General features: G+C 66.6%; 47 protein-coding genes and 2 tRNA genes (2 of these 49 running past the window's edge). 30 read left to right on the plus strand and 19 right to left on the minus strand.

Annotated features, from left to right (window positions below):
* Nucleotides 1–471 carry the 5' portion of a TetR/AcrR family transcriptional regulator gene (locus tag HLH36_RS05615; protein ID WP_338030399.1) on the minus strand. Its footprint begins 27 nt before the window's first position, so 471 of the gene's 498 nt are visible here — the first part of the coding sequence; the start codon lies at nucleotides 469–471; its stop codon lies off the left edge, out of view.
* Nucleotides 472–648: 177 nt separating this feature from the next.
* Here HLH36_RS05615 and HLH36_RS05620 point away from each other — a divergent pair, with 177 nt between their 5' ends.
* Nucleotides 649–1,842 (plus strand): MFS transporter, encoded by a 1,194-nt coding sequence (locus tag HLH36_RS05620; RefSeq protein ID WP_246376500.1) that lies wholly within the window; start codon nucleotides 649–651, stop codon nucleotides 1,840–1,842.
* 101 nt (nucleotides 1,843–1,943) lie between these two features.
* Nucleotides 1,944–2,675 (plus strand): CPBP family intramembrane glutamic endopeptidase, encoded by a 732-nt coding sequence (locus HLH36_RS05625; RefSeq protein ID WP_182985484.1) that lies wholly within the window; start codon nucleotides 1,944–1,946, stop codon nucleotides 2,673–2,675.
* 46 nt (nucleotides 2,676–2,721) lie between these two features.
* Here HLH36_RS05625 and HLH36_RS05630 read toward each other — a convergent pair whose 3' ends face one another.
* The gene (locus HLH36_RS05630; RefSeq protein WP_182985485.1) at nucleotides 2,722–3,012 is read right to left on the minus strand and encodes a hypothetical protein; all 291 of its coding nucleotides are present in this window, start codon (nucleotides 3,010–3,012) and stop codon (nucleotides 2,722–2,724) included.
* Between the two features lie 318 nt (nucleotides 3,013–3,330).
* On the opposite strand from HLH36_RS05630, the gene HLH36_RS05635 reads away from it, so the two are divergent.
* The 12 genes from HLH36_RS05635 to HLH36_RS05690 all read left to right on the plus strand — a co-directional run bounded on the left by HLH36_RS05635 (nucleotide 3,331) and on the right by HLH36_RS05690 (nucleotide 15,706).
* Nucleotides 3,331–3,801 (plus strand): SDR family oxidoreductase, encoded by a 471-nt coding sequence (locus HLH36_RS05635; protein WP_220792721.1) that lies wholly within the window; start codon nucleotides 3,331–3,333, stop codon nucleotides 3,799–3,801.
* A gap of 159 nt (nucleotides 3,802–3,960) precedes the next feature.
* Nucleotides 3,961–5,100 carry a major royal jelly family protein gene (locus HLH36_RS05640; protein WP_246376501.1) on the plus strand — a complete coding sequence of 380 codons (1,140 nt, stop codon included), beginning with the start codon at nucleotides 3,961–3,963 and terminating at the stop codon, nucleotides 5,098–5,100.
* Between the two features lie 44 nt (nucleotides 5,101–5,144).
* Nucleotides 5,145–6,542 carry a threonine synthase gene (thrC, locus tag HLH36_RS05645; RefSeq protein WP_182985486.1) on the plus strand — a complete coding sequence of 466 codons (1,398 nt, stop codon included), beginning with the start codon at nucleotides 5,145–5,147 and terminating at the stop codon, nucleotides 6,540–6,542.
* 64 nt (nucleotides 6,543–6,606) lie between these two features.
* Nucleotides 6,607–7,872, plus strand: coding sequence for a M16 family metallopeptidase (locus tag HLH36_RS05650; RefSeq protein ID WP_182985487.1), 1,266 nt, complete (start codon nucleotides 6,607–6,609; stop codon nucleotides 7,870–7,872).
* Complete coding sequence (locus HLH36_RS05655; protein WP_182985488.1) at nucleotides 7,869–9,197, plus strand: TldD/PmbA family protein; 1,329 nt, start codon at nucleotides 7,869–7,871, stop codon at nucleotides 9,195–9,197. The genes HLH36_RS05650 and HLH36_RS05655 overlap by 4 nt, the downstream gene beginning before the upstream one ends.
* Before the next feature lie 34 nt (nucleotides 9,198–9,231).
* Complete coding sequence (locus HLH36_RS05660) at nucleotides 9,232–10,194, plus strand: Tim44 domain-containing protein (protein WP_246376502.1); 963 nt, start codon at nucleotides 9,232–9,234, stop codon at nucleotides 10,192–10,194.
* 256 nt (nucleotides 10,195–10,450) lie between these two features.
* Nucleotides 10,451–10,837, plus strand: coding sequence for a hypothetical protein (locus HLH36_RS05665; RefSeq protein ID WP_182985490.1), 387 nt, complete (start codon nucleotides 10,451–10,453; stop codon nucleotides 10,835–10,837).
* 2 nt (nucleotides 10,838–10,839) lie between these two features.
* Entirely contained in the window at nucleotides 10,840–11,925 is a 1,086-nt protein-coding gene (locus HLH36_RS05670; RefSeq protein WP_182985491.1) for a hypothetical protein, read from the plus strand.
* Nucleotides 11,926–11,944: 19 nt separating this feature from the next.
* Nucleotides 11,945–12,856, plus strand: a complete 912-nt coding sequence (locus tag HLH36_RS05675; RefSeq protein ID WP_182985492.1) for a heavy metal-binding domain-containing protein — start codon at nucleotides 11,945–11,947, stop codon at nucleotides 12,854–12,856.
* Nucleotide 12,857: 1 nt separating this feature from the next.
* Nucleotides 12,858–14,114, plus strand: a complete 1,257-nt coding sequence (locus HLH36_RS05680) for a toxic anion resistance protein (RefSeq protein ID WP_182985493.1) — start codon at nucleotides 12,858–12,860, stop codon at nucleotides 14,112–14,114.
* A 40-nt stretch (nucleotides 14,115–14,154) separates the two neighbouring features.
* The gene (locus HLH36_RS05685) at nucleotides 14,155–14,550 is read left to right on the plus strand and encodes a hypothetical protein (protein WP_182985494.1); all 396 of its coding nucleotides are present in this window, start codon (nucleotides 14,155–14,157) and stop codon (nucleotides 14,548–14,550) included.
* 13 nt (nucleotides 14,551–14,563) lie between these two features.
* Nucleotides 14,564–15,706: a glutathionylspermidine synthase family protein gene (locus HLH36_RS05690; RefSeq protein WP_182985495.1), complete on the plus strand. Its 1,143-nt coding sequence runs from the start codon at nucleotides 14,564–14,566 to the stop codon at nucleotides 15,704–15,706.
* A 27-nt stretch (nucleotides 15,707–15,733) separates the two neighbouring features.
* Here HLH36_RS05690 and HLH36_RS05695 read toward each other — a convergent pair whose 3' ends face one another.
* Nucleotides 15,734–16,819: an NAD(P)H-dependent flavin oxidoreductase gene (locus HLH36_RS05695; protein WP_182985496.1), complete on the minus strand. Its 1,086-nt coding sequence runs from the start codon at nucleotides 16,817–16,819 to the stop codon at nucleotides 15,734–15,736.
* A gap of 140 nt (nucleotides 16,820–16,959) precedes the next feature.
* Here HLH36_RS05695 and HLH36_RS05700 point away from each other — a divergent pair, with 140 nt between their 5' ends.
* Together HLH36_RS05700 and HLH36_RS05705 are read left to right on the plus strand one after the other, a co-directional pair.
* Nucleotides 16,960–18,684, plus strand: a complete 1,725-nt coding sequence (locus HLH36_RS05700; protein ID WP_182985497.1) for a hypothetical protein — start codon at nucleotides 16,960–16,962, stop codon at nucleotides 18,682–18,684.
* A gap of 50 nt (nucleotides 18,685–18,734) precedes the next feature.
* A complete protein-coding gene (locus HLH36_RS05705) occupies nucleotides 18,735–20,543 on the plus strand; it encodes a peptidoglycan-binding domain-containing protein (RefSeq protein ID WP_182985498.1) in 1,809 nt (602 codons plus the stop codon).
* Nucleotides 20,544–20,590: 47 nt separating this feature from the next.
* Here the strand turns inward: HLH36_RS05705 and HLH36_RS05710 are convergent, their stop codons facing one another.
* Nucleotides 20,591–21,136 carry a TetR/AcrR family transcriptional regulator gene (locus HLH36_RS05710; RefSeq protein WP_220792722.1) on the minus strand — a complete coding sequence of 182 codons (546 nt, stop codon included), beginning with the start codon at nucleotides 21,134–21,136 and terminating at the stop codon, nucleotides 20,591–20,593.
* A gap of 55 nt (nucleotides 21,137–21,191) precedes the next feature.
* Between HLH36_RS05710 and HLH36_RS05715 the strand changes: the two genes are divergently transcribed.
* From HLH36_RS05715 to HLH36_RS05725, 3 genes are all read left to right on the plus strand, one after another.
* A complete protein-coding gene (locus tag HLH36_RS05715; RefSeq protein WP_182985500.1) occupies nucleotides 21,192–22,637 on the plus strand; it encodes an 8'-apo-carotenoid 13,14-cleaving dioxygenase in 1,446 nt (481 codons plus the stop codon).
* Complete coding sequence (locus tag HLH36_RS05720; protein WP_182985501.1) at nucleotides 22,634–23,293, plus strand: VC0807 family protein; 660 nt, start codon at nucleotides 22,634–22,636, stop codon at nucleotides 23,291–23,293. The genes HLH36_RS05715 and HLH36_RS05720 overlap by 4 nt, the downstream gene beginning before the upstream one ends.
* A 103-nt stretch (nucleotides 23,294–23,396) precedes the next feature.
* A complete protein-coding gene (locus HLH36_RS05725) occupies nucleotides 23,397–24,788 on the plus strand; it encodes a transposase (protein WP_182985502.1) in 1,392 nt (463 codons plus the stop codon).
* A gap of 34 nt (nucleotides 24,789–24,822) precedes the next feature.
* Here HLH36_RS05725 and HLH36_RS05730 read toward each other — a convergent pair whose 3' ends face one another.
* The 8 genes from HLH36_RS05730 to uvrB all read right to left on the minus strand — a co-directional run bounded on the left by HLH36_RS05730 (nucleotide 24,823) and on the right by uvrB (nucleotide 33,054).
* A complete protein-coding gene (locus HLH36_RS05730) occupies nucleotides 24,823–24,960 on the minus strand; it encodes a hypothetical protein (RefSeq protein WP_182965494.1) in 138 nt (45 codons plus the stop codon).
* An 11-nt stretch (nucleotides 24,961–24,971) separates the two neighbouring features.
* Nucleotides 24,972–25,916 (minus strand): heme o synthase, encoded by a 945-nt coding sequence (locus tag HLH36_RS05735; RefSeq protein WP_182985503.1) that lies wholly within the window; start codon nucleotides 25,914–25,916, stop codon nucleotides 24,972–24,974.
* On the minus strand, nucleotides 25,913–27,244 hold the full coding sequence (locus HLH36_RS05740) for a cbb3-type cytochrome c oxidase subunit I (protein WP_182985504.1): 1,332 nt from the start codon (nucleotides 27,242–27,244) through the stop codon (nucleotides 25,913–25,915). The genes HLH36_RS05735 and HLH36_RS05740 overlap by 4 nt, the downstream gene beginning before the upstream one ends.
* A gap of 153 nt (nucleotides 27,245–27,397) precedes the next feature.
* On the minus strand, nucleotides 27,398–28,126 hold the full coding sequence (locus HLH36_RS05745; protein WP_182985505.1) for a class I SAM-dependent methyltransferase: 729 nt from the start codon (nucleotides 28,124–28,126) through the stop codon (nucleotides 27,398–27,400).
* Between the two features lie 114 nt (nucleotides 28,127–28,240).
* Complete coding sequence (gene gshB, locus HLH36_RS05750) at nucleotides 28,241–29,236, minus strand: glutathione synthase (protein WP_182985506.1); 996 nt, start codon at nucleotides 29,234–29,236, stop codon at nucleotides 28,241–28,243.
* 91 nt (nucleotides 29,237–29,327) lie between these two features.
* A complete protein-coding gene (greB, locus tag HLH36_RS05755; protein ID WP_182985507.1) occupies nucleotides 29,328–29,876 on the minus strand; it encodes a transcription elongation factor GreB in 549 nt (182 codons plus the stop codon).
* 15 nt (nucleotides 29,877–29,891) lie between these two features.
* Entirely contained in the window at nucleotides 29,892–30,779 is an 888-nt protein-coding gene (locus HLH36_RS05760; RefSeq protein WP_182985508.1) for an aldose 1-epimerase, read from the minus strand.
* 34 nt (nucleotides 30,780–30,813) lie between these two features.
* Nucleotides 30,814–33,054: an excinuclease ABC subunit UvrB gene (uvrB, locus tag HLH36_RS05765; protein ID WP_182985509.1), complete on the minus strand. Its 2,241-nt coding sequence runs from the start codon at nucleotides 33,052–33,054 to the stop codon at nucleotides 30,814–30,816.
* Between the two features lie 120 nt (nucleotides 33,055–33,174).
* Here uvrB and HLH36_RS05770 point away from each other — a divergent pair, with 120 nt between their 5' ends.
* Both HLH36_RS05770 and HLH36_RS05775 read left to right on the plus strand, forming a co-directional pair.
* The gene (locus HLH36_RS05770; RefSeq protein ID WP_182985510.1) at nucleotides 33,175–33,978 is read left to right on the plus strand and encodes a DNA polymerase III subunit epsilon; all 804 of its coding nucleotides are present in this window, start codon (nucleotides 33,175–33,177) and stop codon (nucleotides 33,976–33,978) included.
* A 245-nt stretch (nucleotides 33,979–34,223) separates the two neighbouring features.
* The gene (locus HLH36_RS05775; RefSeq protein WP_182985511.1) at nucleotides 34,224–35,198 is read left to right on the plus strand and encodes a crotonase/enoyl-CoA hydratase family protein; all 975 of its coding nucleotides are present in this window, start codon (nucleotides 34,224–34,226) and stop codon (nucleotides 35,196–35,198) included.
* Between the two features lie 63 nt (nucleotides 35,199–35,261).
* Here HLH36_RS05775 and HLH36_RS05780 read toward each other — a convergent pair whose 3' ends face one another.
* From HLH36_RS05780 to HLH36_RS05810, 7 genes are all read right to left on the minus strand, one after another.
* Nucleotides 35,262–37,760 (minus strand): ATP-binding protein, encoded by a 2,499-nt coding sequence (locus tag HLH36_RS05780; protein ID WP_182985512.1) that lies wholly within the window; start codon nucleotides 37,758–37,760, stop codon nucleotides 35,262–35,264.
* 70 nt (nucleotides 37,761–37,830) lie between these two features.
* Nucleotides 37,831–39,963, minus strand: a complete 2,133-nt coding sequence (locus HLH36_RS05785; protein ID WP_182985513.1) for a putative bifunctional diguanylate cyclase/phosphodiesterase — start codon at nucleotides 39,961–39,963, stop codon at nucleotides 37,831–37,833.
* A 329-nt stretch (nucleotides 39,964–40,292) separates the two neighbouring features.
* The gene (locus HLH36_RS05790) at nucleotides 40,293–41,618 is read right to left on the minus strand and encodes an ABC1 kinase family protein (protein WP_182985745.1); all 1,326 of its coding nucleotides are present in this window, start codon (nucleotides 41,616–41,618) and stop codon (nucleotides 40,293–40,295) included.
* Nucleotides 41,619–41,652: 34 nt separating this feature from the next.
* Complete coding sequence (locus HLH36_RS05795) at nucleotides 41,653–43,461, minus strand: M3 family oligoendopeptidase (RefSeq protein ID WP_246376549.1); 1,809 nt, start codon at nucleotides 43,459–43,461, stop codon at nucleotides 41,653–41,655.
* A 166-nt stretch (nucleotides 43,462–43,627) separates the two neighbouring features.
* Nucleotides 43,628–48,175, minus strand: coding sequence for a glutamate synthase large subunit (gene gltB, locus HLH36_RS05800; protein ID WP_182985515.1), 4,548 nt, complete (start codon nucleotides 48,173–48,175; stop codon nucleotides 43,628–43,630).
* A 5-nt stretch (nucleotides 48,176–48,180) separates the two neighbouring features.
* The gene (locus HLH36_RS05805; protein WP_182985516.1) at nucleotides 48,181–49,635 is read right to left on the minus strand and encodes an NAD(P)-dependent oxidoreductase; all 1,455 of its coding nucleotides are present in this window, start codon (nucleotides 49,633–49,635) and stop codon (nucleotides 48,181–48,183) included.
* A 204-nt stretch (nucleotides 49,636–49,839) separates the two neighbouring features.
* Entirely contained in the window at nucleotides 49,840–50,763 is a 924-nt protein-coding gene (locus tag HLH36_RS05810; RefSeq protein ID WP_182985517.1) for a complex I NDUFA9 subunit family protein, read from the minus strand.
* 236 nt (nucleotides 50,764–50,999) lie between these two features.
* On the opposite strand from HLH36_RS05810, the gene HLH36_RS05815 reads away from it, so the two are divergent.
* The 9 genes from HLH36_RS05815 to hpf all read left to right on the plus strand — a co-directional run.
* Nucleotides 51,000–51,086 (plus strand) — tRNA-Leu (locus tag HLH36_RS05815).
* 191 nt (nucleotides 51,087–51,277) lie between these two features.
* Nucleotides 51,278–51,364: transfer RNA gene (locus HLH36_RS05820), tRNA-Leu, on the plus strand.
* 215 nt (nucleotides 51,365–51,579) lie between these two features.
* Complete coding sequence (locus HLH36_RS05825) at nucleotides 51,580–52,209, plus strand: ribonuclease D (protein WP_182985518.1); 630 nt, start codon at nucleotides 51,580–51,582, stop codon at nucleotides 52,207–52,209.
* Nucleotides 52,210–52,279: 70 nt separating this feature from the next.
* On the plus strand, nucleotides 52,280–53,326 hold the full coding sequence (locus HLH36_RS05830) for a KpsF/GutQ family sugar-phosphate isomerase (protein WP_246376503.1): 1,047 nt from the start codon (nucleotides 52,280–52,282) through the stop codon (nucleotides 53,324–53,326).
* Entirely contained in the window at nucleotides 53,323–54,102 is a 780-nt protein-coding gene (gene lptC, locus HLH36_RS05835) for an LPS export ABC transporter periplasmic protein LptC (RefSeq protein ID WP_182985519.1), read from the plus strand. The genes HLH36_RS05830 and lptC overlap by 4 nt, the downstream gene beginning before the upstream one ends.
* A complete protein-coding gene (locus HLH36_RS05840; RefSeq protein WP_182985520.1) occupies nucleotides 54,099–55,067 on the plus strand; it encodes an LptA/OstA family protein in 969 nt (322 codons plus the stop codon). Before lptC ends, HLH36_RS05840 begins: the two co-directional genes overlap by 4 nt.
* Nucleotides 55,064–55,855, plus strand: a complete 792-nt coding sequence (gene lptB, locus HLH36_RS05845) for an LPS export ABC transporter ATP-binding protein (protein WP_246373878.1) — start codon at nucleotides 55,064–55,066, stop codon at nucleotides 55,853–55,855. The genes HLH36_RS05840 and lptB overlap by 4 nt, the downstream gene beginning before the upstream one ends.
* Before the next feature lie 9 nt (nucleotides 55,856–55,864).
* The gene (gene rpoN, locus HLH36_RS05850) at nucleotides 55,865–57,193 is read left to right on the plus strand and encodes an RNA polymerase factor sigma-54 (protein ID WP_182985521.1); all 1,329 of its coding nucleotides are present in this window, start codon (nucleotides 55,865–55,867) and stop codon (nucleotides 57,191–57,193) included.
* 87 nt (nucleotides 57,194–57,280) lie between these two features.
* Nucleotides 57,281–57,671 carry the 5' portion of a ribosome hibernation-promoting factor, HPF/YfiA family gene (hpf, locus tag HLH36_RS05855; protein ID WP_182985522.1) on the plus strand. 203 nt of this gene lie beyond the right edge of the window, so the window shows 391 of its 594 coding nt (coding positions 1–391); it begins with the start codon at nucleotides 57,281–57,283; the stop codon falls past the right edge of the window.

The following is a 57,671-nucleotide window of genomic DNA, read 5'->3' on the forward strand; positions in this document are numbered from 1 at the left end:
GAAGGCAACCGCCGCGTCGCGCGCAAGCGTGGCGGGCAAGGGCCCGTCCGTGAATAGGATACGTGTCAGGACCGGCGCCACCACGGCATCGATCACCGCCTCCACATCGAACGTGACCGGCTCTCCGGCGGCATCGCAGATCGACACGATCGTCGGCCGCACCGCATCGAACAGTGAGCACGCTTTTTGCGTCCCGTCCCAACCGCGCAGAACGTCACGCATCATTGCCCGGCCGGGCGTCGAGTCCATTTCCTCCTGGTACATCTCCGCCCAGGCGGGCAGATCCACCGACAGGCGGCCACACGGTTTCAGCGGGCAGTCCACGCGCAGATTGCGTTGCGCGACGTCACGCATCAGCGTCGCCATGTCGGTCCACCGACGATAGATCGTCGAAGGCGTGACCCCCGCGCGCGCCGCGACTTGCGGCACGGTCAGACCCTCCCGTCCCGTTTCGTCGATCAGCGCGGTCACCGCCGCATGCACGGCCTCCTGCACTCTCAGACTACGTCCACCCGGACGCGGTCCCGATCGCATGGGGCTACGAGCCTCGGACATAATTTTCCCCCTGCTAAAGCAAATAATTTGCTTTTAATGAAGCGTCTCACTATCACTCTAACGCACAATCTTTGCATTAGACAGGAGTACGTCATGACTCCCCCCATCCGCGCCAGAATCTTGTGGATCTACGGCACCATCCTGTTCCTCTTCCTCGGCGCCTCGGCGGCCGTCACGCCGCTTTATCCGCTCTATCACGCGCAATGGCACGCAAGTCTGCCGATGTTGCAGGCCGCTTTCGCGGTGTACGCCCTCACGCTGCTCCTCGCGCTGCTGTGCCTGGGGTCTCTGTCGGATTATCTCGGCCGTCGTCCGGTCATCTGGCTCGCCATCGCGGTCGAGACCGTCGCCATGCTCCAGTTCGCGGTCGCGGCGAACATTGGCGACGTCATTTGCGGACGGGCCCTGCAAGGCCTCGCGACCGGCATCGCGACCAGCGCGCTGAGCGCGGGGCTTCAGGACGCCCATCGCGAACGCGGCGGCCTCATCAGCGGCATGGTTCCCATGGGTTCGATGGCCGCGCTGGCCCTCGGCTCGGCCATCCTGGTCAGGTTTGCGCCCGATCCCCTGAATTTCGTATTCTGGCTGCTGACCGTCGGCATGGTCATGTCCGCGGGCGTGGTCTTCGCCATTCCCGAGACCGTCTCGCGCATACCGGGCGCGCTGGCCTCCCTCCGGCCACGAATCCACGTCCCTCTCGCGGCGCGCAGCGCCATGCGGCGGATCGCCCCGGCCAACATCGCGGTTTGGGCACTGGCGGGCCTTCTGCTCTCGCTCGGCCCGGCAATCGCACGCATCGCCAGCCACGACAATGGTGGGGTTCTGCTCGGGGGCGCCGTGGTCGCCGTCGTCATGGCGCCCGCTCTCGTCGCAATGATCGTGCATCTCGCCGGACCGGGCACGCTCCTGCTGCGCCGGGGCGCGGTCGCCGTGCTGGCGGGGCTGCCGCTGGTGCTGGTCGGCCTGCATATCGTGAGCCTGACCGTCTTTCTTGTCGGGGCGGCCATTGCCGGTGCCGGTCTCGGCCTGACTGTGCAGGGCGCTCTGCGCACGATCGTACCGCTCGCCCAATCTCACGAGCGCGCGGGGCTGGCCGCCAGCTATTTCGTCATGAGCTATCTCGCCTTCAGCGCGCCCGCCTTCCTCGCCGGCTTCGCGGTGCGCGCGTGCGGCCTGCGCGCCACGACCGACGCCTATGTCGCGCTTCTGCTGATTCTGACGGCGCTCACGCTGCGCGGCCTGGGCCGGGACGGAACGATCGACGCCTGCCCTTCGCCCGCGCGCTGATATCGCACTGCCATGGACAGGTTTCCATACCTCTCGATTCATGAAATTCTGCAAAACCGAGCCTGTCGGACAGAACGTGAGCCCCACGAGAGGTCGAAGCCTTGCATTCAGAACTTCTCGCCCTGTCGCTGGCGGTAGCCTTCGCAATCGTTGCGGCGCGAGGCAGCCAGTCATTTCGAAGACTGAAGGAGTCCCCACCCGAGAAGAAAGTCAGAATTTACAGATCCTGGCTCGCAATATCGTTTTTATGTTTCGGAGTCGCGGGATCTTGCCTGATTTACAACTTTGAACGCACGAATACTTCGATCTATCTCCCTTACCAGATCGCTTTTCGCGTTGTGCATGAAAACACAAGCATTGACCCGAGCCAGCTTGTCCCGATGCTGTTCGGTTTTTGCATCGGACTGATCGCGATCGTTTTTGTGGCGCGGACCCGCAGGGGCAGGAAATTCTACAATACCGAGGCCGTCTCCGCCCTGCGCCCCGACACGCAGTCCGAGAAAACCTACCTGGTCCTGCTCTGCGTGAACGCCGCGATCTCAGAGGAGATCATGTTCCGCGGAGCCCTCCCCGTGTTGATATACACGATCAGCGAGAACGCCATGACGGCGATTCTTGTTGCCGCCCTCGCCTTTGGCTGCATGCATTGCTATCAGGGCGCTCGGGGCATCCTGTCGACCTTCTGCCTGGCCATCCTTTTCAGCATTCTCCTGGGCGTAGGCTTCAATCTGTATGTCGTGATGCTCCTTCATTTCTTTATCAACATGATGGCGCTGTTCGTGCTGCCAAAAATATCCCGCCTTGGCCGACCGAAGGAAACAGGGATGGTTTGATACCGTCCCGCCAGCCGGAAGTTGCCACGGCGGAACGAGAAAACGCTCACTGAAGCCGCTCATCTTTCCTGCGAACGACGCGCGTCAGCGACGCAACCTGCTCCCTGACTCTCACCCAGAACACCGCTTCGTCGGCGAGATTCTGTTCCATGCACCGGACGATCTGCCGGCGGACGGCGAGGTAGGCGTCCGGCCCGAAGCCCCTGATGAGGCACGCCGCGACGTCATGGGCTGACATATACGACGTTCTGCCTTCGTCCCGATCCGCCATTTCGACCTCATGCACCATCGACGACGTTCGACGCCGGCAGGACGAAACAAAGGCGAATCCGGACACGCATCGTCCCGCCCTTCCTGGCGTCGGGCGGGTGATAACGTGTTTCAAAAGGGCAAAAGCACGCCCTGCCTATTTCCCAGACGATGCGCGACAGCAGCCGCGCACCGCTGGACCATAGGTCCGGGTGTTGTATTCGGCAGGCCACCCGACATAGGAGGCCGCCCTTTTGAAAAGGCGTTATCACGCGCCAACTTCAGAGTAGCATGATACGAGGGTGCCCGTCACCTGCCGACGGAGCCACGTCGCGACGCGCGATAAACCGGAGTTCCCCAAATTGTCGTGACGATTGAGCGGAACAGGACGCCAATCGAGGCAAGGATGGACAAGGCGAACGCCCGGGTACCGTTAAAAAAAATGCCATGCATTCAAGCCGGCCTCCTCGCCGCCGGCACGGAAAAATCGGCCCCTTCAACGGCATGCGGGAGGGCGCCCGGCGGCTGCGCGAGGGCGGTCGCAATCAACCTGTCGACCAGCATCATCGGCGCCTGGCTGCCCGCGCATGGCACCTATGTGGCAACCAAGGCGGCGATCGAGGCGACGACACATACCCTGGCGAAGGAACTCGGGCCGCGCGGCATCACGGTGAATGCCGTCGCACCGGGGCCGATCGCGACTGAACTGCTGCTCGCGATGCGCGATGCGGCGGCGGTACGGGCGCTGGCCGCGACAATCCCGCTCGGCCGCATCGGCGCGCCGCCCGACGTCGCGCAGGTCGTGTCCTTCCTGGCCGGTCCGGACGGAGGCTGGGTGAATGGGCAGGTGATCAAGGTCAATGGCGGTCGCAACTGAAAGTTCGGCGGCTCAGGCGACCTCTACCGCGAGAATTGCGATGTGGGGCGGCCCGCGCCGAATGGGCCGTCGCCCCCATTCGGCCGGGTCAAGGCGTACACGCCCCCATGGCGGCCATACGCGCCCGGCCGGTTGCCATCGGCGGCCGATCGTGGCGACATGGCGCCGATGTTCCGCACCCGCTCCTTCCCGCTCCGCGTGATCCCGGCCGCGCTGGCCCTGTCGATCCTCCCTGCCACGCCACCGGCCATGGCCGCCAAACCCGCGCCGCCGCTCGATCCCTCGGCCCCCATGGTCGCGGTCGCGGAAACGACCAGCCAGGTCTGGACCGCCCTGGCGGTCCTGCCCGACGGCCGCATGATCCTGGACAGCCCGGCCTGGACCGGCGCGCCCGGCCCCACCCTGACACTCCGCGACACCACCGGCACGACCCGCCCCTTCCCCGACGCCGCCTGGACCGACCCCGCCACCGCGCCCGAACACCGCCTGGTCTCGGCCGAAAGCCTCCAACTGGCCGATGACGGCACGCTCTGGGTGCTGGATAGCGGCCTCGATGCTGCCGACCACCCGGTCGCGCCCCCCAAACTGGTGCAAATCGACACCCGCTCTGCCACCGTCACCCGCACCTGGCCGATCGACCCTGCCGTCCTGCGCCCCGGCAGCCACGTCGCGGGCGTGCGGGTCGGCAGGGGCCACGCCTTCATCCTCGATTCCGGCGTACCGGGCCTGATCGTGCTGGACCTCGATCACGGCCCCCAGCGGCGCCTGATGGACCACCACCCCTCGCTGACCGCCCAGCACCCGATCATCGCAGGCGGCCACGTGGTGCGGGACGGCAGCGGCCGCGCGGCGATCGTCAACGCGACCGAAATCGAAATCAGCCCCGACGGCCAATGGCTGTACTACCAGCCTCCCTGCGGCCCGCTCTACCGGATCGGCACCGACCTGCTGACCGATCCCACCATCACCAGCTTCGAACTCGATGACAGCCCGACGCTCTGGTACAAGACACCACCGCTGGGCGGCATGACGGTCGCCCGCGACGGCACGCTGTATTTCGACGATATCGCGACCGGCAGCATCTTCCGCTTCACCGCCGGGCGCGTCTACCAGCGCATCGTCGTCGATCCCCGCCTGCGCTGGCCGGCCACGCCCGCCATCACGGCCGCCGGACAGCTCTACATCCCCACCGCGCAGCTCGACCTCACGCCGCGCTTCAATCAAGGACAGATGACGGTGCAGTGGCCGCTCACGATCTACCGCATCGACACCGCCGCCCTTCCCGCCCCCGTACGCTGACGCCCCCCCTTCGCGCAGGGCCCGCTTGGCGGTATGAAGGTCCCATGCGCTACGTTTCGACCCGGGGACAGGCCCCCGTCCGCGATTTCTCTTCGGTTCTCATGGCCGGCCTCGCCGAGGATGGCGGGCTTTACCTGCCGGAAAGCTGGCCGGTCCTCACCGCCGAAGACTGGCGGGCCCTGCGCGGCCTGCCCTATCCCGACCTGGCGGCACGGATCATCGCGCCCTTCACCGCGGGCTGCATCGCGCCCGACGTGCTGCTGCGCCTGTGCCGTGAAGCCTATGCCGGATTCGACCACGCCGCCATCGTGCCGCTGGTCCAGGTCGAGGACGGGCTGTTCGTCCAGGAACTGTTCCACGGCCCCACGCTCGCCTTCAAGGACATGGCGATGCAGCTTCTGGGCCGCCTGTTCGACCATGTGCTGACCGAGCGCGACGCACACGTCACCATCGTGGGCGCCACGTCGGGCGATACCGGATCGGCCGCGATCGAGGCCGTCCGGGGGCGCGAACGCGCGCGCATCGTCATCCTCCACCCCGAGGGGCGCACGTCGGACGTCCAGCGCCGGCAGATGACGACGGTGCTGGAACCCAACGTGACCAACCTGGCGGTCCAGGGCACGTTCGACGACTGCCAGGACCTGGTGAAGGCCATGTTCGCCGATGCCCCCTTCCGGCAGGAAATGGCCCTCTCGGCGGTCAATTCGATCAACTGGGCGCGCATCGCGGCCCAGATCCCCTATTACGTCTACGCCGCCCTTTCCCTCGGCGCGCCCGACCGCGAAGTGTCGTTCGCCGTGCCGACCGGCAATTTCGGCAATATCCTCGCCGCGTGGGCCGCGCGCCGCATGGGCCTGCCGGTCCGCGCGCTCTGCGTGGGCTCGAATCGCAACGACATCCTGACCCGCTTCCTGCGCGACAACGACATGAGCGCGCGCGAGGTGGTGCCCAGCCTTTCGCCGTCGATGGACATCCAGGTGTCGTCGAATTTCGAGCGCCTGCTGTTCGAACTGCTGAACCGCGACGCCGAAGCCTGCGCGCGGATCGTCACCGACTTCCGCCGCACGGGCCGCATGAACGTCCCCGATCCGGTCTGGCGCCAGGCATCGGGCCTGTTCCACGCCCTGGCCCTTGAAGACGAGGACACGAAGACCGAAATCCGGTCTCTCTACCAGGCCAGCCAGTATCTGGCGGACCCGCATAGCGCGATCGGTATCGCGGCCGGGCGGATGTTCCGCGAGCCCGGCATCCCGATGGTGGCGATGGCAACCGCCCATCCGGCCAAATTCCCCGACGCGATGGCGCAGGCGGTCGGCATCCGGCCCGCCCTTCCGCCACATCTCGCGGATCTGTTCGACCGGCCGGAGCGTTACGACGTTGTACCCAACCAACTGGACGCGGTGGAAGACCGTGTCCGCGCGGCGGTGATGAAAAACAGCTGACGCCCATACCTCCCCTTTCTTCGGACGCCCGGCCCCGCCGGCCGGACCGTCACGCAGGACCCTGATGACCGACCAGATCAACGTTACCCGCCTCCCCTCCGGCCTGACCGTGGTCACCGAGCGCATGGACCGGGTCGAAACCGTCTCGTTCGGCGCCTATGTCGCCGCCGGCACCTGCCACGAGCACGCCGAGGAAAACGGCGTCTCGCATTTCCTCGAACATATGGCCTTCAAGGGCACCGAACGCCGCAGCGCCGCCGGCATCGCCGAAGAAATCGAGAATGTGGGCGGCCATATCAACGCCTACACCGCGCGCGAGCACACGGCCTATTACGTCAAACTGCTGAAGGAAGACCTGGCCCTGGGCGCCGACATCATCGGCGACATCCTCACCCACAGCAGCTTCGCCCCTGACGAGGTCGAGCGCGAGCGCGGCGTGATCCTGCAGGAAATCGGGCAGGCCAACGACACGCCCGACGACATCATCTTCGACCATTTCCAGGAAACCGCCTTCCCCGAGCAGCCGATGGGCCGCCCCACGCTGGGCACCGAGGCGCTGATCCGCGACATGAGCCGCGAGACCCTGATGCGCTACATGCGCGGCCATTACACGACCGCGAATACCGTGGTCGCGGCGGCCGGCAACCTGCGCCATGAAGATGTCGTGGCCCTGGCCGAACGCCATTTCCGCGACCTGCCGACACTGGGCAGCCCCGCCAGCTTCGACTCCCGCTACGCGGGCGGCGAGTTCCGGCGCGAGAAGGATCTCGACCAGGCCCATGTCGTGCTGGGCTTCCCCTCGGTCGGCTACGGCGATCCGGATTATTACCCGGTCCTGCTGCTCTCCACCCTGCTGGGCGGCGGCATGTCCTCGCGCCTGTTCCAGGAAATCCGCGAGAAGCGCGGGCTGGTCTATTCGGTCTATTCCTTCAATGCCCCGTTCCGCGATGGCGGCCTGTTCGGCATCTATGCCGGCACCGGCGCCGACCAGGCCAGCGAACTGGTGCCCGTCACGCTGGAGGAACTGCGCAAGGTGCAGCATGAGGTCGGGCAGGACGAACTGGACCGCGCCCGGGCACAGCTCAAATCCTCGCTCCTGATGTCGCTGGAAAGCACCGGCAGCCGGTGCGAGCAGTTGGCCCGCCAGCTCCAGGTCTTCGGCCGCCTGGTGCCCACGGCCGAGACCGTGAGCCTGGTCAACAAGGTCACGATCGACGACGTCAAGCGCGTCGCCGCCCGCCTGTTCCGCGGCACGCCCACGCTGGCATCGCTGGGGCCGGTGCACAACATCCCCACCCTGGGCTCGATCGCCGAGGCACTGGCGGCATGAGCACCGACCCGCTCGACCTGATCGGCACCCTGATCGGCAAGGCCCGCGCCGCCGGCGCCGACGCGGTGGATGCCGCCTATTCGGCGCGCACGGCGCACGGCGTGCAGATCCGCAACGGCAAGACCGAGGATCTGGAACGGTCGGAGACCTGCGACCTCAGCCTGCGCGTCTTCCTCGGCCGGCAATCGGCGTCCGTCTCAGCCACCAGCCTCGACCCTGCCCGCTTCGACGCGCTGGTCGAACAGGCGCTGGCCATGGCGCGCGTCCTGCCCGAGGACCCCTATGCCGGCCTGTCCCCCCAGGCCGAACAGGGCTTCGTCGATGCCGCCGGCCTGGACCTGCTGGACACGGCACAGCCCGACACGGCAGCGCTGATGGACCGCGCCCGCGCGGCCGAGGACGCCGCACTGGCGGTATCGGGCGTGACCAACAGCAGCGGCGGCTCGGCCAGTTTCGGCCTGGCGGATATCGTGCTGATGACGTCGGCCGGCTTTTCCGGCCGCTACGCCCGCAGCAGCCACTCCGTCTCCGTCAGCGTGCTGGCCGGCCAGGGCACCGGCATGCAGCGGGATTACGATTACGATGCCACCGTGCATCTCTCCGACCTGGCGGATGCCGGCACGATCGGACGCAGCGCCGGCGAAAAGGCGGTGGCCCGCCTGAACCCCGGCCGCCCGCGCACGGGCAGCATGCATGTGGTCTTCGACCCGCGCGTATCGTCCAGCCTGCTGGGCCACCTGGCCGGGGCCGTCAACGGCAGCGCCATCGCACGCGGCACCTCGTTCCTCAAGGAGAAGATGGGCCAGCGGATCATGCCGCGGGGCGTCGATATTCTCGACAACCCGACGCGGGTACGCGGCCTGTCGGCCCGCCCGTTCGACGGCGAAGGCGTGCGTTGCAGCGAACTGGCCATCGTGCAGGACGGCATGCTGATCAACTGGGCGCTGGATTCCCGCAGCGCCCGGCAACTGGGCCTGGCGGGCAACGGCCGGGCCAGCCGTGGCGGCAGCCCGTCGCTGGGCAGCCTGTATGCCCGCCCCGGCGCCCCGACCCCGGCGGCGCTGATGGCCGACATCCAGGATGGGATCTATGTCACCGAACTGATGGGCTCGGCCATCAACGGCCTGACCGGCGACTACAGCCGGGGGGCCGCCGGCTTCATGATCCGGGGCGGCATACTGGCCGAACCGGTCGCGGAGCTGACCATCGCCGGGAACCTGAACGACATGTTCGCCCGCATGGTCCTGGCGGACGACCTGGTATTCCGCCACGGCATCAACGCCCCGACCATCCGCATCGACGATATGATGATCGCCGGGTCTTGAACGCAGCCCCGCACGACAGGATATGGACAGAGCAATGACCAACCGACACCAGCCCGTCCACAAGACCCGCCGTTTCACCATCCTGCTGCTGGGCACCGCCCTCGCCGTATCGCCCCTGCTGCCGCACGGCGCCGACGCCCGCCCCGGCAGCGGCTATTCGATGGGCAGCCGGGGGTCGCGCACCTATAGCGCGCCGGCGCCCACCCAGACCGCCCCGTACGGCGCGTCGCCGATGCAGCGCTCGATCACGCAGCCCTCATCCGGCGGCTATGTCAACGGCCCGTCCTCCTATCCGCGTTCGCCCTACGGCGCACCGTACAGCGCGCCCTATGCCGCGCGGCCGCATCCGTTCGCCAGCGGCTTCCTGGGCGGCATGCTGGGCGCCGGCCTGTTCGGGGTGCTGTTCGGCCACGGCATCGCCGGCGGGCTGACCGGCGGCGGCAGCTTCTTCGGCCTGCTGATCCAGCTCCTGCTGCTGGGCCTGCTGATCGGCTGGCTGGTGCGCCGGTTCAGCGGCGGGGCCCGGCAGGGCACTCCCATCGCGGCGTCCCCCGCCTACGGCCAGGGCGGCCCCTCGGCAGCGGCAGCACAGGTGACGATCACCCCGGACGATTACCGTGCCTTCCAGCGCCTGCTGCTCGATATCCAGGCAGCGTGGAGCCAGCAGAACCTGCCGGCCCTCCAGCACATGGCAACGCCGGAGATGGTGGGCTATTTCAACGCCCAGCTTTCCGACCTGGCCAGCCGTGGCGCGCGCAACGTCGTGTCGGACGTGCGCTTCGAACGTGGCGACCTGTCCGAGGCATGGAGCGAGAACGGGTTCGACTACGCGACGGTCGCCATGCGCTATTCGATGGTGGACATCACCACCGACATGACCGGCCGCGTCATCGACGGCAGCTCGACCGAACGGGTCACCATCACCGAACTCTGGACCTTCATGCGCCCGTCACGCGGGGGCGCCTGGCTGCTCTCCGCAATCCAGCAGACGCGCTGACGGGCTTTCCCATGCGGGAGCAACCCCGCCTGGCGTCGCGATCGGGAGGAACCCTTTCTCCCGATACGCGGCCTGTCCACGATCCGCAGATCTCTCGAAACGACGTCGGAATACACGGCCAAACAGGGTCAGGACCGTCATCGATGACCCCGCGCGAGCGCACCTTCCGTCGCACGATCCGTTCTTGACGCGCCCGTTTTTTTGACGAAACGTTACACGGCCCGTTGCATGAAGCACGAGGAGGTGGGCGCGGACGATGACCGACTCCTTCGACGACGTGGCTGCCCTGATCCGTGAAGCGGAAGCCGAACGGGACCGTTTCCTCGACCGTTTTGCCCATCTCTGCGAACAGGCCCTGCCACGCCAGACGACCGTGTCCCGCAGCAAACGCGGGCTTTTCCGCAGGGCCGAAACCATCGACGGGCTGGACATCCGCCTGGGCACATATCTGTTCCGCCTGACCCGCGCCGGCGGAGATATCGAGGCCACCATCGTCCACGAGGTCCGCGGCGTGGCCCTCAGCCGCCGGACCGTCCCGCTGCGTGAATGGATCACAACCCTCATGGGGCAGGTCCGCGCACTGGGTGGCACCGTCTCCGGCGAAGGCGACGCGCTGGCACACGCCACCCGCTGGTCCGGATGACATTGCGGCGCCTCCTGGGGTTTCTGGGCGGCGGCAGATCCGCGCGCACCGCCGGGCCGGCTCCGGCGCATGCCATCCCTTTCTCCCCTTCCCCCTCCGGCGCACGATCGGCCGGCAATGCCTTCGCCCGACTGGACGGCCGGCCGCCCCCGATCGTGCGGCTGGGTTCGATCCGCCAGAGCCTCGCCGGAGGCGCAACATGCGCGCTGGGCAGCATCCATGCCGAAGCATGGTGGAAGACCGGCTTTTCCCTGGGCCAGTCGCATTGGGCGACGGTGCATGAACAGGGCTGGCGCACAGCCATGTTCCGCCTGCGCGCCGCCGCCTTGTCGCGCGGTGCCAATGCCGTGCTGAACCTGCGCTATCGGCTGGCGGGCGGTGGCGGCACGTTGGGCTTCCTGCTGCATGGCGACGCGGTGGCGGTTCCGGGCCTCGACGCCAGCGCGGCACTGCCCTGCGTGCCATGGAATGCCACCATTTTCGCCCTGGCCATGCGCGCGGGCCTCGTGCCGATCGGCTTTTCGGTCGGCGCCATCGAAACGGTGGATGCCCCGTTCCACTATGACGCGACACTGGCTCCCTGGGGCGGCGGCGAAACCCCATTGCTGGGTCAGTGGAAACGTCAGGCGCGCGACGCGGCCCTGGCCCGCCTGGCCGACGATCCGTTGCGCGCCTTCTGGACGGGCGCGCTGGCCCATGACGAAATCGTCTCGATTTCGGTGCAGACAAACAACGGGATCGTCACCTCCTGCCGCCTGCGCGCCGCAATCACCCAATTAGGCTACCGACGGCTGCCCGGCACATTCCCGCTCATCCCCACCTTCCTGGCCGCGCTCGACGGCCACGCAGCGCGGATGGCGCGTCACCGCCCGCTCTTCGCCGAGATCGAAAACGGGATGGACGTCGCGGAAGAAGACGCCGACCGCGCCGAAAAGATCGAACTGCTCGACACGGCGGTGGAACTGGCGGGCGAAGAGCGTCTGGCCGGCGCGGCCGCACTCATCGGCGCGGCCATCGAAACCGGGGCCGCCGACGCCACCGGCGCCGTCGGCGACCTGCTCGGCAATATCGGCGATCTGTTCAGCTAGGGAAGAAAGACGACAGCGCATGGGCATTTTCGATGGTATGCCGGGCTTTCCCCCGGCCGACGGTCCCGGCCACCCCGCCGCCAGCCCACCGGGCTGGAACCAGACACCCGCCTCTTCCGATGCCGCGCCTTCCGGCGACGGCCCGTCCGCGACCGCGACCGCCGGCTTCATGGCGGGCCACGCGCGGGGCGGGGTCGTCACCTCCGATTTCAGCGTCCGTGAACTGCTGGTGGTCGAACATGCGGGCTTCCGCGCGCTCGGCCTGTGCATGGGCAACAGCATCTGGAAGGTCCAGGCAAATTTCCAGCTCAATAACAGCGCCTACGAACTGATCGACATCACCGGCGCCATGTATGGCGCACGCGAAAAGGCGGTCGAGATCATGCGCGCCGAAGCCGAGGCGCTGGGCGCGGACGGAATCGTCGGCACAAGGCTGGAAATCGCGCAGCTTGCCGATTCCGGCATGCTGGAATTCCGCGCCTTCGGCACCGCCATCGTCCATCAGGCTGGGTATTCCGGCTACCGCCGCCCCGACGGGCGCCCCTTCACGTCCGACCTGTCGGGCCAGGATTTCGCCCTGGCGCTCAAGGCCGGCCGCCGGCCGCTGGATCTGGTCATCGGCTGCTGCGTCCAGCATATTCCCCGGCGCAGCCTGCTGACCACGCTGCGCCAGACTGGCCAGTGCGTGGAACTGGACCTGTTCACCCAGGCCTATTACACGGCCCGCGAGGCCGCGATGGAGCGCATGACCGCCCACGCCGCCGCCAGCGGCGCCAACGAGATCATCGGCACCCGCCTGCAGGAGGATTCCCATGTCTGGGGCGACCATATCGTCGAATTCCTGGCAGTCGGAACCGCCATGCTCGACACCGGCCAGCCCGACCCCGATTTCGACATCGCCCCGACCCTGACCCTGTCGATGGATATCTGAAATGCCGCCGGAAAACGACGCCGACAAGGACAAGCCCCTCGACCTCAGCGCCCTGTATGCCGAGGACGAACCCACACCGCCCGCTCTGCCCGCCGAACCATCGGCACCCCCGCCCGCAGCGGCTTCCGAAGGCCCGCTGCACCAGCCGCTGGCCGCCTTCGCCCGGCTGGTCGAACTGGACAGGCTGCCGCCCGACATGGTCGCCGAGGCCCATCGGCGCGCGGACGCGGTGAACTTCCACGATCTCAATACCCTGCTCGAACACGGCACCGGCGCGCTGACCCAGCTTGCCGGGATCGCCGACCGCATGCTGGCCGGCCGCACCCTGGGCCAGTCCGACGCCGTGGGCGATATCGCGGCCTCGGTCCTGGACGGAGTGAAGATCCTGCGCATCGCCGACCTGCGCAAGATCGCCAGCGGCGAGGACGCGCGGCCCGGCGGCCTGCTGGCCCGCATCGGCGGCCTGGTCGGCGGCGCGAAGGACGCGCTGTCCGGCTTCGCCGAAAACCGCAAGCGTTTCACCACCCTGATGGACCAGCAGGAGGCCAGGGCCCGCACCACCATCGCGGACCTCAAGCGCAATATCGAGAATTTCGAATCGATGTACCAGGCCCTGCGGCACGCGGTGCGCGAACTGAATATCGACATCGCCGCCGGTCAGCTTGCCCTGGAACGTGGACAGCAGGAGGCCGAGAGCCTGCGCCGGCACGCACTCGCAACCAACGACCCGGTGGACGCCGCCGAGGTCATGGAACTGCGCGGCCGGCTGGCCAATTTCGCAGGGCACCTCGCCGAGCAGCGTGAAGGCCTGATGCGCGCGGCCCTGACCGTACCGATGCTCAAGAGCACGCGCGAGGCCGCCGAGGCCCGGATCGTGGCGTTGCATTCGGCTCTGACCAAGACCATTCCCAACCTCAAGGCCGCCTGCGCCGTCGCCGTCGGGCAGGTGGACAATCGCCACGCCGCCGCCGCCCGCGACAAGCTCAACGAGGCCGATCGCCAGGTGCTGGGCCTGGTGGCCGACGGCGCGCTGGAAGCCGCGCGTACCACGGCCGCCCAGCGCGGGGTCGATCCACGCCAGATCGAAGCCCTCTCCCAGGCCGCCGACAAGGTGACGCAGGCACTGGCCGAAATGGCGGAGAACGACCGCCTGGCCGTCGAGCGCACCCGCACGCAGGAAACGCAGTTGCGCCAGTTGCGCGACCGGATCTCGGACGGCATGCGCACGCTCGCCAGCCGCGCCGTGGTGCAGGAATGAGTGCGCCCCTAACAACCGGTCATCTGTCAGGATCTTTTCAATGACCCAACCCACGACAATCATTTTTGTGGCGACCGCGGGAGCGATAGGGGTTGCCGGCGCAACAGCGTTCCTGGTCGACTCCAGCCATCAGGCAGATAACCAGGCCTGCCGTCAGGACGCTCCCGCCGCGCAGGGTCAGCCCACGGCGGCGACCGCCACCCGACCGGACGATCCGCAGAACCGCAAGCCGGAGGATTGCGATCACCAACGCCACCATTCGTACCATGCCTCCGGCGGGGGCACATTCTTCACCCCGACCAGTAACCGCAGCAGCGATGACGACGACGACGCACCGCGCGCCGGTCGCGCGGCCGGCAGCGGCGGCGAGGCGGAATCGGCGGGCCATGCCGGTTTCGGCGCCAGCGCCGCCGGCCATGGCGGCGGCGGCGAATAACCCTCGTCTCCCCATGCTCCCCGGCATCAGGCGCATCGCGTGCATCCCACGCCCCGACTGGCAAAGCCATGCCGACGCCATCGGCTACACTTATTACCGCAACGATGACGGCAGCTTCGCGTGGCGTGAAGATGCGTATTACGCCATCGCGCCGGCCGCCACCGAGACCCTGCGCCGCGCGGCCGAAAGCCTGCACCGCATGTGCCTCGACCTGGTGGACGACGCCGTCCGCACACGGCGCGGCCTGGACGCGTTCCACATTCCCGAGGCCATGCAGCCGGTGGTGCGCGATTCCTGGGAACGCCGCGATGCCTTCCTGATCGGCCGCTTCGATTTCGCGTGGCAGGACGGGCAGCCGAAACTGATCGAATATAATGCCGATACGCCCGCCACCCTGCCGGAAAGCACGCGCATGCAGACGGCATGGCGGCACGCGACCCATCCCGCCCAAACCGACCGCGCGCTCAGCGAAGCCGCACTGGTCAACCATCTGATGGCGCTCCGCGCCCAGGACCGCGTGGACGATATCGTCCATGTCGTTCCCTATCCCGACAATCGCGAGGATGCGGTCCACGCCCGCTACTATGCCGACTGGGTGCGACAGGCCGGGCTGGAAGCGGTGCATTGCGAATTGCGCGACCTCGAGATCAGCACCGGCGGACGATTGCTGCATCGCGGCCGCATCATCCGCTCCATGATCCGCATGTATCCGTGGGAACTGATGTTCCGCGATGCGGGCGCCCGCCACCTGCGTCAATGCGGCTGCCGGTTCCTCAACCCGCCCTGGACGGCCCTTCTCTCCAACAAGGCGCTCCTGCCAGCGCTATGGCAGCGCCATCCCGGCCACCCGCTCCTTCTGCCTGCCGCCTGGACGCCCGACGGCATGGAACGCTACGTCGAAAAGCCCATCCACGCGCGCGGCGGCGAGAATGTCCGCATCGTCTCCGGCACGGAAACACTGGCGCTGGAGCCCGGCACCTACGGCGATTATCCCCGCATCTATCAGCAATACGCCGATCATCGCATCGACGGTGTCACCGCCTCCATCGGGGCATGGATCGTCGGCAGCCATTTTGCCGGGATCACGGTGCGCGAAAGTGCCGATGCCGTCATCCGCCATGCATCGCCCATCGTGCCCCACCTGCTCGTCCCATAGAAATGGCCGCGCGCGTCGGGTGGGCTGCTACCGCCGATCCGGCAAAGCCGTTGCCTCCGCGCGGGCAGCCGCAAATTCTTCCCGCAGACAGGCAACCAGTTGCGCCGCCGGCATGGATCGCGCCAGCGGTGCCCCCTGCCCGGCCCACTGGGCGCCGAACCCGGTTTCTCCACACGCTTTGGCTGCGGCATTGAGCGCCTTGCCCGCATCGTAGGCCACGGGATAATCCGGCGGAACCGGCACGTCGCCCCCGTCGCCCAGGGCAGTGAAACGGTTCGCCAGCGCCCGCGCCGGCCGGCCGGAAATCAGGCTGGTCAACCGCGTATGAAGGGCCGCCGGCCCCGTCAGCGCCGCGCGATAGGCCGCATCGGCAGCGGATTCAGGACACAGGATAAATGCCGTCCCCATCTGGACGGCAACAGCGCCCAGATCGAGTGCCGCCGCAATGCCCGCACCATCCATGATCCCGCCGGCGGCAATCACCGGGCAGCGACACTGCCGGACCAGCAGGCGGGTCAGCACGAAGGTGCCCAGCGCATCGTCAGGCGCGGCAGGGTCGAACATCCCGCGATGACCGCCGGCCTCGATCCCCTGCGCGATAATCGCGTCCATGCCGGCCTCCTCGGCCGCGCGCGCCTCATCCACGCTGGTCGCGGTGGCCAGCAGCACCGCCCCGGTCGCCCGCAGCGCCGCGACGATATCCGCTGGTGGCAACCCGAAATGGAAGCTGATCACCGGCGGCCGGACCACCCGCAGCATGTCCAGCATCTCCGGATCGTCGGCAAAGCTCCTGTAAGGCGCACGCAATCGTGCCGGCGCCGGCATATCGAATGTGGCGAACACGGGCGCAAGCCACGCGCACCACGCTTCCTCCCGCGCCGGATCGCGGCGCGGTGCCGGATGGACGAACAGGTTCACGTTGAACGGACGATCGGTCCGCTCCCGGATTTCCGCGATCATCCGACGCGCCCCGGCCGCATCGGCCGCGCCGACACCGATGGACCCGAGACCGCCGGCATCGGAGACCGAAGCTGCGAGCGCCGGCGTGGAAACCCCAGCCATCGGCGCCTGGATCAGCGGAAAAACCAGATCGATACGATCGAAACCCGACATGAATCGCGCCCCCGCCATCACCGGACCAGACGGTTACAGTTGACCCGCCCCGTAACCACTTCATAGTGTTTTTCGTTCAATATCAGAAAAAGCAGGTCCATCCGGGGGCGTCCTGCCCTTCCTAATCCTGAAGGAACAGTATGGCCACCAAGAAACCCGGTCCGCCGCGCACCTCCGCCCCACCACCGGATACGGGCCACCTGTTTCACGAAATGCAGACGGAAGCAGCCCGCGCGCTTGCCGCCGACCCACAGAATGTCCAGGCCCTCGCGCAGGAAATCGCCTCCACACCAGCCGGCGACGAGGCGGACGAGGCACTGTGCACGCTCCTGACGATAACGCTCGACCAGGCCCGCATGGCGCAGGAAGGCGGCCAGCGTTCCGGCAAACGGTGCCTCGATGCCGTATCGCACCATCTGGTCGACCTGTCCCGGAAAGGCCTGGTCACGGTGGGCGGCAACATTGCGATAACCCGATGCTACGTCAGGGCCGGCCTCCCCGTCCCGGCAGGTCTGGCGCCCGGCGAGCAGGCCATCCTGCGGGAAACGTCCTCATTTCTCCCAGGGGACGAAACCAGTCCCGAAGCTGCATTCGCAAAGATATCCGAGAGCCTCCTGAACGATATCGGCGACGATCCCTCGATTCTGCATCAGGCATTTGCCGAAATCCTGCCCGGTATTCCCCCTGACGCCAGATCCCTGTTGTGCAAGGTCGCCGCCGCGAATCCCGATACGCGCTTCGAACAACTGGCCTGCGCCTGGCTTCTCGATATGTCCGAACAGGTCCGGAGCGGCGCCCTCGAAGGCCTGACCGATCGCCTGGCCGCCGGCAGGCTCAGTCCGCGGGCCCTCGGCCGCCTGGCGGTTCTGAGAAGCTGGATCGTCGACGAACCCGTTCGGCAGCGCGTGGACGCCCTGATCAGGAACGCCATCCGGTCCGGTATTTCCCAGAACAGGGACACCCCGCCATCGCATCGGATCGTAAGATGCGTTTCCAGCCCTATCGACGGCGCGGGCGCGCAAAGCCTCGCGATCGGGCTTCAGAAAGGCCGGGCCCGGGCAATCGCCATGGTCCTGCTCAAGCAGGGATTTGGCGTAAAGGATGCCTATGTCGTCCCCTGCGCCAACGCGGCGGAACAGCGTGGCCTCCTGCAACAGGTTTCGGCCCTCGGCGGCAAGGGCGACGTCTCGCTGGACTATATCCAGGCCGCCCTGGGCTTCGCCTTGGCGGAAGGGCGTAAAAATGCCGTCTATCCCGCGCCCGGCCTGGCCGATGTCGCGGAGGCCTGCGCCCTGACGTCTCTTCGCCCGACGCAGGACGCCTCCGTCCAGGCAATGTTGAGCGCGTACGATCCGGAAAACGCCCTTGCCTCCCTCGATCCGGAGGAACGCGAGACACTCGTCGCCGCAAGCGAGGACTGGCCCCCGTCCTATCCCATGATCGGCCACTGGTTCGAGGATAATGACGACATATTCGACGGAACCGACGCCACCAGCACGGCCCACGCGCATGCATTATGGACCTGGCTTGAAACACGTCGGGATTTCTGGGCCTCCATCATCGCCCGGACGGCCCTGCTCCTGAAGGACCAGGGCGATCCTGAGGCCCCCTCCTTCGCGATGACCGCACGCGCGATCAGCCAGGGCGACCCGCTCCAGCGCATACCCGTGATGGCGGCGATCGTCGACCAGACACTGGAGGCACGGCGTGCCGCCTCGTTCACAATAGACGAAGGCATGCCGGACGGAGTCGACGAAGATATCATGGCCCTTCTCATGAACCTCATGGCTCCGCCCCCGCAACCGGCCCGCCGGCCATCCAGCAGCAAACCCGCGCGAAAAGGCGCCCGCCGAAAGCCGAAATGACGTTTCCAGGCAGAACGTCGCCGGAACCCTCTATCGGAAAGAGCAGTTTGATGTCCCAGCCATTTCTTCACGATGCCGCAACCGGACACCGGCTTGCCGTCTCCGGCCTGCTCGCCCTTGTCATACTGTCCATCGGCGGTCGGCCGGCGCACGCGGCATCGACCATCGTGCCGGCTTTGGCAGAGGCAAGCCTCGGCGACCGCGCCCGGCTCGATCTCGCCGCCGGCGGGCTGGCAGCCTCCATCACGCTGAAACCCTCAACGCAATGCGGCGCCGCCATGGCATGGCAGCCGGCCGATCCCAATCCGCCATCCACCTGCCGCATCGCCATATTGTCCGTCAGGGCAAAGGGGCATGCACGCCCGGCATCCTTTCCGCTGGCGCCCTACGGGCAGGATGCAGGCTTCATGGACCTGAGGGTGAGCATCCAGAGGCTGGATGCCACGTCCGCCGTGCCGCAGGTCATGGTCTCGGCCTATACGGGCGGTGCCCATTGCTGCGAGGTGACTTCCATCTTCGGACGGGGATCGGACGGGCAATGGGTGCATGCCGACCTTGGCATGCAGGATGGCGGCGGCCCGCCCGCCATCGTCGCGGTGCCGGGCGCGCATGACCCCGTCATCGTGACCTACGATCAGGCTTTTCTATATACTTTCGCCTCGCATGCCGGGTCCTTCACCCCCGTAATGCTCTATCGCTATCACGATGGCGAACTCACCAATGTCAGCGACGATCCGGCCTACCGATCCTATCTGGTCGAGGATCTGGCGAAGCAGACCCGGCAATGGGAGTCCTCCGGCCGGTCGGAGCCCAATGGCTATCTGGCCTATTACGTCGCAACCCGGGCCCGCCTCGGCCAGCTTTCCGCCGCCTGGGCCCATATGCTGCCGCGTGCGGAGAATGCGACGAAAAGCGGGTTCGGCGTATCGCCATGCAGCCTGAAATCCGCCGAGGAAACCGCGAACGGCCGCTATTGCTCCAAGGCCGATCGCATCCTGCTTCCCTTCCCGCAGGGACTGGCGGCCTTCCTGACCCGCAATGATTATATCTCGGCCGCGCAGGCCCGCGTACTCCTGTCCGACCGACCCGCCAAGGGCGCCGGCTCCGCGCCGTCCGGGCCATACCATCCCGATTTCCCCTGCGACCCTCCGCCGGCCGGCAACGGCGTGGCCACCATGCTGTGCCAGGACAGCGAGGCCGCACGGCACGAGCTGATGTTCGACCAGGTCTATTACGCATTGCGCCACCAGGTCGGTCAGGACGGATGGAAGGACCTCAGGCAGCAGGTCGTCGCAGACGAAAACATGGCCAACCAATCCTGCGGCCTGCCCGTTCCGGGCGCAGGGGCGCAGACCATCCCACCCAACGGTGCCGCCTGTTACAGCGACGCCATGGACCGTCTGTCGGCCCAATATCGCGTCCGGCTCTCCAGCGCCGCCCTCGCGGAAAGCCAACGTCCGCTGGATCGCCACATCGCGCTCCAGAAAAAACTGGTCGAACTCGGCCTCCTGCCGGCCGATACGGTGGTGGACGGCATCTATGGCGAGGCCACGCGGGCCGCGATCACCGCCTGGCAGCAGGCAGCCCACCGCCCGAGGACGGACGGCTTCCTATCCGATGACGACGCGGCCATTCTGATCCCCCCGCCGCAGGTCGCAACCACCCCGGCGACACCGGCCCCGCCATCACCGATGGCAGCCACGGCCAACGTGCCATCCCAGGCCCCCACCGCACCGCAGACGCCCCAGGCGCAGGCGGGGACCGGCCTCCCCATCAAGCTGGTCTTCGCCATCATCCTCGCAGGCCTGGCGGCCCTGATAGCGATCCGCGTCGGCCGCAGGCGCAGAGGCAATCCGTGACCGCCCGCCCGCAGGCCATCCCGCCACGGCCCAGGGGGTGATCGGTCCTACCCGATCACCTTCTCGATAATCGTCTCGTCCGCCGGGATCTGGCCATCGAGCATCAGCATGGCCAGACCATGGACCAGGGCCCAGGCCTCGATGGCGCGGGTGGCGGCCTCCCCCCCCTGGCGGGCCGCCATCATCGCGGCATTGGCCTGCAACAGCGTCCCGGCTTCCGAATCCAGCGTGCCGGCGGCCTTCGCGGGCGCCAGCACGGGCGAGGCGAAGATCAGGCGAAACAGCGCCGGATGGGCGAGCGCAAACCGCACATAGGCGCGCCCCGTCGCCGCGAAACCGGCCGAGCCGCCGCCAGCCTCCTCCCCCGCTGCGCGCTGCGCCCCGCCGAGCTGCGCCAACCCCTCCAGCGCCAGCGCCGTCAGCAGCGCATCCTTGTCGGGAAAATGGCGGTAGACCGAAGTCGCGCTCACCCCGACGCCGCGCGCGACCTCGCGCAGCGACAGCGCGTCCACATCCCGCTCCCCCAGCAAGCGCAGCCCTTCGGCAATCAGCGCCGCGCGCAGATCACCATGATGATAGGACCGCTTCCTCAAGTTGACACTGTTATCATTTCCACTCATATTAACAGCGTAAACATCGGAGGCCGACATGGGAAGCCCGATCGAAACGCTGATCCGCGGAACAGTGGCCAAGGGCATCGGGACCCTGGCCGCGTTCAACCGCAAACACCTGCCGCCACCCGCCAACGGCAACCCGTTCCTGACCGGCATGCACACGCCGATGACCGAGGAACGGACGCTGACCGAACTGACGGTCACCGGCACGATCCCCGCCGGGCTCGACGGGCGCTATCTGCGCATCGGCCCCAACCCGGTGGCCCCCGATCCGGCCTCCTATCACTGGTTCATCGGCGACGGCATGGTCCATGGGCTCGCGATCGCCAATGGCCGCGCATTGTGGTACCGCAACCGCTGGGTCCGCTCGAATGCCGTCGCCAAGGCGCGCGGCGTCGCCCCCGCGCCGGGGCCGCGCCACGCATTCGATACCGTGAACACCAACGTCGTCGATATCGGCGGCCGCACCTTCGCGCTGGTCGAGGCCGGCAGCTATCCGGTCGAACTCGGCGAGACACTCGACGATCAGCGCTACACTCCTTTCGACGGCTCGCTGCAAGGCTCCTTCAGCGCCCATCCCCACCGCGATCCGAAAACCGGCGAACAGCACGCCATCTGTTACGAGGGCCGCGACCCCGGCACCATCCGCTACGTCGTGATCGATGCAACCGGCCGCGTGATCCGCGAGGAACCGATCGCGGTCAAGCACGGCCCGATGATCCATGATTGCGCGATCACCGACCGTTTCGTAATCATCCTCGACCTGCCCGTCACCTTTTCCATGAAGGCACTGGTCGCGGGCCACGGTTTTCCCTATCGCTGGAACCCGGCGCATCAGGCACGGGTGGGGCTGATGCCGCGCCAGGGCCGGCAGGAGGATATCATCTGGTGCCCGGTCGCACCGGGATACGCCTTCCATGTCGCCAACGCCCATGACACGGATGACGGGCAGGTAATCCTCGATCTCTGCGTCTATGACACGATGTTCAGCGACGGCGCGCAGGGGCCGGATGCACGGTCGCGCGGGCTGGAACGCTGGACCGTCGACCCCGCCGGCCGCACGGTCGCCATCCGCACGCTCGACGCCGCCCCCCAGGAATTCCCCCGCCCGGACGAACGATTCTTCGGCCAACCCTACCGCCACGCCTGGAGCCTCGCCCTGCCGGCCGATCCCGCCAGCCGCTTTCTCGGCGCAACGGCGCTCTACGCGCACGATCTCGCAACCGGCGAACGGCAAATCCATGATTTCGGCGCCAACCGCCATCCCGGCGAATTCGTCTTCGTGCCGGAGACCGCGGACAGTCCCGAAGGCCATGGCTGGCTGATCGGCTTCGTCATCGACATGGCGACCGAGACGACCGACCTCGTCATCCTCGACGCCCGCCGGTTTCAGGACCCGCCGGTTGCCAGCATCCGCCTGCCCCACCGCGTGCCGCCCGGCTTCCACGGCAACTGGATCGCCAGGGGTGAAGCGCAATGAACAGCCTGCATCGCCGCGCCCCCCGCCTCGCGCTCCTGGCGCTCGATCTGGCGGTGAATTTCGCCGCCCCAGCACTGATCTACGACCGGATGCACGCAGGCTGGGGCGATGTCGACGCGCTGCTGGCCTCGTCCGCGCCCCCGGTACTGTGGAGTATCGGCAGCTTCGTCTACAGGCGACGGATCGATGCGCTGTCCCTCATCGCCCTGGCCGGCATCACCCTCTCCCTGCTCGCATTCGTCGGCGGCGGCTCGGCCCGGCTGCTGGAACTGCGCGAACAGATGGCGACATTCCTGATCGGCCTGGCCTTCCTGTTCTCGGCCGCGATCGGCAAACCGCTGATCTACCCGCTGGCCCGGGCCACCATGGCCCGTACATCCGCCCGGGCCCTGGCCGATTTCGACGCACGGCGCGACGACCCGCCTGTACGGCATACGATCATGGTCATGACGCTGGTATGGGGCTTCGGCCAGGTGGCGCACGTCGGCGTCTCGGTCGCGCTCATCTACAGCCTGCCGATCGGCACCTATCTCGTGGCCGGCCCCGTCCTCGGCTACGCCACAATGGGCGGCCTGGCCCTGTGGACCCTCCTCTATCAACGCTACCGGACACGACACGTCGTCCTCGGCAAAGCCCCGACCACCAACGCAACATAAGCAGCCGATCCGGTCCCCAGCCGGCGTTTCAGCATGATTTAACGATTCTCTAATCCTTGAAACGGAGCCTGATCCCACCCCCACCCCTCAAGGGAACAGCCCGATGATCAGGATCGACCCCATACAGCCTGACTCGGTCCCCCTCTCCTTTCCGGGTGCCGAGGGCGACACATCAAAGACCGCCGGCGAATCGCCCCCTGGCAGCGGCTCCGATCCTGCGTCGGCATCGGGTGGCGGCGATACCGTCACCCTGTCGGCGGAAGCCATCACAGCCCTGGCCATCCTCTCAGCCGAGGCGGCAGGCGGCCTGCTGGCGCCTCCTGATGCGCTGCTTTCCCCCACATTGTCGGACATGCCCGCGCCCGCCCCCGAGAACGCCACGAACCCCGCAGCCACCGACGCCGCCGCCTTCGCCCTGGGCGTCAGCGGGGAAACCACCCATCCGGCAATCTGGGGACGCGCCTACGAACGCACCCTGATGTCGGCTCCCGATCGAACCAACCCGGCAGGCGGCACGCCAGGAACCGACACGCAGGCGCAAACCGACCGCACGACCGCGGACACGCCCCAGAGTTGGGCCTTGGCAAGCGATATGGACAAGGCGTTGATCGAGCGTCTGCTCAATACCGGCCTGAAAGAAGACCCGAGCACCCGCATCCTCAACGGCCAGGCCACCGACCACACGGGCAACAGGCCGCAGGCCACCACCGACCAGATCGCGGCGGACACGCGACCCGACCTCGCGAACGCCCTTGACCCCACATTCACCGCCCACAACGCGCAGCCAGTTCCCGGCGTCGACGAGCGGATTGCCGCGATGTATGCGCCGCTCCCCGGCAGCCGCGAACTCCAGGATCATATTCCCGAAATCGACGAGAACGCACCCGCGCCGGAACCGACCGGCCGGACAGGCCCGCTTCACGATGCACTCACCGCCTGGCGGCACCGCCGGCTGAACGCACTCTATCCCGCGATCTTCTTCGACACGCTGCGGGTAAAAATCCGCGACGACAGCATCATCCGCGACAAGCCGGTGCATATCGTGCTGGGCATGCGCCTCGACGGCACCACGGATCTTCTCGGCCTATGGATCGAACGGCATGAGGGCACCGGACTGGGCCGCCATATCATGGACTCACTGAAGCGCCGGGGCCTGGAGGATATCCTGATGGCCGTGGTCGAAGGACCCGACGGCTTTCCGGATGCCGTCCGCGCGGCCTTTCCGCAGGCGCGGGTCCATCCCTCGATCGACCATCTGCTGCACCATCTACCGGATTTCGTGGCATTGAAGGACCGCGCCTCCCTGGCCGGGAAAACCGCCTTCGCAGCGGAGAGCCCCTGGGGCCGGATGCTCCTGGCCACCACACACGCCATCAAGGCATTGAATGCGATGCTCGGCCGGGCTGTCCAGGCACGCGGATATTTCCCCAGCGACGAAACGGCGCTGGCATTCCTCTATCTGAAAGCAGATACGACCGAAAAAACCAGTCCCTGACCATCCCTACCCGCCTTCACGGGCAGGCGGCCCGTCACATGCGGACCAACGCCAGACCGTAAAACACGGCCGCCAGGCCCAGCAGGGTAAAGGCCACGCCAAGGACCCGGCCGCGATGGCGGCGCACGCATTCGCGGGCCTCGTCTTGCGTCAGGGCAAGCGGTTGTTCCATCACCGGCCTCCTCAGCCCATGATCAGGAAATGATCGGCCAGCAGGCCACAGAACAGCAGGAACAGATAGAGCAGCGAGAAGCGGAACGCCCGCCGCGCCGCGCCATCGCCCGTCAGGCTGACACCGGTCGCATCCTGCCGATCCCGCAGCACACGCACCGCGCAGCCCACGAATCCGGCATCCAGCAGCCCGGCGATGGCGGAATACAGCCACCCCGCCTGATGCAGCACCGACGGCACCAGCGATACCGCCGAGAGGATCAGCGTATAGATCAGGATCTGCCGGCGCGTATGCCGGGCCCCACGCACAACCGGCAGCATCGGAATACCGGCCCGGCCATAATCCTTGCAGGCATAGAGCGACAACGACCAGAAATGCGGCGGCGTCCACAGAAAGACGATCGCGAACATCACGACCGGCATCACATCCAGCGACCCGGTGGCCGCCGCCCAGCCGATCATGGGCGGAAAGGCACCGGCCGCCCCGCCGATCACGATGTTCTGCGGCGTCGAGCGCTTCAGCCACATCGTGTAGATCACGGCATAGAAGAAAATGGAAAAGGCCAGGATGAACGCGGCCAGCGCATTCGTCGCCAGCCACATCAGCAGCACGGACGCCGCCGACAGGCCAATCCCAAAGCCCAGCGCCTGATCCTGCCGAATGCGCCCATCAGGAATGGGGCGGCGCGCGGTACGGGTCATGATCGCATCGATATCGCGATCGTACCACATATTGATCGCACCCGCCGCACCCGACGCCATGCAGATGCACAGGATGGCAACACACGCGATCACCGGGTTCAGATGCCCCGGCGCCATCGCCATGCCGGCGGCACCGGTAAACACCACCAGCGAGATCACGCGCGGCTTCAGCAGCGCGAACCAGTCGCGGGCCTCGGTCCCGACCAGCGCCGCCTCGAAACGCGGCGCCTCCGGCGCGGTGGCGCTGGCGCTCATGCCCCGGCTCCCCCCACCATGAAGCCGGCGAACGAATCACGCGGCGCGGGCGACGGCAGCGTCCATTCCAGGGTACGGGCACCCACCCCCCAGTAATTCCCGGCAACATGGCGACGCCCCAGCAGCGCCACACCCAGCACGGCAACGAAGACGACCATCGACAAGCCCTGCATCGCCACGCCCGCCATCACACCGCCGGGCACCAGGCCCGCGATGCTCCCGCCAACCGCCAGGGCCACATGCAGGCGCCCCGCCCATTCCGGATAGGCGCCGCCAGCCATCTTGCCGATCCAGTAATAGAAACCGCCGAACGCGGCGAACAGCGCCGCCGGCAGCACCAGCGCATGCGCGTCGGACCCGCCGCCCGCCAGCGCCTGCAAGGGGGCGGCGACCAGCATCGCCATGAAGGCAACGACCCACAGCATCGGCACGCGGAAAACCGGCCGACCGGCCAGGATCGTCCGTCCCCAGGCCACCAGCAGCACCAGCATCGGCAGCGCCATGACGGCCTGCTCGACCAGCGGCCGCGCGGCAGGCTGCGCCGCCAGCCCGGTCGCGAACAGATCATGCACCCACACCGACGCCCCGCCGACCGACAGCACGACCATCGCCCCCAGCGCCGGCCCACGCAGGCGCAGCGCCACACCCGAGAAGGTTTCGACTAACTGGCAGATCACACCGGCCGCCGGCAGCAGCAGCAGCCCGACTTCCGGGCCCGAAAACACACGCAGGGCCCGCGCAGCGACATCGGCACCCGCACCGGCCAGCAGGCCCCGCGTCAGCGCCGCCGCCAGCACCGGCAGCACGATCACCATCATCATCGCCGTCAGGACCTGCGCCCAGACGAACAGCGGCATATCGCCCAGCCCCATGCCACGGCCCCGCATGTTCAACGCCGTCGCGACGATATTGATCGCCAGCCCCAGCATCGCCACACACCACAGCATCATCGCACCCGCCGTCGACACGCCGGCGACGACCAGCCCGAAACTGGCGGCAAGACCGGCCCAGCAGGCCAGGTTCAGACGGCGGAATGCCATGTCGGGCGCGCCCAGCAGCAGCGGCACGAACCACGAGCCGAACCCGCCGACCAGCGCCGGCAGGGCGCAGAACAGGACCATCAGCGCACCGTGGTCGATTGCCATCCACGCGCCGCCGGCAGCCTGCCCCGCCCGCAGCGGCAACGCCAGACTGCCACCGACCAGACCGGCGACAACCGCCATGACCAGATAGAGCGTTCCAACCGCCTTATGGCCGCTCACGCCACCGCTCCGCGTCAGGAAGCCGCCGGTTGCGACATTCATCCGGACCTGCCTCTCTGCCGGCATACGCCACTTCTCCTGCGCCGATGGGCCGCCACAGGGGCGGCCGTGCTCGAAATCGTGAGCATGTTACCGAAACCTGGCCGCCAAGACGAGAGCCACCAGGCCCCGTCCCCGGCATGGCCGGCATTCCGGCCATGCCGACATGGCGGGGCGGCATCAGGCGGCTGGCTTCTCCACCCGGGCCGCCGTGGCCAGGCGCGGCAGCGTCACCAGCGTGAACAGCCCCGCCGGCGGCACCGGCTGAATGCTCGCGCGGGCCAGATCGTCGGGCGGAAGCAGTGCTTCCATCGCGAAATCCGGGTGCCAGCCCAGCGAATGCGACGCCCGTGCCATCCCGCGCTCGACCACCAGCCGCACGCCGCCGGTGGCCAGGAAATGATTGACGAACAGGATATGCCCGCCCGGCCGCACCACGCGCTTCAGCTCCGCCAGCAGCCGGCGGGGGTTGGGCACGACGGAGGCCACGAACATCGCCACCGCGATGTCGAACGACGCATCCGCGAACCGCGTATCCTCGGCATCCATTTCCAGCAGCGCGTCGATATTGCGCAGGTTCATCCGCGCCACCCGCTGACGCGCCCGGTCCAGCATGTCCCCCGACAGGTCGATGCCCGTAATGCGCTTGTCGGCCCGATAATGCGGCAGGGCCAGGCCGGTGCCCACGCCCACCTCCAGCACCGCCGTGCCCGGCAGGCTGTTCACGGCGGCGACCGCCCGCTTGCGCCCGAAGGCGGAAACCCCGCCGAACACCGTGTCATAGACACCGGCCCAGCGGCGATAGGCGGCCTTGACGGCCTCGGCATCGAGGGCCGAACGCGGCGCCGGGGCACAGGCCAGGCTGGCGGCATCCGCCTCGGCCGGCGCGTCTTGAAGAACGTTGCTCATCGGGAACCCTCTGTGCCCTGCCGGGCGATTGTCTTCAAGGGGATAGTGGACCAAAGCCCCGTGGCACAGCGCAAATTACCCACTCCTCTCTCTCGTCCGCTATCCCGGCGCCGGTTATACGCCACCGTCGAGTCTCCGCAGGATGCAGTCCCAGATCAGTCCGGCGGAATTGATGTCGTCAAAACGGTCGATTTCCTGCAGGCCCGTCGGCGAGGTGACGTTGATCTCCGTCAGCCAGTCGCCGATCACGTCAATGCCCACGAAGATCAGCCCTTTCTCGCGCAGCATCGGCCCGATCGCCTCGCAGATCTCGCGGTCCCGGGGGCTCAGTTCCACCTTCACGGCGCGGCCACCCACATGCATGTTCGACCGGGCCTCGCCCTGCGCCGGAACGCGGTTGATCGCGCCGATCGGCACCCCGTCGGCCAGGATGATGCGCTTGTCCCCCCGGCGCACCGCCGGCTCGTAGCGCTGGATCATCAGCGGCTCGCGCGAACGCGCGAAATGCATCTCCAGCAGCGAATTCAGGTTCTCGTCATCCTCGCGGATGCGGAACACGCCGGCCCCGCCATTGCCGAACAGCGGCTTGACGATGATATCGCGCCATTCGGCGCGGAATTCGCGGATCGCCAGCACGTCCCACGTCACCAGCGTCGGCGGCATCAGGTCCGGGAAATGGGTGACCAGCAGTTTCTCGGGCGCGTTGCGCACCGATTCCGGATCATTGACCACCAGCGCCTTGCCCGGCCCGATGCCATGCACATGCTCCAGCATGTGCGTGGCGCTGATATAGGCCATGTCGAAGGGCGGGTCCTGCCGCATCAGGATCACATCCATCGCGGACAGGTCGATCACCCGCTCCTCGCCCAGTTCGGCATGGTCGCCCGCGACCCGCCGGACCCGCACCGGCCGCGCACGCGCCGTCAGCCGCTCGGCCCGCGCCCCACCGGCCACGCGTCCCTCGCGCAGGCTCAACCCCTGCACCTGGTAGACGAACAGATCGTACCCCCGCGCCTGTGCCTCCAGCATCAGGGCAAAAGTCGAATCGCCATTGATGTCGATCCCCGACAGAGGATCCATCTGCACGGCAATTTTCAGCGAGCGGGACATCAACGCGACCTCCGGGTACAATCCGATACCGGGGTGACACGATCTGCCACCGGCCCTTGCTTCTTAGTCGAGTTCTCGACCGCGAAAAACCTCATAGCGCATCCACCCCGACAGGTTCGGGATAGGAAATCGCCAGAATCTCTATCAATTCGGCCCCAGCCGGCGTCAGGACCCGCACTTCATCGCCCACATGGCCGCCCAGCAATGCCCGCGCAATGGGCGATGCCAGGCTGACCTGCCTCGCCGCCAGATCCGCCTCGTCCACACCCACGATCACGACCGTCCGCTCCAGATCCTCCTCCGTCACATAGGTCACGGTGGCCCCGAAGAAGACCCGATTCCGCTGCGTCTGTGCGGCCGGATCGACCACGATCGCCTTCTCGATACGGCGGGTCAGAAAACGGACCCGGCGGTCGATCTCGCGCAGCCGCCTCTTGCCATAGAGGTAATCGCCATTCTCCGAGCGGTCGCCGTTGCCGGCAGCCCACGACACGATCTCGACGATACGCGGCCTCTCTTCATACAGCAGGGCGCTCAGTTCCCGCCGCGTCGCATCCATGCCGGCGGGGGTAATGTAGCGCGACACCCCGTCAATGGCCCGGGGCCGTGCCTCGTCATCGTCGTCATCATCATGCGTCATGGGCCGCATTGTGCCTCAGCATGCGGTCAGCGCAAAATGGATGTGCCCTTCCAGCCGCTCGGCCGGCGCCAGGATGGTCATCCCCCGATCGGTCACGCCGGCATGGTTCAACGCGTCGTTCATGTTGCTCACCGGCTCGACCGCAATGAAATCCTTCTCCCGCGGCGTGAACAGCACAAGGTGGCGAAAGGCCGGGCTGGCCGAAACGGTCAGCGCCAGCCCGTCCTCGGGCCAGCGCAGAAAGGCCGCACCGTCCCAACCGGCATAGCAATTGTCGATCGCCTCGCCCTCAACGGCACGCATCCGCTCGAACGACCATTCCCCCGTGGCGGGCACGCGCAGCGCCGGCAGATGCCGCTCGTCATTCGTCCACACCGTATCGGCCGAAAATCCCAGCTTCACGCCGCTGCGCCGGGGGAAATAGGGATGAAACCCCAACCCGACCGGCTGGGGCCGCTGATCGATATTCTCGATCACCATCCCCACCGCCAAACTCTCCTCGCGCAGATCGAACCGAACCTGCGCTCGATAGGCAAACGGCCATTCATCCATGGGTCGGTCATAGGGCGGATGCCATTCCAGTTGCAGCGTGGCACTGTCGTCCGACAGCAATTCCAGTTCCCACGGATGTTCCCAGCCATTGCCATGGATCACATGGGGCTCGCCGCCAAAATTCGGCTTCATCCGGTATTCCGCGCCGTCAAAGCGAAATTGCCCGTCCGCGACGCGGTTGGAGAACGGCACCAGCGGATAGGCCGCAACCCTGTGCCCCTTCTGTGCCAGCAGGTTCGGATCGCTGACGGCGTCGAACACGCAGACCTTCCCGCTTTTCCAGAAGGCGACCGCGCCACCCAGTTCGGGAATCAGGCCCAGCCGGGCGGCCCCCGCCTTCAGTTCGATCATCCGTCTCTCTTCCCGTCCCTGTTAGCTCTGGCGTCTAGCTCTGGCGTCCCCGCCGGCGGCCACCGCGCCCCTTGGCGGGGTCGTAGCCACCCCCGCCCGGCCCCAGCGGCTCGGGTACCTGCCCCTTGCGCCGCGACGGCCGGCCGGTGCTGCCGGCAACACCCGCGGTCGAAACCGGTACCGGCACCGGGTCCAGCCCCAGATCCAGCGCCTCCAGCCGCTTGATCTCGTCGCGCAGCCGCGCGGCGGTTTCGAATTCCAGGTCCGCCGCCGCCGCACGCATCCGCTTTTCCAGCTCCGCGATGGTGCTGCCCAGATCCTTGCCGACGAATTCCGCCACCTCCCCCGCCTTCGTCGGCGTCACGGTGACGTAATCCTGCTCGAAGACCGAGGACAGCGCCTCGCCGATATGCTTGCGGACCGATTGCGGGGTAATACCGTGCTCGGCATTCCATTCGGACTGCTTCGCCCGCCGCCGCGCGGTCTCCTCGATCGCATAACGCAGACTGTCGGTCATGGTGTCGGCGTACAGCAACACCCGCCCGTCGATATTGCGCGCCGCCCGCCCGATGGTCTGGATCAGCGAGGTGCGCGAGCGCAGGAAACCCTCCTTGTCCGCATCCAGGATCGCGACCAGCGAGCATTCGGGAATATCCAGCCCCTCGCGCAGCAGGTTGATCCCGATCAGCACGTCGAACGCCCCCAGGCGCAGGTCGCGGATAATCTCGATCCGCTCCAGCGTATCGACATCGGAATGCAGGTAACGGACGCGAATGCCCGCCTCGTTCATGTAATCGGTCAGATCCTCGGCCATGCGCTTGGTCAGGGTCGTGACCAGCACCCTGCCCCCGGCCGCAATCGTGGTGCGGCACTCCGCGAGCAGATCGTCCACCTGCCGCTCGACGGGGCGGATCTCGGTCACCGGGTCGATCAGCCCGGTAGGGCGGATCACCTGTTCGGCAAACACGCCCCCCACGCGCCCCATCTCCCACGGCCCCGGCGTGGCGCTGACGAAGACCGTCATCGGCCGGAATGTGTCCCATTCCGCGAATTTCAACGGCCGGTTATCCAGGCACGACGGCAGGCGGAAGCCGAATTCCGACAGGATCGACTTGCGCGCGAAATCCCCCCGCTCCATCCCGCCGATCTGCGGCACGGTCACGTGGCTTTCATCCACGATCAGCAGCGCATCCTCAGGCAGATATTCGAACAGCGTCGGCGGCGGATCGCCCGCCTTGCGGCCGGACAGATAGCGGGAATAGTTCTCGATTCCCTTGCACACGCCCGTGGTCTCGATCATCTCCAGGTCGAACGTGGTGCGCTGCTGCAACCGCTCGGCCTCCAGCAGCTTGCCCTCCGCCGTAAACTCCGCCAGCCGCTGGCGCAGCTCGTGCTTGATGCTGCTCACCGCCTGGGTCAGCGTCGGGCGCGGCGTCACGTAATGGCTGTTGGCGTAGACGCTGACCTCCTGCAGGTCGCCGGTCTTGTCGCCCGTCAGCGGATCGAACTCGGTAATCGCATCGATCTCGTCGCCGAACAGCGAAATCCGCCAGGCCCGGTCCTCGTTCTGCACCGGAAAGATATCGACCGTTTCGCCCCGCACGCGAAAGGTTCCGCGCTGAAAGGCCGCGTCATTGCGCCGATATTGCAGTTCGACCAGCGCCTTGACCAGCTTGTCGCGATCGATCTCGCCCCCGGCCTCCAGCCGCACCACCATGCGCGAATAGGTCTCGACCGACCCGATACCATAGATGCACGACACCGAGGCCACGATGATGACATCGTTGCGTTCCAGCAGCGCCTGGGTGGCGGCATGGCGCATCCGGTCGATCTGCTCGTTGATCTGGCTGTCTTTCTCGATATACGTATCCGAGCGCGGCACATAGGCTTCCGGCTGGTAGTAATCATAGTAGCTGACGAAATATTCCACCGCATTGTCGGGGAAGAACTGCTTCATCTCGCCATAGAGCTGGGCCGCCAGCGTCTTGTTCGGTGCCAGGATCAGGGTCGGCCGCTGGGTAGCCTCGATGATCTTGGCCATCGTGAAGGTCTTGCCCGACCCGGTAACGCCCAGCAGCACCTGGTCGCGCTCGCCCTCCCCCACCCCGGCCACCAGTTCGGCAATGGCACGCGGCTGGTCGCCCGCCGGCTCATAGGGCGACTGGATGACCAGCCGCCGCGTCTTCTCCTTTGCCGGCTGGCGTTCGGGCTGAAAGGTCACGATCTCTTCCGAGGGATCGGGACGACGGGTCTTCTTGCGGGCGGGCACGGACATGGTTCTGGACTGTGGGGATCGCGCGGCGCCAGCGCAAGAGCCGTCATACGCTCACCGGCCCGCACGCCGGGCGTGCCGAATCGGTTTGGGATTCGCACGGCCTGTCCCTAGACTGGCTGGATGGACGGCATCCTGTCCCCCCAATCCATGCCTTATGTCCGCGTCATCGACCTGGAAACGAGCGACCGCGACGCCACACGTGGCGGAATCGTCGAAATCGGCTGGCAGGACGTGGCCCGCGCCCCGGACGGCTGGCACCTGGCGGACAGCCCCCACGCGCGGCTGACCCACCCCGGCGGCCCGATCGCGCCCTGGACCACGTCCATCCACCACATTACCGACCAGGACGTGCGCGATGCGCCGCCCATCGCCACCATCGCACCCGGCATCCTGCGCCCGCCGGCCCGCCCACTCGCCTTCGCCGCCCATCGCGCCAGCTTCGAGCAGGGCTGGCTGCGCGCCCACCTGCCGCCCGCGCTGATGGCCGGCACCGGATGGATCTGCACCTATAAATGCGCGCTGCGCCTGTGGCCGGACGAGCCCGGCCACTCCAACCAGGGGTTGCGCTATTCCCGCCGTCCGGCCGGGCTGGAGAAGCATCTGGGCAACCCCGCCCATCGCGCCGGCCCCGACGCCTATGTGACGGCCCACCATCTGCGCGACATGCTGGCGCTGGCCTCGGTCGAAGACCTGCTGCAATGGTCGCGCCAGCCGGCACTGCTGGTGAAGGTGCCCCACGGCCCCCTGCGCGGGCGGCGCATCCGGGGCCTGGCCACAGAGGATCTGGACCGGTTGCTGGCAGCCCCCCACCGGCCCGGTCCCGACCTGGCCTTTACCCTGCGCTTCGAACGCGCCCGACGCGCCATGCCGGACGGTATCCCTGCCCTCACGCGGCAACTGTCCCTGCCTTTTCCCCCAGGCTGAAGACGATCAAAATCCCACGGGTCATCCAGGCCCGAACAGCCGACAAACGACACCAGGACAGAATAATCCATCGGCAATATTCATTATGCCTGAACCGGCCCCCTTCCTGCTTCTGCAAGAAACGGAGGGCCTGGAATTGATGATCGCCATGACACGCGACCGGCAGCTACGCTCCAGCGCGAACCGAAACGCCCGCATCCGACAGGCATGAAGGCGTCTGCCCGGTTCAGAAAAAGGAGAGTGTCATGTCACTGAAATCCAGCCTTCGAGCCGTCGCGCCCGCCTCGCCCTTCAACCCGGCCCATCTGGCGCCGGACAACGCGCGCGACCCGCACCACGCGGTCTTCGGCCAGACATCATCGCCCACGCTGGACAGCCTGCCCACCGTGGACATCCGGCTCGATCAGGCCGCGCAGACATTATGGACCTTCATGCGGCCCGGCGGGCGCCCCAGCTTCTCTCCCCCCCTGCTGCGCGATCTGCACACCGTGCAGCAGAACATCCACCACCTGGCCCAGCAAACGGATGGCGTCCTGCCGTTCCGGCATATCGTCGTGGGGTCACGGGTTCCGGGCATCTTCAATCTCGGCGGCGACCTCTCCCTGTTCGCCGAGAAAATCATGCAGGGCGACCGAGACGGCCTGCGCCGCTATGCCTATCATTGCGTCGACGTGGTCTTCGCCAACGCCGACGGCTACGGCCATTGCCTGACCACCGTCGCGCTGGTGCAAGGCGACGCACTCGGCGGCGGGTTCGAAGCCGCCTTGTCGTGCGACGTCATCATCGCCGAAAAACACGCCAAGTTCGGCCTGCCGGAAATCCTGTTCAACCTGTTCCCCGGCATGGGCGCATACACGCTCCTGTCGCGGCGCCTCAATCCCCGCATGGCCGAAAAGATCATCCTCAGCGGCCAGACCTACACGGCGACGGAATTGCACGAGATGGGGATCGTCGATGCCGTCGCCGAAACGGGTGAAGGCGAATCCGCCGTCTGCGAACATCTGGCCCGGATCGACAGGCGTTACAACGCGCATGACGCGATCCAACGCATCAAGCGCCTGGTCAATCCGATCAGCCATCAGGAACTGCGCGACATTACCGATATCTGGGTGGAGGCCGCGCTGAAACTCACCGAAGCCGACCTGCGCAAGATGATGCGGCTGGTCAACGCCCAGAACCGGCGCATAGGCGCACCGCGACCGGAAAGCGTCGCCAGCTGACAGAACAGGATACCGGAGCGTTCTCATCAGGCACCCGCCTTTTGAAAACGCTCCGGGCAGCCTCTAGGATGAACGGTCCGCAAACGGCACGACCGTATAAGGCCGCAATGCGACCTCCACCGCGTTCATCTCCAGCCAGATCGCCTCCTGGTGGGCCCGCGCCCTTTCCTGCCCGTTCATATGGGGGATGCCCCGCCATTCATGACATAAGGCCGCCAGGCGCTCCGCTCCGACATTGGCGGCGGCGCTGCGCAACGCATGCGCCTCGTCCAGCAGGCGTGACCGATCCCCATTTTTCACCGCGTGATCCATCCGCGTGACGATCTCCACGGCGTCCAGCAGAAAATCGCCAATGACTTCGGCGCGGAAACGCTCTCCGCCCAGGTCGAGCAGATCCTGCACCAGCCTGCGATTGATGGTGGGGACAGGAAAGGGCACCACCACGGTCGCTTCCCCGCGCCCAGGGCGGTCATCGCCGCCGGACGGACGATCGCACGCATGTCGGATACCGGCCTCAGCAGGCACCAGCGCCTCGATCGCCTGCACCAGGGCCTCCAGCGCCACCGGCTTGAGCAGGAAAGCATCCATCCCCGCCTCCCGACACCGCTTCTGGGTCTCGGGCGTCCCGTCAGCCGTCAACGCGACGATCGGAATCCCCCTCCCGCCCCCGACTTCGGAAAACCGATGAAGTTTCGTCGCCTCGATCCCGTTCATGACCGGCATGTTCAGGTCCATCAGGACCAGATCGAACGGCATCTCCTGCAGGATATCCAGGGCTTCCTCGCCGTTCGCCACCGCCTGCCAGCGATGCCCGATCCGGGAAAGCAGCCTGCACAGGATCTTCCGGTTCACGATATTATCCTCGACCACCAGGATCGAGAGCGAACGGCCGGCAGACATGTCGGGCCCGCCCGCATCCGAATCGGACGGATCGCCCTGGGGAACGGGCAGAAAGGCCGCGGCGACGGCCAGCGCCGTCCCGATCCATCCATCGTCCGCATCGGCGGGAAGCATCGATACACTATCGCGCCGCACCATTTCGGCCAGCGATCCCTCCACGCCTGACGGCTGTAGAAGTACCACCGGCTGGTCGGCTGGCAAAGGCAGCATCTCGTCCGGCATGTCGGTCAACACAATGTGCGGATGCTCCAGCCGCTCCAGAACATCCGACACGCCCTCATCGGGTGAAACAGTGGCGAGCCGCGCCCCCAAGGCCGTCAAACGGGCCGCCAGCGCCTGATAACGATCAGGCTGGCGCACCCACAGCAGCACGGGTGGCAGCCCCGTCCCGGTTTCGCCGCCCGGTGCCGTCCCAATCCTCAGCGGCAAGGTCACACGGAACGTACTGCCATGCCCCTCCCGGCTGCGGACTCCGATCTCACCCCCCATCAGCATGACCATCTGGCGGCAGATTGCCAGTCCCAGCCCAGACCCGCCGAACCGGTCGATCACGGTTGCATCCGCCTGGGTGAACGGGTCGAAAATCCGTTCCAACGCAGCCTGCGCGATACCGATACCGGTATCCACAACCTCAATTGCCAGACGGGCCGGCCCACCGCTGCCGGCGGGCAGGGCATCGACCCGGATGGACACATGCCCCTGCGCGGTGAACTTGACCGCATTGCCGACCAGGTTCAGCAAGACATCCCGCAGGTGCTTTTCATCCCCGATCAGCCATAGCGGCGTACGGGCGGTGACATGACAGGCCAGAATCAGGCCCTTTTCCCCCGCCGACACCCCCGCAATGCGCCGGACCGCGTTCAGCAGGGCCATCAGGTCGACCGGCTGTGCCTGCACGGGCATGCGCCCGTTCTCGATCCGCGCGAAATCCAGCAGCCCCTCGACCATCCCCAGAAGCGAGGTCCCCGCGACGCGCACCGTCTGCAGCATCTCGCGCTGTTCGGCATCCAGCGCCGTGTCGTTCAGCAGGCGCGTCATGCCGATCACGGCATTCAGCGGTGTGCGCAGCTCGTGACTGACGCTGGCCAGAAACATCGTCTTCGCCCGATTGGCTTCTTCCGCGCGCCGCCTGAGATTGGACAGGAAGCGGATCAGTGACGCCGAATAAAGCGGGACAACCAGCAGGCCAAGCGTCAGACCGGCCAGCAGGTGACCGGCATCCCGCCATACGGGCAGCGCATGCACCGCCAGCATGAACCCCCCGGCGGCCAGAAAGGCGGCAGCCGTAATATAAGGCAGGCCAAAACGAAACCCGTATCCGAGGATGGCCCACAGATAGAGCGGATAGAACGGAATGACCGCGACCCCGTCGAGATACATGCCAAACGACAGAAAACCGATGTCCCATATCATCTGGACGATCCGCCGTGCCGGAGAGGGGCGGGGCCGCGCAACCAGGGCGGCGGCAATAGCCACGCCGCCCGCCAGGTAAAGGACGGCACATACAACCGACCAGACGAACTGATCCCTGTCCTCGAAACCGCCGCACAGAAAGAGTCCGACGACATAGACCAGAATGATGACGGCGATCGCCAGCCGGTTCAGGACAATCTGGTGCTCGCCGTCGCCACCCCGCCGCATGCGCGCCAGCAGGTTACGCACGTCGACCTACCCTGCCTTCAGCGTCCGGAATCCGGACGGCCACGGAAATGAACATATGATTCATCATATCTCACCTCCCGGAAGGCCGTTCGGCCGATGGGGTCGGACCATTCGGCACGCTCAAGGCGCCACTTCGCACCAGGTGACGGAACTGGTCAGGCGGGACAGGACGGCTGAACAGGAAACCCTGGGCCTGGTGACATCCCTGCGCCTTCAACCAGTACAACTGGTCTTCCCGTTCGATACCTTCCGCAATCACCGGGATATTCAAATTGTTGCCCAGGGCGATGATCGCCTTGATGATCGCCTGGCTGCTGGACGAGGAATCGATTTCCCGGACGAAAACCGCGTCGATCTTCAGCCTGTGGATCGGCAATGTGGTCAGATAGACGAGAGAGGCATAGCCGGTCCCGAAATCGTCGATCGCGACAGACACGCCCATCTGCTGCAACGCCACCAGTTGCCGTCCCGCCTTTTCCGGATTTTCGATCAATGCCGTCTCGGTCAGTTCCAGTTCCAGGAAAGCCGGGTCCAGGCCGCTTTCGGTGATGGCATCCAGCACCATCTGCTGAACGTCATGATAACGGAACAACATGCCGGACAGGTTGACCGCCATCCGGATAGGGATGCCCTCCCGCACCCATGCCGCTCCCTGACGACAGGCCTCGCGCAACGACCAGACCGTCATCGGCACGATCAGGCCGGTTTCCTCTGCCAGCGGCAGGAAATGGCCGGGATAGACAAGCTCACCCTGCGGCCGCACCCACCGGATCAACGCTTCGACCCCTGTCACCAGGCCTGATGCCAGGTCGATCTCGGGCTGATAGTGCAGCGTGAACGCATCACTCTCGATCGCCTGGCGCAGCGCCTGCTCCAGATCGGCCGCGACGGAGACGGCCTGCTCCATCGCCGTTTCGAAGAAGGCATATCGATGCCGTCCCTCGTTCTTCGCACGGTACATCGCAAGATCGGCGCGTTTCAGCATCGTCTCGAACGTGAGGACCGGGTCGGAATTCAATGCGATCCCGACACTGACGCCGACATTCACCGCCAGGTTCCCCAGCATGAACGGGCGCGCAAAGATCGCAATGATCCGCTCGGCCAATTCGCCGGCATCGCCCATGCTTCCGATATCGTGGACAATCGCGAACTCGTCACCCCCCAGGCGGGCGATAAAGCCGGCACCGGCCAGAATCGATGTCAGCCGCACCGCAACCTGGCGCAGCAACTGGTCCCCGACCGTATGGCCCTGCGTATCGTTGACACTTTTAAAACGATCGAGATCCAGAAGAAAAAAAGCAAATGGCCGATCATCCCCCCGCAGCAAAAGCGCCTGCGTATGTCTTTCAAGATTGGATCGATTGGGAAGGCCCGTCAGCTGATCGTAATATGCAAGACTGTGCAGCTCCTTTTCGGATTTCTTACGGTCCGTTATGTCAAGAGACGTGGTCAGTACATAATGTTTGCCGTTGGCATCGTCATAAAACGGAATCTTCGATGTCAGGAGACTCCATGTCACGCCATGCCGATCGACAATGGTTTCCTCGTAACGGGCCGTGGGCACCCCGCCCTCCAGGACCTGCCGGTCCAGCGTCAATGACGCCGCATCGACCGTGCGCGACTGCCCCCCGAGGACGCTCTCATGAAACTTGTTAACGAAGATATAGTTTCCGTCGATATCCGTCGCGCTGATCATGGCGGGAACGGTATCGATCACCTGCAGCAGCCGGTCGCGGCTGCCGCGCAGCAGATCGTCATGCGCCTGGCGACTGCTGATCAGCTCTTCTTCCAGTCGCACGGCGCGCGAACGCACCTGCTTCTGGTACCAGCTCAACTGCAACAGGTTACGGGCACGCGTCAGGAATTCGGTATGATCGACCGGACTGAGCAGAAAATCGGTCGCGCCGGCGTCGAGGGCACTGATCCGGTAATTGCGGTCCTCATAGGCCGTGACGACCACGATCGGCACGTCATATCCCCAGTCGAGCGCGCGGATGCGGGCGGTAAAGGCCGCGCCGTCCATCCTGGGCATCTTGTAGTCGGTAATGATCAGATCGGGCACCGGCGATGTCCCGAACCAGTCCAGCGCCTCCTGCGGCGTCGCAAAGCTTTCAACCCGAATGTCGGTCCCGAGGGTCATCGCCAGCCGGGCGAAGATGGTCCGATTGGTCGAACGGTCGTCGACAATGACTACGAGTCGCATTCAAACCTCGAACAGAAGGATCAAGAGGACCGATTGCACCCGGCCAGACACGCTTCGCTGCCACGACCATCGGAACGAGGCAGGCGGACATGGCATCTTCCCGATCGGTTCGCCCCTATCCCGCTTTCCCCTCCTCTTTCGGGACCGTCGAGGCGCTCACGATAGCACGATATCGCATGGTTTTGAGAAACAAACCGCTTCTGGGAAACAGTCTCTGCTCGATTGTCCGCCATCGCGCATGACGCGGACCGCGGCACAGCCGCCCCGCCTTCCGTCGGAAGGCCTGGCCATGTTTGATCGAGCAGGGTTAAGATATGTTGAAAAGCGTCTCACGCCGTGGGAGGCACCCGCGCCTGCCGCAGGAGTTCTTCCTGCCGCGCCGCCAGTTTCGCCGCATCGAAATCGGCAATCAGCTCCTGGAACAGCCGATACCAGTTCAGCTTCGCCCCCAGCCGCAGGAACACGCTGCCCAGACCGATCGCGGAGCGATCCACCAGCACGAACTCACGCGGCGGCCGCACGCCCCCGGTCTGTTTCAGGCCGGCATACACCCGCTCGGCCACCGCCCGGCCATATTGCGGGTCGTCATTCTCCTGGATCGCGCGCACGCGGTCCTGCATCAGCGGTTCGTAGACAAAGCGCGCCCACTCGTTCAGCACGCGCATGGTCTCGCGCGACATGTTGACAAAGCCCCAGGCCTGATAGGCGTGATAGGCCAGATCCTCGTCATTGGTCTCCAGCGCGCGATACAGGTCGATGATCCCCTGCACGAAACGGGCCGGGAAGATGCGGATCGCGCCCAGATCCAGCAGGTTCAGCCCATAATCCGGCCGTACCGTGAAGTTGCCCATATGCGGGTCGCCATGGATCACGCCGTTGCGATAGAGCGGCACGTACCAGGCATGGAACAGCGCGCGCGCCATGGAATCGCGCTGCTCCTGCGCGGGGTCGGTATCCAGCACCGACTGCACGCCCCTGCCGTCCAGCCAGTCCATCACCAGCAGCCGCCGCGTCGTCAGGTCCTCGACCGGCATCGGCACGCTGACATCCGGACACTCGGCCAGCATCAGATTGTACAGGCGCAGGTTCGCCGCCTCGCGCAGATAGTCCAGCTCCTCCTGCAGGCGGGCCGTCAGTTCCACCAGCACATCATCCTGCTTGATCGTGCTGTCGATACGGTAATAGAGCCCCACCGCCATGCGGAATTGCCGCAGGTCGGAATCCACCGTCGCCTGCATGTCCGGATATTGCAGCTTGCACGCTACCCGGCGCCCGTCCGGCAGCACGGCCCGATGAACCTGTCCCAGGCTGGCGGCGGCGGCCGCCTCATGCTCGAACGAGCGGAAACGCCGCTCCCAGTCTCGCCCCAGCTCGGCTGCCATGCGCCGGCGCACGAAGCTCCACCCCATCGGCGGCGCGTTGGCCTGAAGCTGCGCCAGTTCCGCCGCATATTCCTCCGGCAGCGCGCCGGGAATGGTGGAGAGAAGCTGCGCGCCCTTCATCAGCGGCCCCTTCAGGCCGCCCAGCACCGATTTCAGGTCGCCGGCATGGGTGGCGCGATCGCTGCGCAACCCCATCTTGTGGCCGGCAATGCGCGCGGCGATGCCGCCGACCGCGCCCGACGTCCGCACCATCCGGCGCAGTTCGCCGAACATGCCGGTATTGTCGAGATCCCGTTCGTCCGCCACGTCAGGCACGCTCCAGTTCGTCAATAAATCCGGCGATCACGTCCAGCCCCTTGCGCCAGAAACCGGGATCGGCCGCGTCCAGCCCAAACGGCGCCAGCAATTCGCGGTGCCGCATCGTGCCGCCCGCCCGCAGCATGTCCAGATATTTGTCCTGGAACCCCGCATGGCCGGAGGTGAACACGCCATACAGCGCATTCACCAGGCAATCCCCGAATGCATACGCATAGACATAGAACGGAGAATGGATGAAATGCGGGACATAGGTCCAGTAGACGTCATAATCCGGCGTAAAGTTGAAGGCCGGCCCCAGGCTCTCCGTCTGCACCTGCCGCCAGATGGCGCCGATCCGCTCGGGCAGCAATTCGCCCGATTTCCGCTCGTCATGCACCAGCGTCTCGAAGCGGTAGAACGCGATCTGGCGTACGACCGTGTTCAGCATGTCCTCGACCTTGGCCGCCAGCATCAGCCGCCGCCGCACCGGATCGGTCTCGGCATCCAGCAGCGCGCGGAAAGTCAGCATCTCGCCGAACACGCTGGCCGTCTCGGCCAGGGTCAGCGGCGTGCCCGACATCAGATAGCCCTGCGGTGCCGCCAGTACCTGATGCACCCCGTGGCCCAGCTCATGCGCCAGCGTCATCACGTCGCGCGTGCGGCCATGATAATTCAGCAGCAGATACGGGTGGACCGACGGCACGGTGGGGTGCGCGAAAGCGCCTGACGCCTTGCCCGGCACCGGGGGCGCATCGATCCACGGATTGTCGAAGAACCGCCGCGCCACCGCGCCCATGCGCGGGTCGAACCCTTCATAGGCCGCCAGCACCTGTCGCGTCGCCTCGTCCCATGGAATGATCCGCTCGTCCGCCGCCGGCAGCGGGGCATTGCGGTCCCAATGTTCCAGCGTCTCCAGCCCCAGCCAGCGCGCCTTCATCGCGTAATAGCGATGCGACAGGCGCGGATAATCCTCCGTCACCGCCTGCACCAGCGCGTCGACGACCGCGTCCTCCACCATGTTGCTGCGATTGCGGTAGGACCCCGGGCGCGGATAATGCCGCAGCCCATCGGTAATCGCCTTGTCCTTGGCCAGCGTGTTGGTGATCAGCGAGAACAGCTTGATATTGCCGCCGAACACGCCACCGATGGCCTTCGCCGCCCGCTCGCGCACCGCGCGGTCCTGGTCCGACAGGCGGTTCAGCGCCTCTCCCACCGTCAGGTCCCGCCCATCCAGCGGAACGCGCAGCCCCGCCATGGTCTCGTCGAACAGCCGGCTCCACGCCGCCGCCCCCGTCACCGATTTCTCGTGCAGGACCTGCTCGATCTCATCACTCAGCTGATGAGGCCGGAAAACCCGCAGGTCGCGCAGGAACGGCATCCACATCGCCAATGCCGGATCGGCCAGACGGGCGGACAGGTCCTCATCCCCGATCCGGTTCAGCTCCAGGGTAAAGAACAGCAGATGGCTGGAAATATCCGTCAGCCGCTCGTTGATCGACTGCGAGAACCGCCCGATCCCGGCATCGGACGAATCGCCGGCAAACAGCAATTGCGCGTAGGACGCCGCCCGCCCCAGCACCTCGTCGATCCGCTGATATTCCCCGATCGCCCCGGCCAGCTCGCCGGGCGTGGCCCCGGCCAGCCGCCCCTTCCAGGCGGTGGCGAAGGCCGCGGCATCGGATTCGGCCTGCTCCAGATCGGTGCGCAGCGCATCCGATTCGGGGCTTTCATACAGGTCCCGCAGGTCCCAGCGCGGCAGGTCGCCGACCGCGCCCGCCGGCGCGCCCCCATCGGCGGCCCGCAAGGGGTTGTGATCCATCGGGCCAGAGGCAAGATTCAGCTTCGGCATCGGCGCGCCACTCCTTCAACGCCCCCGGCACAATCGTACGGAGGGCCGATCCTGCCCTGATATCTAATGCGGAACGTGCCGCCGCGCGACCCCACAGGGCCATCGCGGCGGCGCAGGCAGGACGGAAGACGCGTCTTCAGGCGCTGCGCGCGGCCTCGGTCGCGGCGGTGTAGCCGATCACCTTCGCATATTCGCGCGGCACCAACTGCCAGAAGCGCGGCAGGATATTCTCCCATTTATGCAGCAGAAGCGCGGCAAAGCGGCTGTGCGTCTCCCGCGCATGGGTCTCCACCAGCCCGCGCAGCACACCCTCCCATTTCGGGTCGACCACCCGGTTCCACAGCAGCGTCTCAGGGTTGATCCGCTGCTCGAACGTGCCGTTCTCGTCGTAGACGAAGGCCATGCCCCCGGTGAAACCGGCGCCGAAATTGTCGCCCGCCTCACCCAGGATCACCACGGTACCGCCGGTCATGTATTCGCAGCCGTTCGACCCGCAGCCCTCCACCACCGCCGTGGCGCCGGAATTGCGCACCGCAAAGCGCTCGCCCGCCTGGCCGGCGGCATAGAGAGCCCCCGCCGTCGCGCCATACAGCACGGTGTTGCCGATGATGGCATTCTCGTTCGACACCAGATTCGACGACGGCGACTGCCGCACCACGATGGTCGCGCCCGACAGGCCCTTGCCGACATAATCGTTGGCGTCGCCCAACACTTCCAGCTTCAGCCCCTGGACCGCGAACGCTCCCAGCGACTGCCCGGCCGAACCGCGCAGGCGCACCGTCAGATGCCCCGGCGCCAGCTTCGTCATGCCGAACTGCCGCACGATCAGCGAGGAAATGCGCGTGCCGATCGCCCGATGCGTGTTCTGCACATTGTAGTGCAGTTGCATCTTCTCGCCATGGTCGAACAGCGGCCGCGCATCGGCGATCATCTGCGCATCCAGCGTCTCAGGCACCTCGTTGCGCCCTTCCCGGGTGCAATAGCGGGCATGCGGCCCCGGATCGGCCTGCGCCAGCAGCGAATTGAGGTCCAGATCGTCCAGATAGTCCGCACCGCGCGACACCTGCTTCAGCAGGTCGGTCCGCCCGATGATCTCGTTCAGCGACGAGAAGCCGAGTGACGCCAGGATGTTGCGCACATCCTCGGCGATGAACGAGAACAGGTTGATCACCTTCTCCGGCGAGCCCTCGAACTTGGCGCGCAGCGCCTCGTCCTGAGTGCAGACCCCGACCGGGCAGGTGTTGGAATGGCACTGCCGCACCATGATGCAGCCCATGGCGACCAGACTGGCGGTGCCGATGCCGAATTCCTCGGCCCCCAGCATCGCCGCGATCACCACGTCGCGCCCCGTCTTCAGCCCGCCATCGGTGCGCAGCTTCACCCGGTGGCGCAGCCGGTTCAGCATCAGCACCTGATGCGCTTCCGCCAGCCCCAGCTCCCACGGCAGGCCGGCATATTTGACCGAACTCTGCGGGCTGGCGCCGGTGCCGCCACTGTGGCCGGAAATCAGGATCGCATCGGCCTTGGCCTTGGCCACGCCGGCGGCGATGGTACCGATGCCCGACCGCGCGACCAGCTTCACCGTCACCGTGGCTTCCGGATTGATCTGCTTGAGGTCGTAGATAAGCTGCGCCAGGTCCTCGATCGAATAGATGTCATGATGCGGCGGCGGCGAAATCAGCGTCACACCCGGCGTCGCATGCCGCAGCTTCGCGATTAGCCCCGTCACCTTGAAGCCCGGCAACTGGCCGCCCTCACCGGGCTTGGCGCCCTGCGCCATCTTGATCTCGATCTCGCGGCAATCGTTCAGATATTGCGCCGTGACGCCGAAGCGGCCCGAGGCGATCTGCTTGATGGCCGAAGACGCATTGTCGCCATTCGGGCGCGGCTTGGCGCGCGACGGGTCCTCGCCCCCCTCGCCCGAATCCGACTTCGCGCCGATCCGGTTCATGGCGATCGACAGGGTTTCATGCGCCTCGGGGCTCAGCGCCCCCAGCGAGATCCCCGGCGCGATCAGCCGCTTGCGCAACTGGGTGATGCTTTCGACCGCTTCGACGGGGATCGGCGTCCGTCCACCCCGGAAATCCAGCAGGTCGCGCAGCGCCACCGGCGGCTGGCGCCGCACCGCGTCGGCATAGCGGCGATAGATCGTGAAACTGTCGGTCGCCACCGCCGTCTGCAGCATATGGATCAGGTTGCCGTCGAAGGCATGGACCTCGCCATGGCGACGCATCTTGTACTGCCCACCGACCGGCAGCGCGATCACCGCCTGGTCCCACGCGGTCCGATGGAAGCTCATCACGTTGGTCGCGATGCCCGACAGGCCGATGCCCGAAATGCGCGAGGGCATGCCGGGGAAGAATTCCGCCGTCAGCGCGCGCGACAGCCCGATCGCCTCGAAATTATACCCGCCGCGATAGGCCGACACGATCGAGATGCCCATCTTGGACATCACCTTCAGCAGCCCCTTGTCCACCGCCTTGCGATAGCGTTCCACCGCCTCGCGCAGCGAGATGTCGCCGAACAGGCCGCGCCGCTGCCGGTCGGCGATGCTTTCCTGCGCCAGATAGGGGTTGATGCTGGTCGCCCCAACCCCGATCGTCACCGCAATGGCATGCACGTCCAGCGCCTCGGCCGACCGCACATTCAGCGAGGTAAAGGTCCGCAGCGACTGACGGACCAGATGCGTATGCACCGCCGCCGTGGCCAGGATCATCGGGATATAGGCCCGGTCGGCCGACTGTCCCTGATCGGTCAGGAACAGATGGGTGCAGCCCTCGCGCACCCGGTCCTCGGCCTCGCGGCGAATGCGCGCGATCGCCTCGCGCAGCCCCGCCTCGCCTTCCGCCGCCGGAAAGGTGCAGTCGATCACGAAGCCGCTGTCGCCGCAGAAATTGCGCAGCGCCTCGAATTCGCCGGTGGTCAGCACCGGGCTGGGCAGTTGCAGCAGGTCGCACTGGACCTCGGATTCCTCCAGGATATTGCCCAGATTGCCCAGGCGGGTCAGCAGGCTCATCACCCGCGTCTCGCGCAGACTGTCGATCGGCGGGTTGGTCACCTGGCTGAACGCCTGCCGGAAATAATGCGCAAGTCCCCGATAGCGCGAGGACAGCACCGCCAGCGGCGCATCGTCACCCATCGAGCCGATGGCCTCGGCGGCGGTCTCGACCATCGGATGCAGGATGGTCTCCAGCTCCTCCAGGGTCGTGCCGACCGCCAGTTGCCGGCGGCGCAGCTCGTCCCGGCCGAACAGCACCGGCTCCTGCACGTCGGCCCGCACCACCGAGCCGATCTTCTGGATGTTCTTCACCCAGGCGCCGAAATCCCGGCGCCCGGCCAGCAGGTCCAGCAGCGCCTCATGGCCGTAGAGCTTCGCTTCCTGCAGGTCGAGGCCGATCATCTGCCCCGGCCCAAGCCGCCCGCGCCGCACGATATCGGTCTCGGGCACCTTCACCATGCCGGTCTCCGAGCCCACGATCAGCAGCCCGTCCGCCGTCACGGTATAGCGCAGGGGGCGCAGGCCGCTGCGGTCCAGCCCGGCCACCACCCAGCGCCCATCGGTGGCGCACAGAGCCGCCGGCCCGTCCCACGGCTCCATCACCGCGTTGCAGTAGGCATACAGATCCTGGTGCTTCTGCTTCATGCCCGAATTGCCGCCGATACTGGCCGGCACCATCAGCGCCTTGACCATCGGCGCGTCGCGCCCGGCAAAGGTCAGCAGCTCGAACACATTGTCCAGCATCGCGGTGTCGGACCCCGCGGCCTGCACCACCGGCTTCAGGTCCTCCATCACCGGGTCCAGCAACGGGTCGGCCAAGCGCGTCTCGTGGCTCTTCATCCAGTTGACGTTGCCCGAGATCGTGTTGATCTCGCCGTTATGCGCCAGCCGGCGGAAAGGCTGTGCCAGCTTCCAGGTCGGGAAGGTGTTGGTCGAATAGCGCTGGTGATAGATCGCAAAGCGGCTGATGAAGCGCGGGTCCAGCAGGTCGGGATAGAAATCCGTCAGGTTCTCGGCCAGGAACATGCCCTTGTAGATCACCGACCGGCAGGACATCGAGCAGATATACAGGTCCAGCGAGTTGGCCTGGGCACTCTTCTCGATCCGGCGGCGGATCACATACAGGTCGCGCTCGAATTCTTCCTCGTTCCGCCCCGGCAGGTTGCGGATCATGATCTGCTCGATCTCTGGCCGGGTGGCATTGGCCTTCTCACCGATGCACGACGTGTCGATCGGCACCTGACGCCAGCCATAGATCCCGTACCCGAAGGCCAGGATCTCCGTCTCGATGATCTGGCGGCAGCGTTCCTGCGCCGCCAGGTCCGTCTTGGGCAGGAAAACCATGCCGATCGCGATCTGCGTGTCCACGCAGCCTTCGCCACCGCTATGAATCGCCTCGGCAAAGAAATCCTGCGGAATTTCCAGATGAATCCCCGCCCCGTCCCCGGTCTTGCCGTCGGCATCGACCGCGCCGCGATGCCACAGGGCCTTCAGGGCGGCGATACCGGCATTGACCACCTCGCGCCGCTTGCGTCCGTCCAGCGACGCGATCAGGCCCACGCCACAGGCGTCGCGCTCCTGCGTGGCGTCGTACAGCCCGGCGATCGCCTGCGCATTCTCATGCCACTCGGCCACGAACTCCTGGCCGGCATCCCGCGATCCATGATCCTGGGTCAACTGGTCCATGTCCGTCACTCCGCCGCCTGGGCGCACTGGGCTGCCCGGTTTTCCAGCCAGCGATGCATCTGCGCCGCCGCATCCCGTCCATCGCGAATGGCCCACACCACCAGGCTGGCCCCGCGCACGATATCACCCGCCGCAAATACGCCCGGCAGGCTGGTCATGAAGCTCTCATGGTCGACCCGCAGCGTGCCCCAGCGCGACACGGCCAGGTCCGGCTGCCCCCACAGGGTCGGCAGCGGCTCTGGGTCGAAGCCCAGCGCCTTGATCACCAGGTCGGCTTCCAGCACGAAGGCACTGTCCTCGACCGGCTCGACCGACTGGCGGCCGCTGGCATCGGGCATGCCCAGCTTCATGCGCACGGCGCGCACGCCGTTCACGCTGCCATCTCCAAGGAACGCTTCCGGCGCCGCCAGCCAGACGAAGGACACCCCTTCCTCCTCGGCGTTCTTCACCTCGCGGATCGAGCCGGGCATGTTCGCGCGGTCGCGGCGATAGAGGCATTTGACCGATTTCGCGCCCTGGCGGATGGCGGTGCGTACGCAGTCCATCGCCGTATCGCCACCGCCGATCACCACCACCGACTTGCCGGCGGCATTCAGCGCCGCGCTCTCGTCCGGGGCAAACGCGTCGCCCAGCGACAGCCGGTTGGACATCGTCAGATAATCCAGCGCCTTGACGATCCCCCCCAGCCCCGCGCCCGGCCCACCGATATCGCGCGACTTGTAAACACCCGTCGCGATCAGCACCGCATCATGGCGGGCGCGCAGGGTCGCGAAAGAGAGCGTGCCGTCCCCGTCGCCGTCCGTGATATCGACCCCCAGATGGAACCGAACCCCCGATTCCTCCAGATAGAGGTGACGGCGGGCAACGATGTCCTTCTCCAGCTTGAAGCCGGGAATGCCGTAGATCATCAGGCCGCCGATCCGGTCGTACCGGTCATAGACGTGCACCTGATAACCCTGCTGGCGAAACTGCATCGCGGCGGCCAGGCCACCGGGGCCAGCCCCGACGATGCCGATCGAGGTCTCGCGCTCGACCGGCGGCCGGATCGGCTCCACCCAGCCCTTGGCGAAGGCCGTATCGGTGATGAAGCGTTCGACCGCGCCGATGGTGACGCTCTCGAACCCCTTCTCGATCACGCAATTGCCCTCGCACAGCCGGTCCTGGGGGCAGATGCGGCCGCAGATCTCGGGGAAATTGTTGGTGGCGGAAGACAGCGCATACGCTTCCTCCAGCCGCCCCTCGGCCGTCATCTTCAGCCAGTCGGGGATATTGTTGCCCAGCGGGCAATGGACCGAGCAGAACGGCACCCCGCATTGCGAGCAGCGGCTGGCCTGCTGTTCCGCCTTTTCCACTGCGAACGCGCGATAGATCTCGTCGAAATCGCCATTCCGCTCCGCGGCCGGCCGCTTGTCGGGCTGGCTCTGCGGCACGGAGACGAATTTCAGCATGTGCTCGACCATCGGTCCCCCTGGATAACGCCCGACCGTCACCTGCGGTGCGTATTGTTGGCGGAACACCTACGACAGACATATCCACCATAAAAGACAGCATTACTGCCATTTATGGCAAAAAGGCCAATCGAGAACCATCGCAGCGAACCGATCACCAGGCCACATTGGTCCGATTCGGACCAATTGACCATATAATGCGTTGAACTGGCTTGCTTATGTAATTTTATATCCGCCCAGATAGGACGGAACAATCATTTCCATCGACGCCGGCTGAATGCCAAGCTGCGACAAGCCCGGCGCCCCATCCGCCGCCACATTGTCGCTCGACAGCATCGCCAGTTGGTCCCGCGTCAGCATCTTTCCGGGCAGGCGCTCCAGCCACATGGCCTGCCACCAGGCCAGGGCGGGCGGCACCGCCACCACCAGCCGGCGGCGCCCCACCGCCGCCACGACCAGGCGCGCGATCTCCTCCATCGTCCGAATCGCCGGCCCTCCGAATTCGAAGATCGCCCCCGCATACAGGCCACCGGCCAGAAGCCGCCGGATTCCCTCGGCCACATCGGCAACATAAACAGGCTGCAGGCGCGTCCGCGCGCCATAGACCGGGACGATGGGGCTGAACCGCGCCAGCGTCGCGAACAGGTTGGTAAAATGGTCCTCCGCCCCGAAGAGGATGGACGGCCGCACGATCGTCGCCTCGGGCATCGCGCGCAGCACCGCGTCCTCTCCGGCCGCCTTGCTGCGGCCATAGGCGGACCGGCTGTCCGGCGACGCCCCGATGGCCGAGACATGCACCAGTTGCGCCACCCCTGCCGAAGCCGCCAGACGCGCCACGGCCGCCGCGCCCTCAACATGCACCGCCTGAAACGTCGCCCGCCCGCGCTCGGCCAGGATACCGACCAGGTTCACCACGACCCGGGCCCCCTCGACCACCGGCACGAGCGATTCGGGATTCAGAATCGAAGCCCCCAGCGGCACGATCTGCCCCACATCGCCCAGCGGGCGCAGCGACGCCGCCCGATCGGCGCGGCGCGCGGCCACCCGCACCACATACCCGTCCTCCGCCAGGCGCCGGACCACATGACGCCCCAGGAATCCCGAACCGCCGATTACCGCCGCCACTTTTCGCGTCGTCATGTCCATCCCCCGAATATGGGGTCGGCCGCCATGCGCAAGGAGCCTGCCCACGCGCGGAATCCCGCCCCCCATCCTGTTTTTTCACACGTATGGCTCAACGCCCATCCCACCCGGCCGGACACACATCGTCGCCGCGCGCATGCAATAAAAACGACACGAATCGTCCAGCCCGTGTTGACCGCCTCCCAAGGGCAGAGTAAACGCCCCTCACCACCCCGGAAACGGGGGCCTTCTGAGCCCAGATGGCGGAATTGGTAGACGCGCAGGTTTCAGGTACCTGTGGCCGCAAGGTCGTGGAAGTTCGAGTCTTCTTCTGGGCACCATCTCTCCAAAATGCCGAAAAATCAGTCCGCTGGCAGGCGCCCGACAGTGTCGGAGCGCCCTTTCGGCGTGACGCCTCCCACGCATTGCATATCCTGTCATTTCCCATGCGGAATATGTGAAAGGTGCCGTTGACCACCCTGTTGTTTCCGAGTAAATCCCCCTCACCACCCCGGAAACGGGGGCCTTCTGAGCCCAGATGGCGGAATTGGTAGACGCGCAGGTTTCAGGTACCTGTGGCCGCAAGGTCGTGGAAGTTCGAGTCTTCTTCTGGGCACCATTTTTTCAGCCGTATCAGACATCGCCCGCAAGGGCAGCCCTCGGGCGGCTGGTCGGCACCCCTCGCGCATTGGCGCTTCCGATATTATATGTCCGTCACCGCCCCCGACATCCGGTCATGACGGCATGTTGGCGCGGTCACGCGTGTTGCGGGTGGGGAATCATGGGCCGCTCTTTCATTTTCTGTCGTCACGCCTGCAATGCGGGGACTTACGCATGATCGCCACCACGCCTTCGATCCTCCTGCATCGCGGCGATCTGCCGGCCGACATCACCTTCCACGGCCCCATCGCGGTCGATACCGAGGCCATGGGGCTCAAGCCGCATCGCGACCGCCTGTGCCTGGTGCAGATCTCGGCCGGCGACGGCTCGGCGCATCTGGTGCAGATCCTGCCCGGCACCCCCTCCCCCAACCTCGCCCGGCTGATGGCCGATCCCGCCATTACCAAGCTGATGCATTTCGCGCGCTTCGACGTGGCGATCCTCCAGCACACGCTGGGCATCACCGTGGCACCCGTCATCTGCACCAAGATCGCCTCCAAGCTGGTGCGCACCTTCACCGACCGCCACGGCCTGGCCCAGCTCTGCCGCGAACTGCTGGGGGTCGACCTCAGCAAGCAGCAGCAGACATCCGACTGGGGCGCCCCGGAGCTGACGGCGGAACAGCAGGCCTATGCCGCGTCGGACGTGCTTCACCTGCACGCGCTCTGGGCCAGGCTGGAAGCCCTTCTGCACCGTGAGGGACGGCGCGAACTGGCACAGGCCTGCTACGATTTTCTGCCCGCCCGCGCGCGGCTGGACCTGCTGGGATACGAAGAACCGGACATCTTCGCCCACCGGGCATGATGCCCTCCTCCCCCGCGCGGTCCATCGTTCCGTTTGACCTGGACCACCGCCATGGCGATACACGGCTGGCATGACCCAATCCGCCCATCCCGCAGGTGACACCGACTCCAGCCCGGCCGATGCCGATATCGCAGCGGCATGCCGGGTGCTGGCGCGCGAGACCGACGGGCTGATGCAGATGGCGGCCGCCCTGCGCGCGCCCGCGCGCGCGGGTGACGGCACCCCGCCCCTCGGCGAAGCCTTCACGCGCACGATCGCGGCCTTCTCGGCGCTCGCGGGGCGCGTCGTCGTCACCGGCATCGGCAAGTCCGGGCAGATCGGCCGCAAGATCCAGTCCACCCTGGCCTCGACCGGCACGCCCTCGCTCTTCGTCCATCCCTCCGAGGCCTCGCATGGCGATCTGGGGATGCTCCAGCAGGGCGATGCGGTGCTGGCGCTCTCCAATTCGGGCGAAACGGCGGAACTGGCCGATATCGTGGCCCACGCGCGGCGGTACGGGCTGCTGCTGGTGGCCATCACCACCCGCGCCGAATCCACCCTGGCGCGCGCCGCCGACATTCCCCTGCTCATCCCCGATGCGCCCGAGGCCTGCCCGATGGGCCTCGCCCCGACCACCTCCTCCATGATGCAACTCGCGCTGGGCGACGCGCTGGCGGTGGTCCTGCTGGAGCGGCGCGGATTCTCGGCGACCGAATTCGGCATCTTCCATCCCGGCGGGCGGCTGGGCACCCGGCTGCGCCGCGTCGCGGACCTGATGCATCGCGGCGGCGTCATGCCGCTGGGCACGCCGGACAGCTCCCTGCGGCAGGTCATCATGGAGATGACGCGCAAGGCATTCGGCTGCATGGGCGTGATCGGCGCCGACGGAAGGCTGTGCGGGCTGATCACCGACGGCGACCTGCGCCGCGTCCTGGACCGCGACCTGGACCGCACCCGCGCGGCCGACATCATGAACAGCTCTCCGCTGACGACCGGGCCCGACATGCTGGCGGCCGAGGCACTGCGGCTGATGAACGCCCGCGCCCGCCCGATCACCAGCCTGTTCGTGCTGGATGGCGAAGGGGTTCCCGTCGGCATCCTCCATGTCCATGACCTGCTGCGCGCGGGCGTGGCATGAGCAGCGGCCCGCCTCCCAATGGCGACAAGCCCCCCCGGCGCGAGGATTTCGCCCGCTCCGCCGATCAGGTCGCACGGCAGCGGTCGCTGCTGCATCAGGACACGTCCCGCCTCCGGCGGGTGCTCCGGCCGGGTGATATCGCCCGCCGCCAGCGCCTGGTCCGGTGGGCCAAATGGGCGCTGCCGGCGGCCGCCCTGCTGCTGCTGGGCTCGATCGCACTGTGGCCGGCCCTCGACCGGCTGATCAACATGCAGCGCGGCGCCCTGCGCGAGATGGAAAACCTGCACGTCACCAGCGGCAACATGCTCGGCGCCGTCTATCGGGGACTGGACGAGCACGACCGGCCGTTCATGATCACCGCCGACCAGGCCCAGCAGATCAGCCAGGACCGCATCAATCTCACCCGGCCGGTGGCCGACACGCTGACACAGGGCGGGGACTGGATGATGGTCAGCGCGGCCCAGGGCGTGTATCTGCAACATGAACAATTGCTGGACCTGACGCAGGACGTGGCACTCTACCGTGAAGACGGCGTCATCCTCACCGGGGTCACGGCAGACATGGACCTCAGGCAGGGGATCATCGCCTCCGATCAATGGGTGCATGCCGAAGGGCCGTTCGGCATGCTGGACGCCCAGGGTGTCCTGCTGTCCCAGCATGAAGGGATCGCCCAGTTCCGCGGCCCGGGGCGGCTGATCCTGAACGATGACGCCCATGCCGGCCCGGCCGGCCACCCATCCGCCCCCCACGCTTCCCAGACGGAGCCCATTCGATGACCGCCCCCGCAAAGGCCGCCTCCGCGTTCCTGCTCCTTGGTGCCGCGGCCTGTCTCTCACTTCCGGGCGGCGCGCGCGGCCAGGCCATCGACCTGTCGCATGGCGGCCAGATCAGCGTCACGGCGGCCGGCGGGTTCGACTGGGACCAGAAGACCCAGACCGTCACCGCCTATGACAAGGCCCAGGCCACCCGCGGCAACGTCACCGTGACCGCCGACCGCCTGATCGCCTTCTATCGCAAGAAAGCCGTCGCCGGATCACCGGCACCGGCCACGCCCCCCTCGCCCCCCGCCGACGGCTCCCAGGGTAACGAGGCGGGATCGGGCGCGAACGAGGTCTATCGCCTGAACGCGCTGGGGCACGTCCACATCTTCACCGACACCGACCAGGCCTGGGGCGACAAGGCCGTCTACGATATCGACCAGGCGGTCATGGTCCTGACCGGCAAGGGGCTGAAGCTGACCACGCCGCAGGACGTGCTGACGGCCCGGGATTCGATGGAATATTATTCCCAGACCCGCATGTCGGTCGGCAGGGGCGACGCCACCGTCACCACCAATGACGGGCGGCAGATCCGCGCCGACGTGCTGGTCGGATACAGCGCACCGACCCAGGCCGCCGCAAAATCCACCGCCCAGCCCGCCCCGCAACCGGCCGGACAGGGCGGAGACCCATTGACCAGTTCGGGGAAGCTGGAAAAAGTGAACGCGTTCGGCCATGTTTTCGTCCGCACGCAGACCGAAACCGTGACCGGCGACCGCGGCGTGTATGTTCCCGACACCGGGATCGCGCGGATCGTCGGCAACGTGCATATCACGCGGGGCCAGAACCAGATCAGCGGAGCCGCGGCAATCGTGAACATGCATACCGGAATCGCCACGATGACCGAACGTCCGGGCGGACGGGTCAGCGGCCTGATCGTCCCCAACGAGGCCAATCCCCCCCCTGCCGGAACCCACCCATGAACGACATCCCCTACGCCCTGTCCGACGAGGCGAAGAATGCCGCCCTGTACGCGTCCGGCGGCGCCCTCAGCGGACTGATCGCCAGCGGGATCGGCAAGTCCTACAAGAAGCGGCCGGTGGTCCGGAACGTATCGCTCCAGGTCAATCGCGGCGAGGCGGTCGGCCTCCTGGGGCCCAACGGCGCGGGCAAGACCACCAGCTTCTACATGATCGTGGGGCTGGTCCAGCCCGACAGCGGGTCGATCACCCTGGACGGCACCGACATCACGCGCCTGCCGATGTACCGTCGCGCCCGGCTGGGCATCGGCTACCTGCCGCAGGAAGCCAGCATCTTCCGCGGCCTGAACGTCGAACAGAACATCATGGCGGCGCTGGAAGTCGTGGAATCCGATCCCGACCGGCGGGAGGAGATGCTGACCGGCCTGCTCGGCGAATTCGGGATTTCCCACCTGCGCCGCTCGCCGTCCCTGGCCCTGTCGGGCGGCGAGCGGCGACGGCTGGAAATCGCCCGCGCCCTGGCCAGCCAGCCCCATTACATCCTGCTGGACGAACCCCTGGCGGGCATCGACCCGATCGCGGTGGGCGAGATCCGCGACCTGGTCTCCCACCTCAAGGATCGCGGCATCGGCGTGCTGATCACCGACCATAACGTCCGCGAGACGCTGGAAGTCATCGACCGCGCCTATATCATGCACAGCGGCCAGGTGCTGATGGAGGGCCGCCCCGAGGAGATCGTCGCCAACGAAGACGTGCGGCGCGTCTATCTTGGAGAAAATTTCTCCCTCTGACCGCCCGTCATGACGCTCGGACCCAAGCTTGCCCTCCGGCAGGCCCAATCCCTGGTCATGACGCCGCAACTGCGCCAGGCGATCCTGCTGCTGCAACTCTCCAATCTCGACGCCTGGTCGGTGATCGAGCAGGAGATGGAGCGCAATCCCCTCCTGGAGCCCGCCGAGCCATCCGGCGCGCCACGCCCCCCCTCCCCGGCCCCGCCCCGGCACCACGCCACACGGCACGAGCCCCCGGACGGCATGGCCGCCCCCCCGCCTCCGCTGCATGAACGATTGGCCGAGCAGGTCAGGCTGTCGCCCTTCGATGCGGGCGAACGGCAGATCGCCGCCCACCTGATCACCCTGCTGGATTCCGACGGCCGCATGACCACGCCGTCCGCGGATATTGCCCGCGCGCTGGGCATCGACACCACCCGGGTGGAGCGGGTGCGCCTCGCGATGATGCAGTTCGAACCCACCGGCCTGTTCGCCCACGACCTGGGCGAATGCCTGGCCGCCCAGTTGCGCGAACGCAACCGGCTGGACCCGGCCATGGCCATGCTGCTGCGGCACCTGGACCTGCTGGCCCGGCGCGACCTGCGCCGGCTGCAGACCCTGTGCGGCGTCGATCAGGACGATCTGGCCGCCATGATCACCGAAATCCGGGCCCTGTCGCCCCGCCCGGCCCTGGATGCGATGGCGGGCGCCCCCTCCATCATCGTGCCGGACGTCCTGATGCTGCCCACCCCGGATCATGACTGGATCATCGAGCTCAATCCCGACACGATGCCACGGGTGATCGTGAATTCGGCGCTGACCACAGGGACTACGCTCCGCCTGCGCGACGCCGACCGCCCCTTCATGAGCGAACGCCTGGCCAGCGCCAACTGGCTGGTCCGCGCCCTCCAGCAGCGGGCCGAGACGATCATCCGCGTCGCCACCGCCATCATGCGCCGCCAGAGCGGCTTCCTGGCCCATGGCGTCGGGCACCTGCGGCCGCTGGTCCTGCGCGACATCGCCGAGGCGGTCGGCCTGCACGAAAGCACCGTCAGCCGGGTAACCGCGAACAAATACATCGCTACGCCCCGCGGACTGTTCGAGCTGAAATATTTCTTCACCACGGCCATTCCCGGCTGCACCGGCAGCGCCAATCACAGCGCCGAAGCCGTCCGTCACCGCATCAAGCTGCTGATTTCGCAGGAATCCAGGCAGAAGATCCTGTCCGACGATGCAATCGTGAACGAATTAATAAAGGAAGGAATAGACATCTCCCGCCGAACCGTGGCCAAATACCGCGATGCGCTGAAGATACCCAATTCGGCGCAGAGAAAACGGGAAAAGGCTTTCGAGGCCTGACGCCACGCCCGGCGGAATGAGCATTATGGACCGCCGGCCTGGTTCCGTCCGGTTTCGGACGCTCCTCTATGCAAGGGGTGATGTCACATGCAGATCAGTGTCGCTGGCAAACAGATCGACCTCTCGGACGCCCTGAAACACCGGGTGACAGGGCATCTCGATCGCCTTGCCGACAAATATTTCGATCGCGCCCTGGAAGCCCAGGTAACATTCAGCCGCGCGCGGTCCTTCTTTACCTGTGATATCAATCTTCACGCCGCGCGGGGCCTCACCTTGCGGGGCGAGGGCGAAGGCACCGACGCCCATGGCGCGTTCGACGACGCCGCCGAACATATGGCCCGGCGCCTCCGCCGCTATCGCGAGCGGGTCAACGACCATATCCGCGCCCTCCCCCGCCGCAAATCGCCCGAGATGGGGCGCAGCTACATCCTCCGCCCGGCCGACGACACCGAGCGGGCGCAGAACGGCGCGGCACGAG

It is taken from the genome of Gluconacetobacter aggeris (genome assembly GCF_014174395.1).
GTDB lineage: Bacteria > Pseudomonadota > Alphaproteobacteria > Acetobacterales > Acetobacteraceae > Gluconacetobacter > Gluconacetobacter aggeris.

Coding starts and splice junctions, on each gene's coding strand:
- HLH36_RS05635 (WP_220792721.1), top strand. CDS start 3,331: ATGGACAAGGCGAACGCCCGGGTACCGTTAAAAAAAATGCCATGCATT.
- HLH36_RS05760 (WP_182985508.1), bottom strand. CDS start 30,779: ATGATCGAACTGAAGGCGGGGGCCGCCCGGCTGGGCCTGATTCCCGAA.
- HLH36_RS05675 (WP_182985492.1), top strand. CDS start 11,945: ATGGGCATTTTCGATGGTATGCCGGGCTTTCCCCCGGCCGACGGTCCC.
- HLH36_RS05665 (WP_182985490.1), top strand. CDS start 10,451: ATGACCGACTCCTTCGACGACGTGGCTGCCCTGATCCGTGAAGCGGAA.
- HLH36_RS05725 (WP_182985502.1), top strand. CDS start 23,397: ATGATCAGGATCGACCCCATACAGCCTGACTCGGTCCCCCTCTCCTTT.
- lptB (WP_246373878.1), top strand. CDS start 55,064: ATGAACGACATCCCCTACGCCCTGTCCGACGAGGCGAAGAATGCCGCC.
- HLH36_RS05715 (WP_182985500.1), top strand. CDS start 21,192: ATGGGAAGCCCGATCGAAACGCTGATCCGCGGAACAGTGGCCAAGGGC.
- HLH36_RS05810 (WP_182985517.1), bottom strand. CDS start 50,763: ATGACGACGCGAAAAGTGGCGGCGGTAATCGGCGGTTCGGGATTCCTG.
- HLH36_RS05740 (WP_182985504.1), bottom strand. CDS start 27,244: ATGCCGGCAGAGAGGCAGGTCCGGATGAATGTCGCAACCGGCGGCTTC.
- uvrB (WP_182985509.1), bottom strand. CDS start 33,054: ATGTCCGTGCCCGCCCGCAAGAAGACCCGTCGTCCCGATCCCTCGGAA.
- HLH36_RS05700 (WP_182985497.1), top strand. CDS start 16,960: ATGGCCACCAAGAAACCCGGTCCGCCGCGCACCTCCGCCCCACCACCG.
- HLH36_RS05790 (WP_182985745.1), bottom strand. CDS start 41,618: ATGTTCGGCGAACTGCGCCGGATGGTGCGGACGTCGGGCGCGGTCGGC.
- HLH36_RS05705 (WP_182985498.1), top strand. CDS start 18,735: ATGTCCCAGCCATTTCTTCACGATGCCGCAACCGGACACCGGCTTGCC.
- HLH36_RS05660 (WP_246376502.1), top strand. CDS start 9,232: ATGACCAACCGACACCAGCCCGTCCACAAGACCCGCCGTTTCACCATC.
- HLH36_RS05655 (WP_182985488.1), top strand. CDS start 7,869: ATGAGCACCGACCCGCTCGACCTGATCGGCACCCTGATCGGCAAGGCC.
- HLH36_RS05745 (WP_182985505.1), bottom strand. CDS start 28,126: ATGAGCAACGTTCTTCAAGACGCGCCGGCCGAGGCGGATGCCGCCAGC.
- HLH36_RS05620 (WP_246376500.1), top strand. CDS start 649: ATGACTCCCCCCATCCGCGCCAGAATCTTGTGGATCTACGGCACCATC.
- HLH36_RS05685 (WP_182985494.1), top strand. CDS start 14,155: ATGACCCAACCCACGACAATCATTTTTGTGGCGACCGCGGGAGCGATA.
- gshB (WP_182985506.1), bottom strand. CDS start 29,236: ATGTCCCGCTCGCTGAAAATTGCCGTGCAGATGGATCCTCTGTCGGGG.
- HLH36_RS05730 (WP_182965494.1), bottom strand. CDS start 24,960: ATGGAACAACCGCTTGCCCTGACGCAAGACGAGGCCCGCGAATGCGTG.
- HLH36_RS05805 (WP_182985516.1), bottom strand. CDS start 49,635: ATGGTCGAGCACATGCTGAAATTCGTCTCCGTGCCGCAGAGCCAGCCC.
- HLH36_RS05735 (WP_182985503.1), bottom strand. CDS start 25,916: ATGAGCGCCAGCGCCACCGCGCCGGAGGCGCCGCGTTTCGAGGCGGCG.
- HLH36_RS05840 (WP_182985520.1), top strand. CDS start 54,099: ATGACCGCCCCCGCAAAGGCCGCCTCCGCGTTCCTGCTCCTTGGTGCC.
- HLH36_RS05690 (WP_182985495.1), top strand. CDS start 14,564: ATGCTCCCCGGCATCAGGCGCATCGCGTGCATCCCACGCCCCGACTGG.
- HLH36_RS05825 (WP_182985518.1), top strand. CDS start 51,580: ATGATCGCCACCACGCCTTCGATCCTCCTGCATCGCGGCGATCTGCCG.
- HLH36_RS05695 (WP_182985496.1), bottom strand. CDS start 16,819: ATGTCGGGTTTCGATCGTATCGATCTGGTTTTTCCGCTGATCCAGGCG.
- gltB (WP_182985515.1), bottom strand. CDS start 48,175: ATGGACCAGTTGACCCAGGATCATGGATCGCGGGATGCCGGCCAGGAG.
- thrC (WP_182985486.1), top strand. CDS start 5,145: ATGCGCTACGTTTCGACCCGGGGACAGGCCCCCGTCCGCGATTTCTCT.
- lptC (WP_182985519.1), top strand. CDS start 53,323: ATGAGCAGCGGCCCGCCTCCCAATGGCGACAAGCCCCCCCGGCGCGAG.
- HLH36_RS05640 (WP_246376501.1), top strand. CDS start 3,961: ATGGCGCCGATGTTCCGCACCCGCTCCTTCCCGCTCCGCGTGATCCCG.
- HLH36_RS05770 (WP_182985510.1), top strand. CDS start 33,175: ATGGACGGCATCCTGTCCCCCCAATCCATGCCTTATGTCCGCGTCATC.
- HLH36_RS05650 (WP_182985487.1), top strand. CDS start 6,607: ATGACCGACCAGATCAACGTTACCCGCCTCCCCTCCGGCCTGACCGTG.
- rpoN (WP_182985521.1), top strand. CDS start 55,865: ATGACGCTCGGACCCAAGCTTGCCCTCCGGCAGGCCCAATCCCTGGTC.
- HLH36_RS05785 (WP_182985513.1), bottom strand. CDS start 39,963: ATGCGACTCGTAGTCATTGTCGACGACCGTTCGACCAATCGGACCATC.
- HLH36_RS05795 (WP_246376549.1), bottom strand. CDS start 43,461: ATGGATCACAACCCCTTGCGGGCCGCCGATGGGGGCGCGCCGGCGGGC.
- HLH36_RS05680 (WP_182985493.1), top strand. CDS start 12,858: ATGCCGCCGGAAAACGACGCCGACAAGGACAAGCCCCTCGACCTCAGC.
- greB (WP_182985507.1), bottom strand. CDS start 29,876: ATGACGCATGATGATGACGACGATGACGAGGCACGGCCCCGGGCCATT.
- HLH36_RS05775 (WP_182985511.1), top strand. CDS start 34,224: ATGTCACTGAAATCCAGCCTTCGAGCCGTCGCGCCCGCCTCGCCCTTC.
- HLH36_RS05720 (WP_182985501.1), top strand. CDS start 22,634: ATGAACAGCCTGCATCGCCGCGCCCCCCGCCTCGCGCTCCTGGCGCTC.
- HLH36_RS05830 (WP_246376503.1), top strand. CDS start 52,280: ATGACCCAATCCGCCCATCCCGCAGGTGACACCGACTCCAGCCCGGCC.